Source organism: Enterococcus silesiacus (genome assembly GCF_001886225.1).
Classification (GTDB): Bacteria; Bacillota; Bacilli; order Lactobacillales; family Enterococcaceae; genus Enterococcus_L; species Enterococcus_L silesiacus.
Genome location: NZ_JXLC01000002.1, coordinates 1 through 57,671, shown reverse-complemented (window position 1 = coordinate 57,671; position 57,671 = coordinate 1). Strand labels below are relative to the sequence as shown.

Below are 57,671 nucleotides of genomic sequence, written 5' to 3'. Positions count from 1 at the left end.
TAAATCACGTAATTGTTGTTGTAATTGTTCTGTTTTTGAGACAACTTCTTTCAATCGAGGGGATTTAACAATTCCTGCAATTGTTTTTAATTGTTTTTCTTCTTCATTCATTAACTCATACGCTTCTTTACTCGTTACAGCTTCGATTCGGCGTACGCCTGCCCCGATCCCTGATTCAGAAACGATTTTAAAAATACCGATATCCTCTGTATTTGTTACATGGGTTCCACCACAAAGTTCGATAGAATAACCACCGATATTGACAACTCGGACTTCTTTTCCATATTTTTCGCCAAATAAAGCCATAGCGCCCATATTTTTTGCTGTATCAATATCTGTCTCGACTGTTTCAACTGGAATAGCTTCCCAGATTTTTTCATTGACGATTGCTTCCATTTGAACTAATTCTTCTGGTGTGACTTGACCAAAGTGAGTAAAGTCGAAACGTAAGTGTCCTGGAGCAACTAATGAACCTGCTTGATTGGCGTGATCACCTAAAATATCTTTCAACGCACGGTGTAGTAAATGCGTCGCTGTATGATTTTTCAAGATACGATTACGCATTTTTTCATCGACCTGTAATTCATATATTGCCCCTTCAACTAATTTCCCTGTCACTTGAACCGTGTGTAAAAATTGGCCGTTTGGTGCTTTTAAGACGTTTTCTACGTGGGCTACGATCGTACCTTTTTCATCTTTGATCGTCCCATGATCGGCAACTTGTCCACCCATTTCTGCATAGAAAGGTGTTTCAGCAAAAATCAATTGTGCTGTCCCTTCTGACAGTTTGCTAAGGATTTCTTCATCTTTTAAAATGATCAAAAGCTTGCTTGTCGCTTCTAGGTTACTATAGCCGACAAAGGTACTTTCAACTTTAATATCCGTCAAAACAGCAGATTGAACACCCATTGACGTGGCTTTACTTCGAGCTGAACGAGCACGTTCTCTTTGGGCTTCCATTTCTTTTTCAAAGCCAGCATGATCAACTTTCAAGCCAGAATCTTCTGCGACTTCTTCTGTTAATTCAACTGGGAAACCATACGTATCATATAATTTGAAGATCTCTTTCCCATTCAAGGTCGCTTCGTTTGCCGCTTTCACTTTTGTGATCAATTCATTTAAAATATCTAGACCTTCATTGATCGTTTCATGGAAACGTTCTTCTTCCGTACGGACTACTTTTTCGATAAATTCTTTTTGTTGTAGGACTTCTGGATAATAGCTAACCATCACGTCTCCAACTACTGGAACTAGTTTGTATAAGAAAGCTTCGTTGATGCCTAGTTTTTTCCCATGCATAACCGCACGACGTAATAAACGACGCAACACGTAACCGCGGCCTTCATTTGAAGGTAACGCACCGTCACCGATTGCAAATGACAATGCACGGATATGATCTGCAATGACTTTAAATGAAATATCTGTTTGCGGTGATTGACCATAGGTGACTTGTCCACTTAATTTTTCTACAGCATGAATGATCGGCATAAATAAATCTGTTTCAAAGTTCGTCGGTGCATTTTGAACGATGGAAACCATACGTTCTAAGCCCATGCCCGTATCAATATTTTTATGTGGTAATGGCTCATACGTATCATCCGCTTGGTGGTTAAACTCAGAGAATACTAAGTTCCAAATCTCTAAATAACGTTCATTTTCGCCACCAGGATAATTTTCTGGATCATCTTCGGCTACATCGTTAAATGACTCACCGCGATCATAGAAAATTTCAGAATCCGGACCACAAGGACCTGCACCAATATCCCAGAAATTATCTTCGATATCGATGATATGATCCATTGATAAACCAACTTCTTCATGCCAAATACGTTTTGCTTCTGTATCTTTTGGATAAACTGTTACATATAATTTTTCAGGATCAAAGGCCATCCATTCAGGAGACGTTAAAAATTCCCACGCCCAGTGGATCGCTTCATTTTTAAAATAATCACCAATTGAAAAGTTTCCTAACATTTCAAACATAGTATGGTGACGCGCTGTTTTCCCAACATTTTCGATATCATTGGTACGAATCGATTTTTGCGCATTTGTGATTCTTGGATTTTCTGGAACGACTGAGCCATCAAAATATTTCTTCAATGTCGCAACACCTGAGTTGATCCATAATAAGGTTGGATCATTGACTGGTACTAAAGAAGCACTTGGCTCCACAGAGTGCCCTTTTGATTTGAAAAAGTCTAAATACATTTGACGAACTTGACTACTTGATAATTGTTTCATTGTTCGATTCCTACTTTCTAAAATAAGTGATGGGTATTTTATAAAACAAAAAGTTATTCTAATTCAAACTGTTCTAAAATTTGATTAGCCGCTTGTTGGGCTGTCAGTTTTGTAACATCTAGTCGATAATAATATTTTTCATCAATTTCACCTGGAAACGAGTTCAATCGATGCTGTTCATTAGCTAATAAAAGTTCTTTTTCCGAATGAGCGACATTCTGCTTTGACGCTTTTTTACTCAAACGATATTCTGTTTTGTTTCTGTACACTCGTTCTTCTAGTTCAGCTTCTAGTTCGATAAAATAAATGTCGATTCCTTTATCAGCAAAAATTGCCTTATATTGATTAAATTCTTCAATGTCCTCTTTTAAATCAAACCCCAAAACAAAAGTAAAGACTAAACCATTCCCAATTGACTCTTTTGCAATTTTACTAAAGATCGCTTCACGAAATTCTCTTGAAAGACTGAAAGTCGCAGGAGTCCAGCCAAATAACGGTTGAAGTAACTCCAAAGTCATATGATTATGAAGTAATGGAAGCTTTAATTTATCTGCAATAATTTCTCCAATAGTCATTTTTCCAACAGCCTGAGGACCAAAAATGAAAAATACTTTCAACGAACTACTCCTTTCTCTAGCTAATGATTTCATCCTTCTCGTTTTATACTGTTCTGCCAAACTAGTATAAAACGCGCAAAAACATCATTGCAGTCAAGGACGAATGCTCGCGGTACCACCTTGATTGCAATGATGTTTATCATTACCTCTTAATCTCCATAACGCAGAGTCTCGTTGGTATTTCTACCAAATTTTATGTAAAGGGAGCAATTACATTTCCGTGCTATTCTTCTTTCAGCGATGAAGAACTTTCTGTAAACACTAGAGAATGAATCATATCCTTTAGTTTCCCTACAAATTATAAGGAAACATTGAAAAAAAGTCAATGTTTTCTGTTTAATTTTCAATTAGAATCGCTTTTCGATACAAATAGTCGGTTGGACCTAATTTTTGTTCAGGTAAAATAACATGATTGGAACGAAAATAAGTCGACAACGGCAGCATCTCTTCAATCAAGCTACTTTGATTCGCTCCTTTTTGAGTCAACTTTATAGAGGTCGGATCAGATGTCAATTCATAACGATCTTTTTGTGTATCAATCACTAAGCCAAACATATTCGCTCCGTCCATTTTACTTTTGATATGGCGACCAGATTCATTTTCCTGAATGAGTAGTTCATTGCCCCAGCGAAATAACCGTCTCGTTCCTGCACCTACAGCAAATTCCCATTGGTCTTCGGATAATAAACTAAAACCCTCTCGCTTAAGCGATAATTTTAGTTCATCATGAGTACAATCTGAATGGCTATAAACAAAATAATAATCAGACTCAGGTAAAAACTCTAAATAAAATTTGCCTTTCTCCAAAAGTGTTTTTGGAAACGACCAACTAAGACTTTCAGCAGCTGATAACCGTGGAAATAATTTTTCACAAATCTGCTTTTCATGGGGAAAAAATTGCTCGATTTCTCCTTCAAAAGTTCCTGTGACTGTATCAAAGATTCCTAAAAATTCTGTTCCAGCTGGTAAAGCATATTTTTGAACAAACATTGCAGGAATTTCAACTTTTCTTAACTCTGTCGTATGCTCATTTATGTACTCTGAAATGCCTTCTAAAGAAGTCAAATCATGGCTTGCTTCTTCTTCATTCCACTCGGAGACAGAATCAATTGCTTCATTCGTCAACGTGGTTTTAAATGTATTCTTTGCTAAATGCTCTGCATCAAATCCCAACAGTTCATGAGCTCTTAAGCCTTCTGCACCTAAATCCCAGCCAAGGATTGCTTCGTTATTACCTGGAATAAAAACAAATAATTCACCGTCTAATTCCAATTCAAAGGTGCGGCATTTAATCCCATACAGTTCAAAATTCACTAATTCAATTGTATTAACTTCTATTGTTGGCGGAACAAAATACATCAATAGTTGCTGTAAAAGTACTTCTTTTTCAGCATCTTTTAAGTTCTTCCAATTTGCCCACTCAATTTGTTCAAATAGGTCCAAGTTAAACCCTCCTCGTATTTTAAAAGCAGAGCTAGCAGGTGTTGCTAGATGACATCAAAACTATCTGTTATGATTAAGTATACCATTGAATGAATCTTTCACTAAGAAAATTATCTGGAGGACTTATATGCACACTCACTTTGGCTGCGAACGCTGGCATCAAGCGGCAGCATTTGCGTTACGTTATGATGTTTTTGTTTTAGAACAAGGCATTTCATTACAAGATGAATTTGATGAATTAGATACACCAGAGCGAAATTATTTTGTTGTTTATGACCAATCACTAGCTGTTGCAACGATTCGTTATCAAGCGAAAGATAATCAAACGATTCAACCAGATCGTTTTTGTGTTCGAAAAGACTTTCGTGACCAAGGAATCGGGAAAAAACTTCTTTCACTATTAGAAGAAAAAGCACTAAACGCTGGTTATTCCTTTAGTGTTCTGTCAGCAGAAAAAATCGCTTCAGAGTTTTATGCTTCATTAAATTACACAATCAACTCAAAAGAATATTTTGAGGATGGAATTCTTTGTGTGGAAATGATAAAAAATTTAAAAGAGTCCTTGAGATAACGCTCGGACTCCTTTAAATAAAGTTTATTCGTTAGATTTTTAATACAATGTAGCTTTTTCCTTACCAAAAAGAATACTCGCTTGTTCTGGAATAAGCTTCCCAGTATTCTCATCACGTCCTTGAAGCAAATAATTTGGATTTGTACTTTCCTTATCTGTGGCTTTTTTGTATAGTTCGCCTATATCTCCTGATTTATTTCGATTAAAGATCAGCCCTAACTCCATATCATCAAAATCTGTCAACATTGCCACATCTCCTGCACTATCCCCTGCAACTAAAATTGGTCCATTATTGTTATGCTTTTCAGCAATATATTTTTTGATTGTTTTTGTTTTGCCGTCGCCTTGAGTTTGATTATAAGCCGTATCAAATTTAGTTTGAATAACATCCTTCTCTTTTACCAGTCTCATAGCGTAGATGTGATCTGTTGGCACTTCATAACCATACTTTTCTTCGGTAGCAAAAGGAATAATGACATCAATGTACGAAGCGGAACAGACATAGACCTCGATCCCATTTTCCATTAAGATTTTGTATAAATTTTGCATTTCAGGAATTGTTCGAATGCCTCTTTGCACGTTGACTTCAACTTGCCCTGCTTCGCTCTTTAATGATTCTGGACTTTTTAGAGTAACCATTTCTATGGGTAAATTAAGTGAATAGTCAATTGCTTCACGAGTCAACTCTTGTACTTCATCTGCCGTCATACCAGTGAATAGATAAGTCACCCATGGATAACTAATATCTGAACTAAACGTATCCCCTATTGCATCATACAAATATCGGATTTTCGTTGAAAAATCTTTATATTCTTCTGTGTCCTTTATCTCAGCAAGTTTTTTCTGTCCATTCATTCCATCGTATGATTGATCTATTATTTTGTAGTCATTGACAATATCACTTGTAACTTTGTCAATGTTCACAGCATTTCCATCTGAATTGTTCCATTCATCCTTGAAATTATCTTTTGGAATGTTCATCTTTAATGCTTTTTCTAATTCTTCTGGAGTCATTTTAAATTGTAGATTCTCAATTTGATACATAAAAGTTGCTTCACCTATGTCATTAAAAATCGTTGTATTATCCCAATCAAAAACAGCATACGGCTTATTCTTTACATCGTAACCTTTACTGTTGACTCCATTTTCTTTGATTAAGTTATTTATTGCTTGATAATTTTTATCAAACCAACTGTTTGTTTCTAAAACGGAATGATCTGTTTCTTTGTTTGACGACACTTTAGTGACAGAGTTGTCGGATTCCTTTGTTGCTTCTTTTGAATTTGTACTACATGCTGATAATGAGCCAAGCATTATTGTTGTAACGATAAAAAAGATTGTTTTTTTCAAAATAAATTTCCTCCCATTTACAATTAATGTTCAAAAATTCACCGTTGAATAATACTGAGCTTCATTGATCAGTTTAATAGATATCTATTAAACCAGTATAATGTATCCGCTTTATTTTTTCAATAGCTAAAAATAACAATACGCTAGGAGTTATTTATCAAACAATTTAGACTAAGTGTTTTTTTATGATATAGAAAAAAACGATAATTTTACACCAATATATTATTGATATAAAACCATCGCTTGACAGTCGATTCTTGTCTATCCAGTCTAAAAATCCTTACGATTATTTATAGCTATTTTTTTTAGATTTTTTAGCTGTCCGAGTTTGTTGACGGCGTTCAACTTTACGTTTTTGCTTATTGCTAGCTGAAATTGCCCATTCAATTTTCTTTTTATAACCTGGTTTGATTTTTTTCTTTTTCTTTTTCACCAAACCAATCAACGTCGGATCTTCCAATGCATCTTTTGACTTCTCACGTTTTGTTCGGCGGTTACGATCATACGTATCGATCATTTCACCATTTTTGATTTCCTTAGGATGAAACTTAATTCCTAATTGTTCCACTTCAGAAATCGCTTCTTCATCTGCAGGCGAATAAAGTGTAATCGCAGTTCCGTCCAAGCCATTTCTTCCAGTTCTACCAACACGATGGATAAAAAAGTCTAAATCACTTGGGACTTCCGCATTAATCACATGAGAAACCCCTTCAATATCGATTCCTCGTGCAGCTAAATCAGTTGCCACCACATATTGAAATTCAAGATCTTGCACTTGTCTCATTACACGTTTGCGTTCTCTCGGAGAAATATCGCCATGGATTTTCGCCACTTTCAAACCTTGATCTTTTAAGTACTCGGTAATTTCATCTACCCGTTGTTTTGTATTAGCAAATACAATGACTAGGTACGGATGACCTATCGTCAATAGTTGGTAAATTAGACGATTTTTATCTTTTCCTTTTGTTGAAATCAACCAATTATCAATGGTTTCAGAGATAATATTTTTAGGTTTGATGTGTTCAATGATCGGATTTTCCATATATTTTTTTAGGAACGGTTTTAATTTTTCCGGTATTGTTGCTGAAAAAACTAACATTTGTAATTTATCTGGCAAGCGTCCAGCAATTTGATCGACTTCTTCTAAAAAGCCCATATCTAACGTCATATCTGCTTCATCCACGACAAAAGCAAAAGCTGTATGTGCTTTTAATGCTTGCTCGTTCATCAAATCTAAAATCCGACCTGGTGTTCCGATAACCACATGAGGTTGCTGATGTTTTAATTTAGCAATTTGACGTTGCTTGTCCGTTCCACCGACAAAATTCGTCACACGCATTTCTGGCTGACTGAATTTTGCGATTTGAAGCGCTTCTTGATAAATTTGATTTGCTAGTTCACGACTCGGTGCCGTGATCAGAATCTGTACTTCATCCAATTGAGGATTTACTTTATTCATCAATGGTAATAAAAATGTATGGGTCTTGCCACTTCCGGTTTGGGATTGACCGATGACACTTTTGCCTTTTTTAATCACAGGGATCAATTTTTCTTGTACTTCTGTTGGTTGTTCAAACCCTTTATCTGTCAGTGCTTCCATGATAAAATCGTTGAACTGAAATTGTTTAAATGAACTCATTTACCTCACCTCTTTCAAACTTGTTGTGTAAGTCCTCATGCATTATACCACAAAAACCACAAATCCTTATTGATTTTCTGCATTTTTCTTCTCTTTTATCGTACTGATCGTGTAGGTGTGACTCGCTTTTTCATAAAACAGCCGCCGTTTTTTTCTGACCAATACATACAAAACATTAATGAAAAACAGGAGTAACAAAAATGAACAAAATAGAAACAACATCAGACTCACGAGTTGTAACATCCGATTATTTGAGTTCAATAAATCGGCGGAACTTGTCATGTAAGAACTGATCAAACCATAAACAAAATACAAATAGCCATATCGGATAAATAACGCTCTAAAACGAATTTTTTGATGCCCTTCTTCCACAACTTGAATCCGCACGACTTGCTTGCCGATCGTTTCTCCATTCGTAAGTTTGGGTAGCAACATAAACACTATGAATACCATAACGAAAAACCAGACTTGACTTTCTAATGCAGGATAACCAGCAAACCATTGCTTATACTCTGGAATAAAATCCAGAAGAAATATCACAATTGTTTGAACGATTGAAATCACAAACCAATCAATCAAAAAAGCCACAAAGCGCCTGAATAAGCTAACTGACTGTCCTTTTTCATAAGCTTCTTCATCCAATTCATCTCTAGTTGGAAATAAAAAGGTCAACATTGGTGTAATCGTATAACCAACAATTCCACCAAACGTATTATTGATCAAATCATTTACATCTGCTAAACGATACGGTCTAGGGTAAATAAAATACAACCCACTCAACTGTGTTAATTCAAAAAACAAGGACAAAAGAAAACTGGCAAGTACCACTTTTTTTAATGAAAATTTGTAATAATAACGTAAATACACTCCAAATGGCACGAGCAACAAGACATTGAATACAGGCTCTAACACGACGCCTTGTTTTAAAGCTGGAATAAACGTACTTGGATCATGAATATTCAATACTGTATCCTGTAAAAATCTACTGACAAAATAAAAAGGCCGCAATTCCAAATACTGACTAGTATATTGTGCCACTTCAGCTCGAGGCGGCAAAGGTAAAATAATTAAAAAATATGCGCATAATAAATAGAAAACAAATGAATAAAGTATCAGTGCTCTTCTGAATAAAAATGTTCCATATTTCCGGTATTCACGAATAACAAGCACAAATGAAATTGCAAATGCTAAAAAGGGAAAAACAATTATCGCAGTTTTGATTGGTTCGGCATATGCTGACATCTAGAAATCACTCCTTCTTCTTTAGTTTAGTAGAAAATAAACACTTTGTCATTTCTAACAACTATAGCTTTAACAAAAAATATATTTTGCAAATTGGAAAAATTGCAGTATGATTGAGTTACAGAGCAATAATCAATCGTACTTCTAACTAATTATGTTATTCAATTTTTACATACGGAGGCTTTTCTATGTTAAATCCATACTTTGCTTTTGGCGTTCCTATCTTTCTACTTTTTTTATATGTTGTATTTGCTATTATTAGGAAAAAAAGCAAACTGCATTATATTGGATTCGTTCTTTTGCTGATTGCAACCTTTATGATGGCGTTTAGTTTTCAGGTGTTGCAAGGTTTGTGGACTTTGGAAGATAGCCATTCTACTGAGCAACTAACTAATTTGAACTATTCTCCAAATTTATTGTGGCTACCGCTTATTTTAGGTGGTGTTTTAGCTATCATTAATCTTTGGCGGGGTGTGAAGCGAGTACGATCATTTCGGGATGGTTCCAACTAGACAGATATTCTTTGACATATAATCTTGTTATAATAAATGATATCAATAACTGAACGGAGTGAAATCATGGATATCTGGGAAACCTTATTTGAAAAAGCAAAAAAAGAATATCATCCCACAGAAGTTACACCTTTTATTTATGCACATCATGTTGTTTGTGCATTAGAAAGTGAAACTGGTGAAATTTATACTGGCTTTTGCATTGAAAGCTGTTGTGGCGTTATGGATCTATGTGCTGAACGCACTGCAGCCTTAAATATGTATATGAATAGCGGTCAAACAGTTATAAAGCGCATCATAACCTTTCGTAGTGAAGCGCCTGAAGGACTGGGTGGAATGCCTTGCGGTGGTTGCAGGGAACTATTACTGCAGTTTTCTCCTAAAAATAAAGATACGGAAATTATGGTTGATTATCAGACACGAGAAACGATTACACTTGATGAGTTAGTTCCAAATTGGTGGGGTTGGACGAGGTATGAAAATCAGTAGTTTCTAGTGCAGTGAAATTGCTTAAAGATAAAAATAACCGTCAGTTTTAGCTAGGCAAGGGTTATTCTTAATAAAATAATCTAGTCTAGTTACCGTCTTGAATGTCTCTGTAAAAGAGGATATGTTAGCTCGTATCCTCTTTTACAGATTCACTTTAGCCTTAAACGAAATGAGAAGGTACATAAAGTAACTTTGCTTGATTAAAAGTTACTAACATTCAAAATCACCGCTACATAAAATGAAGGACGGGAAAATCTCCTTGAAGACTCTCCCATCTTTCAAATATTAGCTTTTAGATTATTTCATTTGCTGGTAAAAAGCTAACTCTAGCTGTCTAATTTCTTCTTTTCCATTTACAGCATACTTAGCCATACCATACTCCCCAATTTTTGATCCTAATGAAGACTTGAATATCGATGTTAGGATCGGCATTGGTAAATAATAAAACTTCAATCTGCTTGGTACTATAGCAATTTTATTTTTTTGAATCAGCCGCATCATTTTTCTTGTTTCTAAGACTAATTTTTGTAATGATTCTTTCGAATTTGCCAATGCATAATTATCTCCATTAAAATTATTGATTGCATTGGAAATACCTACAATGACTGCAATATGCGTCTTTTGCCAAGCATCCATGTCCTTTGTTATGACTGGGGCGAATCCAGCTCGTTTAAAGAGTCTAATCAATGCTTTTAATCTTTTACTATTAGTAGAACCGTTTAATTCTGCAAAGGTTGTTGACTGAAATAGTCGTTGGACGCCCGAGCTCACAAAATACCTGACTTTGTCCTGGGTCAATTCCCCTGCCAGAGCTGGAAAACCTAACATGACTCGCTCAGAGCCGACGATTTTAGCCCACTTATCATAACCATCGGGCGTATTTACTGCAAATACAATAGTTGTTGAGTTATTCTTCTTCAAGCTAGGTAAAATTGAATCCACTTGCTGATATTTAGCACAAACAATAATATAGTCATACTGATCTTCTGATTCTAGCACATCAATTATTTTGACTCGGTAAATATTTTTTTCATAAGTCAAAATATTTTCAAGTTGCAAGCCGTTTTCACTTAATTGTTTGTAACGTTCATTTCTTGCCAACAAGGTTACATTCGTTCCTGCTTCAAACAATTTTCCCGCAATTATAGACCCCACTGCACCTGCTCCATAAATCAATATTCTCATTCCAAGTCTTTTCCATTCTCTTTCAAGAATGAATATAACAGCTCGTTAGATGAGCTTTGAAGTTGCTTTTCTACTTTTTGTTGACTCGCAGCAGTAAGTGCAGCAGTACAGTCTGTAGCAATAACACAGTTAAAGCCTTGAATTTGGAGCTCGATCATTGTCTCTTTAACACAATTTTCCGTGGTAAAGCCACATAGGACAACATTTTTTATTTTATTTTCTTTTAGTAACTGTACAAGATTACTATCTACACAGCAATCGTATCCGCTCCTACCAGTCGCTACAATGTCACCTTCAGCATATATTCCATCCGTAAATTCAGCTTTCCACGTCCCTTTCGCTAACTGTCTAAACAATCTAGCTGGAAAAGGTGTTTTTGGGTATCGATACTTATCTGTTTTATCGATAATTAGTGGTGCATGAATAATTACATTTTGATTCTCCCTTGCAACAGCAAGTAATTCCTTAGTATGTATCAACACGTTTTTTCGATGGTACTCTCTTTTAATTAACTGATGGAATACTCCTTTATCTGTCCAATTCTTTTGAAACTCAGTTAGTAAAATCGCTGTTTTAGCCATTGTCTAAAAACCTCCTAATTTAATTGCCACTAATGTGCCATTTAGACTATAATATGACTTATTGATAATCAATACAATACTATCCACCCAAGTGCTACAACCAAGTACTAATTGTGACAGTTTAAATAGAAAGTAGGAAATTCTCTATGAAAAAAAACAGAAAACAAGTGCAGGAATCAAAACAATGGATTGTAGATTCTCTATTAGCATTGATGGCAGAACAAAATATTCAGACTATTACCGTCCAGCAAATCGCTGAAAAATCTGATCTACATCGTCGGACCTTTTATCGTCACTTCACGTCTAAAGAAGATGTGTTGGATTATAAAATTCAACAAATGATGGATAATTACATTCCTTTAATATTGACTACTCCCGATTTAACTGAATCAAAAATTGTCCAATTACATTTTAATTTTTTAGAGGAGCATATTGATTTTCTGAAAATACTTAAAAGAAATAATTTATTTAGTTATCTATTAGAAAAATACAACTACTATGCGCCCATTCTTTACGATCGATTGAGCATTCAAACGACTAATCCCGTTGAGCTTACTTTTGTCTCGGCTTTTAAAGCTGGAGGTTTCTGGAATGTCGTTTCTCACTGGATAGATCAAGAAAATCGATTAAAACCAGAAGAAATTGCCAAACTAATGGAGAAGTTTTTTTCGGATAATAATTAAATAGTGTAAAGAAACTGCGTTTATCTTGTCTGTAACACCAATATTCGACTATTTTTGCATTAAAAAGCAATATAAAAAGTATCTAAGAGATAGCTATTGACGCTTTCTCTTAGATACTTTTATTTTCATCATCATTAGAATTGAGCCAACTAAATCAAGGGCTCTTTAATTCTTCTTCACAAACTCAGATTTCAACTTCATCGGGCCAAAGCCTTCAACTTTACAATCGATATTATGACCATCTGCTGCATCAAGTACTAAACGAATCCCTTTAACCTTCGTTCCTTGTTTGATCGCACCACTTGCCCCTTTGACTTTTAAATCTTTGATCACTGTCACATTATCACCATCAGCTAACACATTACCATTTGAATCTTTGATCACAGCCGCTGTATCTTCAGCCGCATCGGTTACTGACCATTCATGTCCGCATTCTGGACAAATCATCATGCCGCGATCCTCGTAAGTGTATGTTGAGCCACATTCAGGGCAACTTGGTAAATTTTCCATTTAGCTTAAACTCTCCTTCATCGTATCGTTCTCTTTTAAAGTGTTATCACTTCATTTTAGCGCACTTCTAAACGAAAGAAAAGAATTATTATATTTACAAATAGTAAAATAAAATAGCTTTATTTACTTTCTTTACCTTTTTCTACATAAGAAAGATCATTTACGCTATCGATCGTATATTTACCATCTTTATATGTCACTTTTGAGACACTGGCATTTTTTAAGCCACCATCTGGTAAGTCTGCGTTTGCATCTAATTCACCTAATAACGTAATAATGCTCATGCCATGAGAAACGACTAAGACATTATTGGCGCCTTCTTTTTCAGCATCTTTGACAATATCATCCAAACCGGATGTTAAACGAGCAACAATAGTTTTGCTGTCTTCTGCTGGCCAGTTCACGCCTTCTTCAACATTTTTCTTATCTAAGTCAGATAATACGTCAGCGAATTCGATGATTCCTTTATAGAAGCCGACTTCTTTCATCCATTCGTTGTACTCTTCATATGTTTTACCTTGTTCTTTGGCAACAGCTGTCAGCATTTCTTCATTCATTAAGCCTTCGTACGTACCAAAGTTGTATTCTCTTAAACGTTTATCTTTCGTCATTTCTTTTGTTAGCTTTTCTTGACCGTTATTTTTCAAGACTAATTCAGCCGTCTCAATTGCCCGTCCACTGTCACTCGTCACAACCTTGTCAAATTTAACCTCAGATAGACCTTTACCTAATTGTTCTGCTACTTCAACCCCAGCTGGTGTTAATGGGGCATCGATCCAACCTTGGGAACGGTCCACTGTATTCAACATTGTTTTACCATGACGGGCAAGGTAAACCACTACTTCTGAACTCTCTTTTTCTTTCGCATCAGCCTTTTTTTCTTCTTCGGCGGTTCCATTGCTACACCCAACTAAAACCATTGACAATAACGCCATACCAACAACCATCTTTTTCAATTTCATACCATTTTTCCTCCATACTATTCCTTATTTTTAGTTAAACAGTCTCTTGATATTTTTGCTTTAAAAAAAAGAAAAAAACCTAACTACACCAAATAAAGTTATTTGGCACAATCAGGTTTAGCTTGTCTTAAACAATCACTATCCGCTATTTAACTAAGTTTAGTATAACGGATGTCACGATAAATGTAAATGCTTTCAGTTGTTATTTTTTATATTCTTTACACAGCTGCTGAAGCTCACTATAAATATCATCGATTTCATCTTGGCTTTTAGCATTAGCACCACTGGCTAGTGGGTGACCGCCTCCGTGATGTTTTTTAGCTAGCTCATTGATCACAGGTCCTTTTGAACGTAAACGTACTCGATAATAGCCTTCTGGTTGCTCTACGAATATGCCCCATGCTAAAACTTCATCGATCACACCTGGTAATGGCACGATCGCAGCAGTCTCTGAATCAACGATTCCATAATCATTAAGTAAAGATTGAGGCAGTATCACGAAAGCTGCTCCATACTCATCTACGTTAATATTTTGATACACATAGCCAGCTAATTTAGCGACACTCATCGGAATTTGTTCTAATTCACGATTTAATGCTGCTGCGTTAAAATCATAGGTCATTAACTCAGCTGCTACCTCTAACGTGTGCGGTGTAGTTGCAGGATACAAAAATCGACCAGTATCACCAATGATTCCTGCATATAACAACCGAGCAGCATTATTATTCATAGTCAGCTCCTCTTGATTAAGATGATGAAAGTCTGCAATAATCTCACTACAGCTGCTTGCCTTGGGATTGACCCAGACTAAATCACCATAAGGGTCATCGTTTGGATGATGATCGATTTTGATCAATTCTGCGCCTAAATTATAACGATCATCACTGATTCTTGGAGAATTAGCTGTGTCAGTGACAATCACTAAAGCATTTTGATACATCTCATCAGAGACTTCATCCATTTCAGCCAAAAACTCCAAGCCCTCAACAGGACCACCTACCTGATAAATATTTTTATCTGGAAAACTCATCCTCAAAATTTCTGCTAATCCTGCTTGTGAACCAATCGCATCTGGATCAGGTCTTTGATGACGATGAATGATAATCGTTTGATATGCTTTGATTTTTGTTAAAATATCTTTTACAACATCCATATTCTATATCCTCCTAAGTACGCTCCATCACTTGACAAACAACAATTGCTTTAGCAACAAGGGCGTTCTCCAAATAAACTTCAATATCCAGTTTTGCTGAACGGCGTCCGATTTCTAAAACTCTTGGACGAATATTCAACTCGCTTTCCAACTGAATCAAACGTAGATAATGCAAACTCATCTGCTCGATCAGAACATTTCTTCTTTGATTCGTAATCATTGTCCGCTGTGTTACATTGGCAATTATTTCACTTAATACACCAAAGGAAATCGTTCCGACACTGTTGACCATTTGAGGTGTTACTGAAAATTTAAATTGAGGTTCGCTCGCTTTATTACTTTCTTCGATCGGCATTACCTCACCGGAAATTTGATCAGAAATCGTATCAGCAATTTGCGGTTGTCGTTGAACCAACTGCATCGCCTTCATCACATCTTGCCTGGAAACAAAGCCAACTAAAGATAAATCATCCTCGACAACTGGCATTACTTCCAATCCGTCCCAAATCATTTGATGACTGACACTGGCAACACTCATCATTTTTTTCACAACGATTGGATCTTTGGTCATGACTTTATCCATTGTTAAGGTCTCTGTTTTTCCTAAAACATCTTTAGCCGTGACGATCCCGACTAAACGCAAGCTTTTATTCACTACTGGGAAACGTGAATGATGCGTCTTTTCCGAAAGTTTTTGGTACTCAGCAATCGTATTCGTCGAAAATAGGTAATTTGTTTTTTCTAGCGTTGTATAGATATCGCTGACTAGCATAATATCTTTTTTGATCAGCTGATCACTCAACGCCCGATTGATCATGGTAGCTACGGTAAACGTATCATAAGTTGTTCTTAGCACTGGCATCTCTAATTCATCAGCTAATTCAGCAATTTCAACTTCCGTATCAAAACCTCCGGTAATCAAAACAGCAGCACCATTTTCTAGTGCTAATTTCTGAACACCTTGACGATTTCCGACGATCATCAAGGAACCTGGTGTAATATATCGTGTCATCGCTTTTTCTGTCATTGCGCCGATCACAAATTTATTTAACACCTTATCCAGCCCAGCAGAACCACCCAAAACATCTCCTTCGATGATTCGAACGACTTCACCAAATGTTAATTTTTCAATATGTTTTTTTAATTTTCGTTCAATCCGGATCGTGCCCACACGCTGAATTGTTGAAACCAAACCGATATTTTCAGCATCCTTGATTGCTCGATAGGCAGTTCCTTCACTGACCCCAAGATTTTTTGCGATGCTTCGAACTGAAATGCGGTCGCCAATCGGTAACCCTTCAATGTATTTTAATATTTGATCATGTTTCGTAGCCATAATATCCTCCTCATAAAAAGCAGTCCAAACCATTAATTAGTTAAGCATCAGAAAATCGACAATGAGACTTGCTTTGTATCATACGTCGTTTATTCAGATATTTTCCGAGAGTCTTCGTTTGTCTAGCTAGATTAAAAATCTATGTTCTTGAGCATTCATACAGTTGTTCGACGACCATCATGATTGTAACGATCAAGATTTTATTTTTCCTGGGTAATCAACCTGTTTTACAACTCTTTAAATCATTACTGAGACAGATGGCACTTTCTCACCATTTGACTTCACTTAAAAAGTATAACAAAAAATGACACATTTTAGTACAGTTATTCTCTTCCTATTGTAACAGAAGAAAAAAATAAAACGAACCACATAGCCCTATATTTTACAATAAACTGATTAGCTCCTTGCTTTCTCCCGAGACTTTGATGAATAGAATCATTTTCATGATTTTTTCACTGACATTTTTTTCAAAAAAGGAGTATGATAATAGCGGATCATTTATACTTTTTGAGGAGATGGATAAATGGAAACAATCAATAGTTTTCAAGAAAATGCAAAAGTACAAAAAAATCGCTGGTGGATTTTGGTTTCGGTCGCGATGTTTACGTTTATGTCTACATTAGATGCCAGTATCGTCAATATAGCTTTACCAACCATTTCAAAAGATATGAATGTACCGATGAATCAATCAGAATGGATCGTTTCGATTTATTTGATGATCGTCTGTGCTTGTTTATTACTGTTTGGAAAAATTGGGGATAGTTTTGGTAAGATTAAAGTCTATCGAATCGGCACCGTGATCTTTACGGTCGGTTCGCTGTTATGTGGCTTCAATCAATCGCTGACCTTTCTTTTGTTCGCACGAATCGTTCAAGGAATTGGCTCAAGTATGACGATGGCCGCAAATTCTGGGATCATTACAGAAGTCTTTCCATTTAAAGAACGCGGCCGCGCATTAGGTTCGATCGGCGCTTTCGTTTCGCTGGGTTCAATTGCAGGGCCTGGAATCGGCGGGTTGATTCTTTCTCAGTTTTCATGGTCTTATATTTTCTGGATCAATGTTCCAGTTGGGATCATCACAATTTTGATTGGCGAAAAATTTTTACCAAAAGATATTACTAAAAGCGGAAAAAAAGTTGATATGCTTGGATTTAGTTTGTTCGCTGTATTTATTATGACGTTCTTTGGTGGGATCTTTATTGGTCAAGAAATCGGTTTTAATGCTGCTTTATCATTAGTATTATTCGTCTTTGCATTACTTTCATTTATCATTTTTATTAGAGTAGAAAAACGTGTCAGTCAACCATTGATCACTTTTTCTATTTTTAAAAATAAAGTTTTTACGATGAGCTTGATTACAGCTGTCTTGATTTTTTCATCTAACTTCTTTGTCAATGTTGTGATTCCGTTTTATTTACAAAATGCACGCGGGTTGCCTGCAAGTAAGGCTGGATTGTTAATGATGGTCTTTCCTTTATTGATGGTAGTAGGCTCTCCTATCAGTGGATTTTTAACAGATAAAATTGGGACAAAGCTTTTAACTTTTTCTGGTTTGGTTTTATTATCGATCACGTCTTTGATGTATATGTTTTTAAATCAAGGCACGCCGCTTTGGTATTATATTTTAGCGACAGGCATTATGGGCTTAGGCAATGCACTTTTCCAATCGCCCAATAATACGACTGTTATGAGTAGTGTTTCAAAAGAGGATTTAGGCGTTGCCGGAAGCATGAACTCGTTTGCCCGCAATTTAGGGATGGTTTTAGGAATTGCCTTAGCTACAACGATTTTGTATAACGCAATGAGTGCCGTTTATGGTCAACGTGTGACGACGTTTATCAGTGAACGCCCTGATATCTTTATTTTTGGGATGAGAATCACTTTCTTAGGTTCCTTTATTTTATGTTTGACGGCTTTGGGGCTGACTTTCTTTCGGTCATTAAAAGCTAGCAAAAAATAGACACGTAAAAAAATGAAACTGCGGCAGGAAAGTCTGCACTCAGTTTCATTTTTTTACTTAATTAGGCAATGACCGTTAGTCATCTTCTTTTTCATTTTTGATATTCTTGATAAAATTTTCGAATAGTTCAGTTCCAATCCCCATTTTTTTATAGTTTTCAAAGATTGATTTTAACTCCATTAAAAGATACCCCACGTATAATACATAAATCAAGCCCACTCCTGTTCCGCCTGGGATCAATGGCGCCAAAGGAATAAAGAACATCAACAGTACCATACTTGCCACTTTTCGTAAAATCCCATTAATGCCTACTTTACTTAAAAAGTTAATTTTGGGATTGATTTTTGCTGCCAAACTGCCGCTTAAAAAATCAATCATCATAGCAATACAAATCAAGGCTAAAACGTAAATTGCTTTGTGATCTGCATCCACTAAAAAACGATCTAAATACTCAAACATTTTCATAATTACCACCTTTTTCCATTATTTAGTCAAACTTATTATTGCTTTGCTAATCTGCTAGTTTAAACTAACTGCTTTATGCGTTTATTTTCGTGAGCACTTTTTAACTAGCGACATAATTAAATTTTAACTTATTTATTTTGGACCAAACTGCCTTTTCTCTCCCATAAAAATGTCACTTTTCTATCAATAGCGCCCCACTTTCATAAGACTCAGCAAATCGAATCAAGGCTTTATCTAATTCACGATAAAACTTACTTTCACTCATATGATGTTTCATATAAATTGCGATATTTGTTGTAAAATTACGGTCCATGTATTTATCATATAACAGTTGTCTGTCATAGGTATCCAGTTGATTCAAAGCCTCTGTTATCTTTTCTAATTCAACTTCTGCAAGATGTCTTCGGTCCACTGTTTCTTCAGTTTTATGCGAGAATTTGTCTTCCGTATTATCCATTTCAAATGTATACGCGGTCGTTACTTTTGGCGCATGCTTCTCACCTGCAATTCTCACTAATGTGCGATAGGCCGTCAGTAAATCATGAACCTTTTTTTTCGTTTTCTTTCGATCGATTTCGGGAAATAATAGCATATTTTATCCTCTCCTTTGTTTATCTTCTTATTTAGTGAATTAGCTAAGATATGATTAAACCATTGACTAATAATAGCTTTTACGCTATTATATAAGCATAGTTAAATAAGCGCTATTCTACTTTTGGCAGTTTTCTAGTTTAGAATAAAACTGCCAGATTAGCTTTTGACTAACTATTCACTGATAAATTAGCTTATAAGAACATTTTAATAGCTTAAAAGCTAATTGTCAACTAAAAATAGCTTAAAAGCTAATATTTTTTTCATATATGCTTATGAAAGGTTGAAAAACATGAGTTTAACTTACAGAATCAAAGAACTTGCTGACAAGAAAAAAGTGACATTTGCCGAAATTGAGCGAAATACCGGGATTTCTAATGGACAAATTAGACGGTGGGATACTTCTTCTCCGAAAATAGAAAATATTCAAAAAGTAGCTGACTATTTCGAGGTTTCTACTGACTACTTACTTGGAAGATCAGAAATACCTGGTATTTCTGCAACAACTCAAGAAGAAAATCTTTCCTCTCAGATTATGTTTCGAATGAATACTGATGGATTGTCTAAAAATGAAGTGGATGAATTGAAAGATGAAGTAGATCGCTTTCTTCGTTTTAGAAAATCTGAAATCGAACGTGAACGAGAATTAAAACAAGACGACAAGGCGTGATTATTGGATGACAGAGCAAATTGATGAATATCTTAGTTTTTCAGATAAAATAAACGATTATATCTCGGCATTGATGGTCGCAAATAATATCGGTTATGAAAATTATGACTGTTCCTATCTTTGGGATTTCGTAAAATCTAAGGGCGTTTCAATGCGCAGTTTTCCATTTGATGGCGTCGCTAGAGATCGTATTTCCGGTATGATCGTTCAAGACTCTTTAGAGACCACGATTGGCTATAATCAAAATATGAGTGAAAAAAGAAAGAATTTTACGATCAGCCATGAAATCACACACTATTTGTTCCATATGACTGAACATGATACGGTTTTTACTGATACAGATCGTAGCCTCCAGTATTCTTATAACGAAGTGCTGCATGAATTTCAGGCTAACATTGGGGCGTCTGCGATTCTTGTACCTGACGTTGTATTCTTCCGCTTTTTAAAGGAAGGCTGGAATTTGTCCCAGCTGTCGAATCATTTTGGCATATCAGAAAGTGCCCTTTATGTTCGTTTAATTCATACAATGCAGGCTAATTTTGGTGTTTCTTACATCGCTGCTAAAACAAATGCGGATGCTATTCGATATAAATTTAGCGGTAAAGGACAACATGCAGCGATTGAATTGGGGACGAATTTGGAAGCACGGTTGTTTCGGACGAATCGATTTATTGAGGCGTTGTGATACAAAAAACGAACCAATGAGAGTGACACTAAAAATCAGTTATTCTGATTCTAGTGTCACTCTCATTTTGTATAAACAAAAAACCACCACGACCGTCGTCTGTGGTGGAAATGAAGGTTGTTATTTACTCTTGGTAGGAGTAAGTATGAAAAACCAATTCGGGATAATTGGCATGAAGACATGTTAACACCCTCACTTAAAATAAAAATGAACGACTATTTTGTATTCCATAAAAAAACTATGAGGAATTACTCATAGAATGTTTTTTTACGTTTTTCTTTTATTTATATTCTTCCAAATCATATTAGTTCCAACATTTTTATGCCTGTGCTACACTTTTATTAGTACCAATGAACTGTTACTGATATATTATTTAGCTTTACAAATCAATCCTTAGAAAACTAGATACACTGTCAATGAAACAACGAACGTTTTACTGTCAATCACTAATATTCTACAGGATTAACCGATTTGTTCCGCTTTTAAATTAGGAGGAATGTATTATGTTAGATCAAGAAAAAGACAATTTATCTGTTCTATTCTCTGACGAAGTTCAAGGTCCCTTTGTAACATTTATTCTAAATACTCATGTCGCTCATCAAGATGTCGAAAAGGATTCATTGGCTTTAAAAAATTTTGCTAAGGCTGCGAAAATCCGCTTTGAGAAAAAATATACTGATTCATCTTGGACATCTTTTCAAGACAAAATCGATGCTTTGCTTGCTGATGCTTCATTTTGGCGTAATGCTACAAAAAGTGTATCGATCATTATTAGTGAGAAAGACATTTTTATTCATCGATTAAATGTACCTGTTGACAATCAATATTACGTTGACGATCGACCTTATCTCCTAGGTATCATCAAAAACAATCAATTTAATTATCGTTATTATTTAATGACTTTAAATCGTGACTCTATGCAGCTTTACTTGGTTGAAAATAATCAAGTAAAAAAAGTCGATTTACCTAGCGATGCACCAACTGACCTTGTCGGCGCTTTAGGTGACGAGCTTACTGGTGGCAGTATGAACTACTCAATTCAGGGCGGGACAGGTTACAATGGTTCTTCAAAAGAAGGCGTTGCTTATCATGGTGTTAATACAAAGGATGAAGAAGTAAAAATCGACTGGACTAACTACTATCAAGCGATTGATAATTACTTAAAAGACGCATTTACAAACGCTGATAACTTACCTATTCGCTTATATGCTTTACCAGAAAATCAAACATTATTTAAAAAAATCGCAAAAAATCCTTATCTCGTAACGGATGCTTCGGTGGCACTTTCTCCAGCACAAGTTTCTTTCCAAGAGATTGAAAAAGGCGCACGTAAAATCAATGAAGAATTAGAAGCCATTGAAACTGCAACTTACAATTCGTTGTTAGACAAAAAATTCGTCGACCAGCTTGTTGATATCGTACCAGCATCTGATGAAGGAAAAGTCTCTCATTTCTTCATTTCTACTGCTAATTTTGTTAATGAAACAACAGACATGTCGACAGAAGAATTTGACCGTCGAAAAGTTTTGAACAAAGTCACAGACAATGTGCTTAGAACAGGCGGAAAAGTTTTTGTTTTAGACCAAAAAGCTTCTCCTGATGAAAAAACCATAGTAGCTGTCCTACGCTACTAAAACGTTCAGGCATACAATGGACAAGAGCCACTCAACAAATACGTTGAGTGGCTCTTTAATTAAGTGGATTAAATATTTTTTAGCTATAAAACCATGTAAAAACTATCTATTAGTAAGGATAACCTTATTCTCATCTAAACAATCTGAACCCTTCCTACTTTCAAATCTATGCAGCTCCAAGGCTGCGCCTTCGGAATAGATTTCTACGATATAACTCTATCATTACTTTCATATTTAACGCTCAATACTCCTATACTATAACAGAAATAAATTTATTTTGACAATTAATCCTCATTTCTTAACAAATTTTTATTTTTAAGAGAGATATTACTGGTCAAGTGGTGTAAAATATGCTATATTAAGAGTGTAGTTTTTGTTCGGTAATATATGTGTAGCTGTTTCAAATAAACATCTTCCACATTTTCACCTTTCAAGTAATTGCAAAATATGTGTATATCACAAGGAGGATTTTTATTATGGAAACAGGTACAGTAAAATGGTTTAACTCAGACAAAGGTTTTGGATTTATCACTGCAGAAAACGGTAACGATGTATTCGTACATTTCTCAGCTATCCAAGGCGACGGATTCAAAACTTTAGAAGAAGGTCAAGCAGTGACTTTCGACGTTGAAGAAGGCCAACGTGGTCCTCAAGCTACTAACGTTAACAAAGCATAATCAACTTAACTTTAGTAATTTCAAAACCTGACGATTAATCGTCAGGTTTTTTTGTTATAAAAAAAGTGGCTGAGACATAATTCTACGAGTCACATCCTAGCTGTATGGAATTCGGATAAACGGCGGGAGCAGAAGCAACTCTAAGAAATAAGAGTTAAATACTCCTGCACCATCCTCTTTTTAATTATTTTCAATAAGTCGGACTAACTCTTCTCCAAAACCTGAACAACTTAATAAAGTTGCCTCCATTTGGTCTGCAAAATCTTTCGTTACAGTTTTATTGACTAAAGCTTCTTCAATACTCTTCGTGATCAACTGACTCACCTCAGCCCAGCCCAAATAATCAAACATTAGTACACCGGAAAGCAATAATGATGATGGATTCAGCTGATTTAAGCCGGCAAATTCAGGTGCCGTTCCGTGGGTTGCCTCAAAAATTCCATGTCCTGTTTCTAAGTTTAAATTTGCACCTGGCGCAATCCCGATCCCACCAACCTGAGCTGCTAATGCATCTGAAATATAGTCTCCATTTAAATTCAACGTTGCAATCACATCATAATGTTCAGGGTGCAGTAAAATCTCTTGTAAAAAAATATCGGCAATCCGGTCTTTGATAATCAATTTCCCAGCCGCTTCAGCTTCAGCTAAATGTTGATCAGCAGATGCCTTGCCAGCTTTATCTTTGATGTCTAAGTAAGTTTGCCAAGTGAACACTTTATCGCCAAACTCATTTGTAGCCAACGCATAGCCCCAGTTTTTAAAACCGCCTTCTGTAAATTTCATAATATTTCCTTTGTGGACTAGCGTGACTGATTTTCGTTTATTTTTCAATGCATGTTCAATCGCTCCTCGAACTAAACGCTCAGTTCCTTCTTTAGAAACGGGCTTGATCCCAATTGCCGATGATTCTGGAAAGCGAATCTTGTTGACACCAAACTCTGTTTTTAAATAGGTGATCAGCTTTTCGGCTTCTACGCTTTGCGCTGGAAACTCGATCCCCGCATAGATATCTTCTGTATTTTCTCTAAAAATCATCATATCTGTCTTTTCCGGATGCTTTAACGGTGATGGAACACCTTCAAAATAACGGACTGGTCGATAGCAAATATATAAATCTAATTCTTGCCGCAATGCCACATTCAATGAACGAAATCCTCCACCAATCGGAGTCGTTAATGGACCTTTGATTGCTACAAGATGGGTTTTGATCGTTTCTAATGTTTCATCTGGTAACCAACTTTTGGTTTCATTAAACGCTTTCTCTCCTGCCAAAACTTCTTGCCAGATTACTTCCCGTTTTCCTTTATAAGCTTTGTTTATAGCCATATCAAAGACATTTTTAGCTGCCCGCCAAATTTCTGGTCCGATTCCGTCACCTTCAATAAATGGGATGATTGGACGATCAGGAACAACTAATTTGCCATTTTCCAACACAATTTTCTCCCCATGTTTCATGCTTCCATGCCTCCCGAATGTAATGTAGTATTCAAGTCACTATATTTTAGCTGTTTAGGACCAATATAATGTGAGCGCGGTCGAATTAAGCAGTCTTCTTTTTTCTGTTCATCAATATGACCTAACCAGCCAGCAACTCGACTCATAGCAAAAATCAATGTAAACAAGTCACTATCAATATCCAGACAATGGTAAACTGTTGCAGAATAAAAATCGACATTTGGGATCAAGCCTTTAGTCTCTTTTAAATAGCGCTCTACTTGGCAAGATAAAAAATACCACTGTTCTTTTTGTGTGATCCCCGTTAGCTCTTTTGCCAATTTTTTCAAATGCTTTTTTCTTGGGTCTTCAGTTTTATATACACGATGACCAAAGCCCATGACTTTTTCTTTGCGATCTAATTTTTGATTTAGATAGTCTGCTACATTTAGATTTTCAGAATCAATTTCTTTTAACATATCAAATACTTTTTCGTTGGCGCCACCATGAAGAGGTCCTTTTAAAGAACCAATTGCAGCTGTAATACATGAATAAACGTCTGACAAGGTTGAAGCACAGACTCGAGCCGTAAAAGTACTGGCATTTAAATCATGATCTGCATGTAAAACTAACGCTTGATTCATGGCCGCTATTTGTACTTGATCTGCTTCAACTCCAGTCAACATATAAAGAAAATTAGCCGCCATTGACAAGTCACTTCGCGGAGGAATTGGATCCAGTCCCTTTCTTAAACGCGCATACGCTGCAATGATCGTCGGCATTTTTGCTTGTAAAGAAATGCTTTGCTGATAGGCTGAAATCTCATCTGTTGCTTCAGCATTTGGATCAAACACGCCTAATAATGAAATCGTTGACCGTAACACACTCATCGGGTGAAGGTTCTGGCGAGTTTGTATCTTTAAACACGTAATGATGGTATCAGATATTGGCATTTGTATAGATAATTCTTGCTTAAATTTTATCAACTCTTGTTTTGTCGGTATTTTTAAATACCATAATAGATAAATCACTTCTTCAAATTGAACATTCTCAGCAACTAAATCATCAATATTAAAACCTGCAAAAAGCAGTTGATTTTCTACAATCGAACTGATTCTAGTTTCAGATACGACTACACCTTCTAAACCTTTGTGAATCTCCATCCAATTCCTCCTTAATCTAAAAGCGGAATGGGCTCGTTCAGTCTCGACTGAAAAATAGGAAATTACGACTGAGGTGCTTTTTATCTCATTCATAATTTATCTTTTTTCCGAGAGACTAGCCCATGTAGCTAGATANAAAAGCGGAATGGGCTCGTTCAGTCTCGACTGAAAAATAGGAAATTACGACTGAGGTGCTTTTTATCTCATTCATAATTTATCTTTTTTCCGAGAGACTAGCCCATGTAGCTAGATAACAGTAAAAGCGAAGCGGGCTCGTTTAGCTTCGACTGAAAAATAGGAAAAACTAACTGAGGCACTTTTTGCCTTATTTAGTTTTTATCTTTTTTCCGAGAGACTAGCCCGCGTAGCTAGATAACAGTAAAAACGAAGCAGGCTCATTTAACTCCGACTGGAAAATAGGAAAAACTAACTGAGGCGCTTTTTGCCTTATTTAGTTTTTATCTTTTTTCCGAGAGACTAGCCCGTGCAGCTAGATTACAGTAAAAGCGAAGCGGGCTCGTTTAGCTTCGACTGGAAAATAGGAAAAACTAACTGAGGCGCTTTTTGCCTTATTTAGTTTTTATCTTTTTTCCGAGAGACTAGCCCGTGCAGCTAGATTACAGTAAAAGCGAAGCGGGCTCGTTTAGCTTCGACTGGAAAATAGGAAAAACTAACTGAGGCGCTTTTTGCCTTATTTAGTTTTTATCTTTTTTCCGAGAGACTAGCCCGTGCAGCTAGATTACAGTAAAAGCGAAGCGGGCTCGTTTAGCTTCGACTGGAAAATAGGAAAAACTAACTGAGGCGCTTTTTGCCTTATTTAGTTTTTATCTTTTTTCCGAGAGACTAGCCCGTGCAGCTAGATTACAGTAAAAGCGAAGCGGGCTCGTTTAGCTTCGACTGAAAAATAGGAAAAACTAACTGAGGCGCTTTTTGCCTTATTTAGTTTTTATCTTTTTTCCGAGAAGCTAGCCCGCGTAGCTAGATAACATTAAAAGCGAAGCAGGCTCATTTAACTCCGACTGGAAAATAGGAAAAATCGATTGTGGTGCTTTTTATCACAAACTATTTTTATCTTTTTCCCAAGGAGTTAGCCCGCGTAGCTAGATAACATACGGTAACAACGTTCCGCTACACTTTGCACCAATCAATATCAACTCATGACTTTGTTGTATTTCTTGGCATGCTTCAAAGCAAGAAGCGAAGCAGGCTCATATAGTTAGAGTGAAGTAAGATAACAACCTTCATGTCGTTATATCTCATTTTTTCTTAGCCTAAACTAACGTTGAAGTTTCTTACGAATCACCATTGGTAAGATTCCACCATGCTGATAATAGGTAATGTCAACAGCCGAATCAAAACGAAGGATTGTTTCAAACTGAATAATTTCTCCATTCGCTTTTGTTGCTGTAACAGCCACCGTATCCAAAATACCTTTTGTTTCATCGATTGCAATATCAAATAACTCAGTGCCAGTTAGTCCTAAACTGTCTGCATCTTCACCTGATTTGAATTGTAAGGGTAAGACACCCATCATCACTAAATTAGAACGGTGGATCCGTTCATAACTTTTAGCAATCACAGCCTCGACCCCTAAAAGTTGAACACCTTTAGCTGCCCAGTCTCGGGATGATCCCATTCCATAATCATCCCCTGCTAAAATCACTAGCTTTGTGTTTTGCTTTTGATAATTCATCGCTGCATCATAGATAGCCATCTTTTCTTGTGTTGGTATAAAAATAGTATACCCACCTTCTACATCGGGCACTAACTGGTTGCGAATCCGAATATTGGCTAGCGTTCCTCGCATCATCACTTCATGATGACCACGTCTGGCACCATATGAGTTAAATTCACGAACTGGAACGCCTCGTTCTACCAAATATTGACCTGCTGGGCTATTTTTTTGGATGCTCCCAGCAGGAGAAATGTGATCGGTTGTCACTGAATCGCCAAATTTGGCTAGTACAGCTAGTTGTTTTAAAGGTTTTCTCGGTTTTCTTTCTTTGGTCATCCCTGAAAAATAAGGTGGATTAGCAATGTAAGTAGATGCTTCTTCCCAACCATACAAAGGCTCTGCATCAGTTTCAATGCTATTCCATTCTTCATTGTCGCTAAAGACTCTTGCATATTCTTGTTTATACAGTTCAGGTGTCACACATTCATCGATCAACGCTTGAATTTCATCACGAGTTGGCCATAAATCATTGAAGTAAACTGGAATACCATTTTCACCAAACCCAATTGGTTCATGTAATACATCAATATCTACGGTTCCAGCTAATGCATATAAAACAACGAGTGGCGGTGAAGCTAAATAATTGGCTTTAACTAAAGGATGGATACGCCCCTCAAAGTTACGGTTTCCGCTTAAAACACCTGCAGTTAAGAGATCATTTTCTTTGATAGCTGCTTCGACTTCTGGTTTTAGTGCACCTGAATTACCAATGCACGTTGTACAGCCATAGCCAACTAAATGAAAGCCTAATTGTTCTAAATAAGGTAGCAATCCAGCCTTTTCTAAATAGGCTGTTACAACCTTTGAACCTGGTGCTAAAGAGGTTTTTACATAATTTGGTACGTTTAACCCAAGCTGAGCGGCCTTTTTGGCAACTAACCCTGCACTTAACATAACAAATGGATTCGAGGTATTCGTGCACGAGGTGATCGCTGCAATTGCGACTGCCCCTGGCTTTAATTCATGACGAACGCCCTCTAAATCTAAAGCAACACGTTGATTCTGCTGTTTCTCAGACAATCCATATCCTTGTAAGCCTTCTGGTGCATTCATTACTTGCTCAAAGGCTCTTTTCATTTCTGATAAAGGAACAAGATCCTGTGGTCTTTTTGGTCCTGCCAGATTTGCCTCGATCAAACTTAAATCGATTTCGATAACTTTGGTATAATTCGGCTCTAAATCATTTAAAGGATTGTAAAATAATTGATTTTCTTTTAAATAGCGTTCTGTAATCTCTACCGCTTCTTCTTCCCTTCCTGTTAGTCGCAAATAACGAATTGTCTCATCATCTACAGGGAAGAAGCCGCAAGTTGCGCCATATTCAGGTGCCATATTGGCGACCGTTGCTCGATCAGCCAAACTCAAACTGGCTAAACCTGCACCAAAAAATTCTACAAATTTCCCGACAACTTTTTGTTTTCTTAATACTTGTGTGACTTTTAAAGCTAAATCTGTTGCCGTTGCACCTTGGGATAATTCATTGATAAAACGGACACCGACAACTTCTGGAATTGGAAAATATGATGGTTCGCCAAGCATACTCGCCTCGGCTTCAATTCCGCCAACGCCCCAACCTAAAACGCCTAATCCATTGACCATTGTCGTATGAGAATCGGTTCCAACTAATGTATCAGGATAGAGCAAGATTGTACCATCCTCTAGTTTTTTTTGTGTCACAACAGAAGCTAGATATTCAATATTGACTTGATGAACAATCCCTGTTGCAGGTGGGACAACACGATAATTATCAAAGACTTTTTGAGCCCAACTTAAAAAACGATAACGCTCTTGATTGCGTTGAAACTCCATTTTCATATTTAACTGCAGCGCTTGTTTGACTCCAGCTACATCTACTTGAACGGAATGGTCAACAACTAAATCAACAGGAACTTCGGGATTGATTGTCCTAGGATCTCCACCAAAATCAGCAATCGTTTTTCGTAACGACGCCAAATCAACAACGGCTGGAACACCTGTAAAATCTTGCAGGATCACTCGAGCAGGCTTAAAAGGCACCTCCCCTTGATTCTCATGATCTGAAGACCATTGAGCTAAATTTTCAATATGTTCTTGCGTGATCCCGACACCATTTTCCTGCCGCAATAACGATTCCAGCAGTACACGAATACTAAATGGTAACGTTGAAACGAACTGATGTTGTTCTGTTTCTAATGAAGCTAGTGAATAATACTGATACTTCTGATCCTTGATTTCAAAAACTTTTTCTGAAGATTGCTTACTCATAATCAAAAACATCCCTCCTAATTTAAAAGCGGAACAAATCGGTTAATCCTGTCGAAAATTAGGAAATTGGCTTTGAAACGTTCTTTGTTTCACTGACAATTTATCTATTTTCCTAAGGATTGATTTGTGCAGCTAGATAGCATTAAAAGCGTAGCAGGCTCGTTCAGCTCTGACAGAAAAATAGGAAAATAGGAGGGTGGCGCTCTTTGCCACAATCATATTTTATCTTTTTTCCGAAGAGCTAGCCTGCGTAGCTAGATAAGATATCGGTAACAACGTTCCGCTTTGCTTCACCTTGTACTTTTCAACATCAGTTCATTTCTTTCACTGTGTTTCAAAGCAAAAGTGGAACAAATCGGTTAATCCTGTAGAAAATTAGGAAATTGGCTCTGAAACGTTCTTTGTTTCACTGACAATTTATCTATTTTCCTAAGGATTGATTTGTGCAGCTAGATAACATTAAAAGCGGAACAGGCTCGTTCAACCTTGACAGGAAAATAGGAAAAATCGACTGAGACGCTTTTTGTCTCATTCTATTTTTATCTTTTTCCCGAAAGGTTAGCCTGTGCAGCCGGATAACATATGGTAACAACGTTCCGCTTTGCTTCACCTTGTACTTTTCAACATCAGTTCATTTCTTTCGCTGTGTTTCAAAGCAAAAGCGGAACAAATCGGTTAATCCTGTCGAAAATTAGGAAATTGACTTTGAAACGTTCTTTGTTTCACTGACAATTTATCTATTTTCCTAAGGATTGATTTGTGCAGCTAGATAACAGCAAAAGCGTAGCAGGCTCGTACAGCTCTGACAGGAAAATAGAAAAATATGTTTGTGACACTTTTTGCCACAATCGTATTTTATCTTTTTTCCGAAAAACTAGCTCACAGATTTATATATGTACAAGGTCAAATAATCAGCAAGGCTTCCTTTTACTATAGACCTGATTCTAGCCATTATAACGGCATTATATGTAAATGTAAACCTTCAAAAAAATGAGAAAAGTCATATTAACTAACACATTAATGTCAGATGTTTGTCACATTATAAAATCGCCAATATAATGGTTTATATGTGGTTATAAGCACTTAAAACCCACTGGAAATTAGCGTTTTTGCATAGAAATCACATTTTTTTCTAATTTATACCCCATCTAAAAAAAGAAGTATTTCGTTCTATCCTAAATGACATTTGTTGAGTTATTTTCTGGTAATTTAATATCATTTTTACCGCTTTCATGTAAGACAATTTTTTTTATTTTTGTTAAGAAATTCTTTAGAATAAAAAAGCACTTGTTGAACGGACCTGTCTTCAAATTTTATTGCAATCAACTATCTAATACAGCATTGCTTCTTGCTGAGGCAATAAAGCCTACATCTTTAACGCTTCTCATTTATCAGTCCATGGTCATCTTTATTTTTTTCCAAAATCACACATCATATTTAAGATGAGCATCAGCGTTTCACCTTTTTTAGATAAACGATATTTTAGCTTTGGTGATATCTATGGAGGTTTTTATATGAAACGTTGAATGTTATTCACCTCCAACCATAGAAAAATTGATGTTTAAAAAGTGCAACAGTTGATAGAAGCCTATGACCAAATCATCTTGCAATTCCCTATTTATTGGTTTAATTGCCCACCTCTTATGAAAAGAAAACAAGTCATCATTTTTTATTCAACCAGAGTGAGGCAGACATTTTTTAGCAGAGGACGGCTTCAGATTATTTCCACTTGTCTATCATTTATTGCATGATTTGATGCAAGCTTAGCCTAACTCACTATTCGCTTCCTCTATACTATTCTTGTCTTTGAAAAAAGGTTAACCAGCGAACACATCATATATACACCCATTTTTCTTTCAAAAAAGGAAATAGCAAAGTATTTACTTCCTACTATTGAAAGCGCTTGTTTCATATGATATACTTTACCCAATAAAATAGAACATGGATTGTAACTCTTTTTGGAGGCATTACCATAAGAATGAGGTGATTATTCTTTGGTTTAGTATGCCCAAATAGAGTTTTTTTGTTTAGAAAAAAAGGAAGGAGGATTATGATTACACGTTAATCAAGATGTTTATTATGAAAATAATCAAAAAAATAAACAATAATGTTGCTGTTTGTCTAGACGCAAATGGACATGAATTGGTTGCATTTGGAAACGGCATTGGTTTTCCCAAAATGCCTTATGAGTTGGCATTGGTTTTCCCAAAATGCCTTATGAGTTAACAGATTTAAGCAAGATTTCGATGACCTTTTACCAATTAAATGCACATTATCATCAGTTACTCATGGAAATTCCACAAGATATTTTAGAAATTAGTGCTGAAATTGTTAAAACGGCTCAGTTTGAGCTTCATAAAACATTAAACCCGAATATGGTATTTAGTTTAGCCGATCATTTACATTTTGCGATTACTAGGATGAAAAATTTCAAAGATTTAAAATTAATTTTTTCCTATGATATTCAGCAACTCTATCCTCGCGAAACTCAATTGGGCAGATATACTGTGCAGCTGGTTCAAAAACGTTTGTTGATTACTTTACCTGAATCTGAAATTACAACAATCGCCATGCACTTTGTCAATGCACAGGAAGAAATAGCAATAGATGAGGATGAGCCGAATGTGGAAGAACTCATTGGATTAAGCTCTGAAATAATTGAAAATCAGTTTCAACTCACATTGAATAGAGAAGAATTCCATTACAATCGATTTGTAATGCACTTACGTTATTACATCAAAAGAATTCAAAAGGAAGAGCAGTTTGTAGATAGCAATGATACCCTATTTCGCACCATGAAAGACACACTTCCTAGCATTTATGCTTGCGCGACTTCAATCGCCACCCTCATTTATCAAGCTTTAGGAATAGAGAGCACAGAAGATGAGCTACTCTATCTCATGATTCATATCAATCGTATCGTAAAAAATACACAATGAGGAGAATAATGATGGAAAAAGAAAAACAATTTAATGAATTAGCAAAACAAATTTTAGCAGGTGTTGGGGGCAAGGACAACGTTTCATATGTCACCCACTGCATGACAAGATTGCGTTTTAATATAAAAGACAGCAGCTTACCAAAAGATGAGGAGCTAAAAACGATTCCAGGCGTATTAGGTGTCGCCCATTCTGGTGGACAATTACAAATTATCATTGGGCAAACTGTAGACCAAGTTTATGCTAGTATCTGTACACTTGGCGGCTTTAGTAATAGTAGTCCAATTCAGGAAAATCTTGATAAACCAAAAGAAAAGCTGACCTTTAAACGTTTAGGAAACAATATTCTTGATGCTTTAGCAGGCTGTTTAACCCCTTTAATCCCGCTTTTAGTTGCCGCTTCTATGTTCAAAATGGTGGTTGCCATATTTGGACCGGGCATGTTAAATATCTTAACCGAAAAATCAGATTTATATACTTTACTGACTTTTGTGGGTGATGCTGGTTTTTATTTCTTCCCTATTTTTATCGCCTATACTGCATCTGTCAAATTTAAAACGACAACCGTTGTTGCAATGCTTTTAGGAGGGATTATGATTCACCCGACTCTTGTGCAAATTGCAACAGATGGACTCCCTTTCACAGTCTATGGTATTCCAGCACAAGCACAGGTCTATTCAAGTACAGTCATCCCTATTATCTTAGCTGTGTGGGTAATGTCTTATGTTGAGAAATTCTTTAAAACTTATTTACCTAACTCATTAAAAACTATTTTTGCACCTACCTTTACGATTGCCATTATGATTCCATTAACACTAGTCGTTCTTGGACCTGCAGGAAACTTTATTGGTCAATATATTTCTGAAGGGATTCTAGCATTTGGAAACTTAGGTGGAATTGCCCATTTAATTGCCATTGGTTTAATAGGCGCTTTATGGCAGTTTTTAGTCATGACTGGGATGCATTTATTAATGATTACAACCATGTTCATGCTATTTGCCTCAAATGGGTCTGATAATTTTGTCACATTAGGTGCTGTAGCAGCTAGTATGGCAGTAACTGGTATGTGTATTGGAGCAGCCTTACGAATTAAGAATAAAGAGGAAAAGAATTTAGCTTGGAGCTATGTGATTGCGGGAATTATTGGCGGAGTTACTGAACCAGGTGTCTACGGAGTAGCAGTAAAATACAAACGTCCATTTTTAGGACTAATGGCAGGTGGCTTTGCTGGGGCAGTTTACGCTTCTCTAACTGGGGTGACAGCTTATGCATTGGTGCCCGTTGCAAACTTTTTAGCACTAAGCAGTTATGCAGGGGGCTCTACAACAAACTTAATCAACGGCATCATTAGTGGTATTATTGCAATTGTAGTTGCAGCGGCTATCACTTACTTTGTAGGTGTTGAAACGAAAGGACAGGTGGAATAAATGAGTATTTTAATACGAGCAGATGATTTAGGCTATTCCGAAGCAGTCAATTATGGGATTGCGAAATCAGTGATTGATGGTGTCGTCAACAATGTAGGAGTGATGGTAAATATGCCTGCCAGCGAGCATGGACTGGCTTTATTAAAAAATGAAACCGTTTGTTACGGATGTCATACCAATATTTGTGTAGGAAAGCCACTGACAGACCCCAAATTAATTCCTAGCATTACAACAGCAGATGGGTATTTTAAACCTTCAAAAGAATACCGTCAAGCGAAAGAAGACTTTGTTGTTTTAGAGGAAGTCTTACTTGAAATTGAAGCCCAGTATCACAAATTTGTGGAATTAACTGGACAGCAGCCACAATATTTTGAAGGCCATGCAGTTGAAAGTCCTAACGTCGTTAAAGGCCTCCAAATGATTGCTGAAAAATACCAGCTGAAGTTTTCAGGATTTTCCTTTGAGGGTGGCTCTATGCAGGTTAATCAAACAAAAGTCTACGTCTCAATGGATAGCATGCTTCCGTCATATAACCCTTTTGAGAGCTTGAAAAAAATAGTGAGTCATCCTCATGAAGATGGTGTGGATATGCTGATTCTACATCCTGGATACCTAGATGATTTCATTTTGAAAACATCTAGTTTGACCATTCCCAGAACAAAAGAAGTGGCGATGGCGATTAGCTCTGAAGCGAAGGAGTTATTGCTTCAAAGTCATACGAAGCAGTTGACTTATGCTGATTTATAATTTTTATTTTAGGTGATATCCAGAAAAAAGTTGATAGTCCACTAGCAGAAAAGACTACTTAAAAGACCTTCATACTCTAACAAATCGAACGCTCTAGTCACTCATCAATTCTGAAATTCTATCTAGTATTTCTCGTTCATCTTTTGGTGTTCGCACCTTGTTTATAGATGGCTGAATCGTTTCAATCAAGAGAATATTCTTTTGTAAACTAATAAACTGTGCCTTCAAATCAATTAATTTTAATTGAAGCTGCCTCTGGATTGCCATCGTTGAATCCTCGTAGTCATCTCTATATAACGCTTTGACGATGATCGCAATTTCTTTTAAGGTAAATTTACTCTTTTTCATAAAAGCAATATAGTGAAGCACGACCAGGTCATCTTCTGAAAACTCGCGATATCCTTTATCACTTCTTTTTATCGTGATAATATTGTGTGTATCATAATAGCGAATGGAACTTTTTGTCAACTTTGTTAAACGTGAAACTTCGTCTAAAGAATAGGACATTTTTTTCTCCTTTTTAATCTCAATTTTAGCTTGACCCTCAACCAAGGTTTAATGCTAGTTTTATGATAGCACAACCAAAGGGGATGAATCTATGGAAATTATTACAATCGACCAACTAGATAAAAAACAAGAAAAAGAGGTTATCGCACTCATTAGTGATAGCTGGAATCTATCTCAGCGCATGCCAATTCAGGCGGATCATGATAAAACACTCAAGTTATTTATTACTTTTTTGAACATGACAAACGATTTTGCCTTTTATGCTATTTCGGATCATAAAATTGTCGGATTGATTATCGGCAAGACAAAGACTCAGTTTAACTTGTTAAATTTCCTTTACTACAGTATGAAATTAATTCGACAGGCTTTTGTCCTTCCTTTCTTAGGTAAAGAAGCACGACAATATTTTAAAGATTATTTTAATTTGACAAAGGCCTATCCTATTTTAACAAAAAATACTGGAAAACTGACGAACGAAGTTAGCCTCTTTGCAGTATCATCTGCTCATCAAGGGCAGGGCATCGGTAAAAAATTAATGAAAAAAACAATCGAGCACTACCAAAGTTCAGGAGTTAAACAGTTTGAATTATTTACGGATACAACATGTTCCTATCAGTTTTATGACAAAAATGCGTTTCATTTGCTAGGTACTCAAAAAGTAGCTTTGAGGCCTAACCACGAAGAAACAGTCATGCTTTATCAAAAATCAATTTATATAAACTAAATAAAAATCGAGAGTCCGGAACAAAACTAAATATCAGTTTTGTTCCGGACTCTCGATCAGAATAAAGGGTGAGCTGTATAAAAAGCGGATCGTTTGTCTATTACGACATTACTCTCTAAACGACTTCTTTTCAAAAGCTCACTTTGAAAGTAAACTATTTTCTATTCATCAAATATCTAAGGTAACGCTCACCTCTTGTATTGGGACATCATAAAAGCGATCTTCTCTTCTTCCTAAGAAATCTTTTCCTTGTTGCGGGAATAACGCATACATCAATACATCTTCAGTTGATTTTGCATACGCTTCAATTTCTTTTTTGTATATAGGCAGCTCTGGTGTTAATAGATCTGCTGGTCTAATGGTAATTACTTCTTCTTCGCCAATAATCAATTTCGTCATTTCTTCGGAAATAGCAACGGGTGGTTTGCCATATAATCCTTTAACATAATCCTTGATTTCTTTTGGAACCATTTTGTATCGTTCACCGCTGATCACGTTCATTACTGCTTGAGTTCCTACCATCTGGGATAATGGTGTTACAAGTGGAGGATAACCAAGATCCGCACGAACTTTTGGTACTTCTCTTAGAACCTCTTCGTATTTATCTGCTAGTCCTTGTTCGGTCAATTGACTTAATAAATTGGATAACATTCCGCCAGGCACTTTATAAATCAACGTTTTTGGTTCTGTATCTTTTACTTTAGGATTCAATAAGCCTTCTTCTCTAAATTTATCGCGAATCGGGTTAAAATAGTCAGCCGCTTCTGCTACTTTTTTCATATCTAAATGAGTGTTATAGCCTAAATTTTCTAAAGCAAGTGCCATTGATTCAGTAGCTGGTTGACTAGTTCCTCCGGAAAATGATGAAATAGCTGTATCAATAATATCTGCACCAGCTTCGACAGCTTTCAAATAAGTCATCTCAGAAATACCGCTAGTCGCGTGTGTATGAACTTCTAAAGGCACTTGGATTTTACACTTGATTTCGGTAACTAAACGATAGGCATCGTCAGGTGTCAGAATCCCTGCCATATCTTTGATGCAGATGGAATCTGCCCCCATTTTTTCAAGTTCTGTCGTTAATCCGACAAAATAATCGATCGTGTGAAAATCACTGGTCGTATATGAAATGGCTGGTTGGCAGTGTCCACCAAATTTTTTCGTTGCTTCAATTGACGTTTGTAAATTCCTTGTATCATTTAACGCATCAAAAACACGAATAATATCAATACCATTTTCGATTGATTTTTGGACAAACGCTTCTACAACATCATCCGCATAATTTTTATAACCAAGTAAATTTTGTCCGCGTAACAGCATTTGTAGCTTTGTATTTTTAACCGCTTTTCGAATTGCTCTTAGTCGTTCCCAAGGATCTTCATTCAAGAAACGAATACAAGCATCAAACGTAGCCCCGCCCCACATTTCTAAAGCATGATAGCCTGCTTCATCCAAAGTTTGAATAATCGGCAGCATATCACTTGTCGGCATACGTGTAGCAATTTGGCTTTGTTGCCCGTCACGCAGTACAGTTTCAGTAAAAAGGATTTCTTTTGTCATTTCATCCTTCCTTTCTCAATAAGTTGGCTATTGTTTCTTGCATTTCTTCTACGCTGTGGCGTCTTTGTCTACCGCACACTTTTGCTTCTTCTTCACAAATAAAACAAGTTCTAGGTTTGTGATTTAGTTCGGTACGACTGACAGAACATAAGAGTTGATCTTTTAGATAAACGACATCTAAATCCATCAAACGACCGTAGAGATGCGTTTCTTCAATTTCAATTAGTTTTTTCTTCAGCTCTTTTGGTGTTTCATTAAGGACTAGATAGTATTCCGAACCTGTTTTCAACTCTCGGTGTTTGCGAGCAACTATTTTTTCAGGAGGAAAAAGAGGAGTGATCTCTTTAATGACAGTTAAAAAAGCATGTCTTAGCCGCTCGTTCGTCTTTACAGGTCCTGGAATATTCATCGTAGCGCTTAATAAAGTGCACGTAGGATGCTTTCGTAAAAGTTCTCGCTGAATCGTTGCCCGTTTTTCTCGAGCGTTCAGCATGTCTATCAGTGTAATTGTTTCTCCCTTTAAATGGGTTTTAGACATTTTTGACCACATCGATAATTGAACCATCACGATATTCGATCAATGCAACGACTTTATCACCATATTGGATGGCATCTGGCCGATCTACGATGCTATAGGCTTTTTCTTGCAGTTCTTTCATTGTTAATTGCGGAACATCTAACGCTTTAAAATGTTCTACTAGGTCTTGACGTTCTGGATTAATCGCAATCCCCACTTCTGTCACAACAACATCAATGCTGCTACCAGGAGTTACCACTGTATTAACTTCTTCAACGATTGTTGGAATTCTTCCTCTAATCAATGGTGCAATCACCAAACTCATTTTACAAGCCGCACTTGTATCTGAATGTCCGCCAGACGCGCCGCGAATCACGCCATCTGATCCTGTAATAACGTTCACATTAAAATTTGTATCAATTTCTAACGCAGAAAGAATCGCTGTATCTAACTGATTGATGACAGAACCTTTGCTTAAAGGTGAAGCATACATATTTGCATCAATTTCGTAGTGGTTCTCATTCTTGCCTAAAGAAACCGCAGAGGGATGATCAAAATCTTGAACATCGATGATTTTTTTAACGAGTCCTTCTTCTAATAATTCAACCATTGCATTTGTAATACCACCTAAAGCAAAACTAGCGGTAATGCCATCTTTAATCATGGCTTCCTTCAAAAATCTCGAAACAGCTAAGGCTGCTCCACCAGTTCCTGTTTGGAAAGAAAAACCATTTTTATAATACGGCGAATGTGTGATTACTTTAGCGGCGTATTCTGCAATCAATAGTTCTTTCGGATTTTTGGTAAATCGAGTCGCCCCTTTAGCTATCCCATCAGGATCACCGATCGCTTCAACTTCTACGACAAAATCCACATCGGTTTGTGGGATACTGATTGGTGTGTTTGGATAAGGCATCAAACTATCTGTGATGATCACGACTTGATCTGCATATTTGGCATCAATCATGGCATACCCTAAAGAACCACATGTTGCCTTGCCTTTAGTCCCATTTACATTGCCATAAGCGTCTGAACTTGGTGCGCCAAGAAAAGCCACATCAATATGGATATCGCCTGCAGCAATCGCTCTGGCACGACCACCATGCGAACGGATGACAACAGGATTTTCCATGATTCCTTCAGAAATCGCAGCGCCAACTTTATCACGTAACCCACTAGAAGTAATATTTGTGACCACACCATTTTTGATATGATTGATCAATGGTTCATGAACATTGGCGATCGAGCTAGGTGCGATCGATAGATTTTTGATCCCTAAAGCTGCAATCTCATCTAACACCATGTTCATCACAAAATCGCCTTCTCTAAAATGATGATGGAAAGAAATTGTCATGCCATCTTTTAATCCTGTTTTTTCAATTGCTTCTCTTAAGCTACCTAATAGCTTTGTATCTCTTGGTCTGACTGGATTGATTGTACGGCTGGCCTCTTTGTATTCATGAATGTTCGTTAGCTCACCTTTAAATAAACCATATTGTTCAGCATAATTATCTGGAATTTCTTTGCCTACGTTATTTTTCATTTTAGACTTCCTCCTCAGAAATTAATTTTGCTGCAATGGCTAAAGCAATCACTCGCTCTGCTCGTTCAACGATTGGTTTATCGACCATTTTTCCATTTACTGAAATTACGCCTGAACCTTTAGCTTCTGCTTCACGAATTCCCCAGATAACCTCTTTCGCATTTTGAATTTCTTTTTCAGTTGGTTCATAGACACTGTTTACTAATGGTATTTGACGTGGATTAATGACAGATTTACCATCAAAACCTAATTGCTTGATCAGCTCAACTTCCGCTAAGAAGCCATCTGTATTATCAACATTTGAATAGACTGTATCGATTGCTGCAATTCCAGCGGCTCTAGCTGAGTGTAAAATGAAACTGCGAGCAAAAAATAATTCTTGTCCATCTGGATAGCGGTGTGTTTTCATATTTGTTACATAATCTTCTGCACCAAGCGCAATACCGATCAAACGATCACTTGCACGCGCGATTTCTCGAGCATTTAAAACCCCTTCAGCTGATTCGATCGCTGCAATCATTTTTGTTGCGCCAACGTTGATCCCATATTTTATTTCCATTTCAGTGATAACCGCTGCCACGTCTACAATATCTTGAGCCGTTTCAGTTTTTGGTAAACGAATCACATCAACGCCTGCCAAAACCATTGCTTCCACATCTTGACGACCCACTGTATCTAAGCCATTGATTCGAACGACCGTTTCCACACTCGAATAATCAAAGGTCCGCAAAGCATGATAAACAAGTAAACGTGCACTATCTTTTTCCTTTAAAGACACAGCATCCTCTAAGTCAAACATCAACGAATCAGCACCATATAACGTTGCATCTCTTAGCATTGAAGCATTGGCTCCAGGCACAAACATCATTGTTCTTCTTAAACGTTCCATGTATTTAACACCTGCCAGTCTACATTTTCTTCGCCAGCAGCGCGATAAACAGCCGCCACCGTTCGAGCTTGAATGGTACAATCCAATGCACCCTTATCAATTGCCTGAACCTTCGCATCAGTAACAGACAACTTATTTAAAGTCTCTTGGATTTTTTCACGAATTTGACGTCCAAATTGTTTTTCAACACTACTGTCCAGCTCAATCAGAATTCCTTGTCCGCTGTTTGTTCCAATTGTAATCATAATATCGCTTGATTCAGTTGTACCAGCAGATGCGTTTTGTTTGATTTCCAAAATATACACCTCGTTACTTATTTTTTTGTTTCATTATTTCTTCAAACGTTTTTGGCGGAACAAGCGGCTTAATCGCTGTGTAATTTCCCTGTTCCATCAAAGCGCGAACTTTGGTAGCGCTGATCGCTTCTTCATCTATTTTTTTTCTTGGTAAAATAACTAGTTTCAGCTCTGAACCAAAGGTCTTTTTCATCGCTTGATTGTAAATCTCCGTTACTTCTGAAAATGGCTCTTCTCCAACAAATCTAGCTGAAATTGACAAAGTAGAGGCAATTTTTTCTTTGAATAAAGTGGCATCCAGCACAGCCTGAACTTGAGCAATACTAGCTTTTGCCTGATCCTTCAAAAAGTATGATGGAAAAGTTGCACTGGATACCATATATTCTCTTGTTGGTAAAACAACAACATTTGATAAGTGACTAACGCCTTCTTTTACCAGTTCAAAACGTGTCTTTGCATCAAATAATGAGCGCTCCTCAGACAAAACAAAGAGATAAACTGTTTCCGCCCATTTAGCTGCTTCTGTCACTAAATATAAATGACCATTCGTAAATGGATTGGCATTCATTACAATGGCTGCATTGTTTTGTGTCATACGTTGTTGCTTTTTAAGTTCTGTTAAATAGTCTGCAAAATCAGGAAAGCCTTGTTCCATAAAAACCAGTTCGGTCGTTGCCGCAATTTCAGTAAAACCTAAAGAGTGAAACAACTTGCTGTTTTTTGGTTTTGTATATAAAAAATAATGCTGATAACCGATTTCCTCAAGTCGTTCTCGTAAGGCTTGAACAATTTTGGAAAGCAGATTTTCATTTTGATAAGAGGTATCAATTGCAAGACATTTTAAAATATTTCTAAAAATTGATCCGGTTCCAATCAGCTTCTCCTGATCGTAGATGCCGATGGTATAGTCTAGCTGATCATCAGGTATTAGATCAGCCTTAATCAGAAAATCTGACCACTGTTGTTTTCCTACCTGATCTCGATCAAGCCAAATTCTTCTGATATTCATTCCTTATCACTTCCTATTTTTTAGGTGGAAATAATTTACTTAACATAACAGACGCAAAGTAAATCACAAAAATGACAACAAACACGCCACCCCATCCAAAAACCAAAAGCTCCAATGATTTTAGTAAATCAGCTGACATAAGCCAAGCTCCTTTCCTTTTCTTCTATCAAACTCTACGCAAGCAGTGCCAATAATAAGCCGCCTGCAATAACAGACGCGATCTGTCCAGATACATTCGCACCTGCTGCATGCATTAAAATAAAGTTCTGCGGATCTTCATCCGTTGCCATTTTTTGAATCACTCGACTGGACATTGGAAATGCTGAAATTCCTGCCGCACCAATCATTGGATTGATTTTTTCTTTTCTAAATAGATTTAATAACTTGGCAAATAAGACACCACCCACTGAATCCATAATAAAGGCAACTAATCCAAGACCAATGACCATTAAGGTATCAATTTGTAAAAATTCTTCGTACTGCATTTTCACTGAAATCGCCAAGCCAAGTACGATACTAATCAGGTTTACCAACTCATTTTGCGCTGTCACAGATAAACGATCCAAGACTCCACACTCACGTAGTAAGTTCCCAAACATTAAGAACCCAACTAGTGGAAGTGAGACTGGTGCTACCAATCCAGCGACAATCGTAATCACGATAGGAAATAAAATCTTCGCTGTTTGTGATACTTCGCCAGCACGGTAAGTCATGCGAATTTGACGTTCCTTTTTCGTTGTAACAGCTTTAATCGCCACTGGCTGAATAATAGGAACCAAGGCCATGTAAGAATAAGCCGCTACCATGATTGCACCCATATATTTCGAATTCAACGTGTTCGCAACGAAGATGGACGTTGGACCATCTGCTGCTCCGATAATTCCGATAGAAGCCGCATCATTTAAATCAAAGCCTAATAAAACGGCCGCAATAATCGTAAAGAAAATCCCAAATTGAGCCGCTGCACCGAACAACAATAAAAATGGATTTTGCAATAATGGCCCGAAATCGATCATAGCGCCAATACCGATAAATAGTAACAATGGAAATAACTCCGTTGAAATTCCTATATCAAACAACACTTGAAACGGGCCAGCTTCTCCGCCCGCACTTAGGACACCTGAATGAGGGAAATTGACTAAAATTGTTCCTAATCCCATCGGAACGAGTAAAGTAGGTTCATACTCTTTTTTGATTCCCAAATACATCAGGATGCCTCCGATCACCATCATTACAATGCGACCAGGCTCCTGTCCCATTCCTACTACGCCTTCAATTAATGTCTCCACAAACGTCACTTCCTCTTTTAAAATTAAACTACTTTTTTTCTATTTAACCGATTGTAATTAATGGTTCTCCCGGATTGACCATATCGCCTTGTTTAACATGAATTCCTGTGACCATGCCAGCTTTACCTGCTACGATTTCATTTTCCATTTTCATAGCTTCAAGAATCATTAACGGTTGATTTTCTTGTACAGTATCGCCAACATTTACCAAAATTTTCAAGATTGTTCCAGGCATCGGTGATAACATCGCATCGTTTCCAGCTGGCGCACTTGCTATCGGCGCTACTTGCTCAACTGGTGCAGGTGTTGGTGCCGCTTCTACTACAGGTGCTGCTGGTGTTGAAACTGGCGCTTGCGGTACTCCACCAATCTCTTCCATTTCTACTAAATACTCTTTTCCATCAATTGCAATTTTGAACTTACGTAACATTTTTTCTCCTCCTAAAATTAAAAGTGTAGCAGGCTCATCCAGCCTTGACAGAAAAATAGGAAAATATAACTGAGGTGCTTTTTGCCTCATTTATATTTTATCTTTTTTCCGAAAGGCTAGCCTGCGAAGCTAGATAATGATTAAACGCACAATGGGCTCGTCCGGCCTCGACTGAAAAATAGAAATTATAACTGAGGTGCTTTTTGCCTCATTCATAAATATATCTTTCCCTAAAGAACTAACCGACCCATCAAGTAATCCAAAAACTAATTCGTTCTTTTCTCCTTTATTGACTGAATAACAAACTGGCTCTCTACGTGATCAGCCGATGCAATACTGGTAGCGATCACAGAAACCAATTGTGCTTCTGGATTTCTTTTTGAAATGCGTTTAATAACAAACTCACTTTCTGGTTGATCACCGGCAGCGATTGCTGTTGCAATTAACGAAACAAATTGATATTCTGTGCTTTCTACTGGGATATATCCAGCAATTTCTTGCCACTCAACTTTTTCCTCTACAGTAGAAGAAAGTAGTTGCTGATCCGTTTTCATTTTTGTTTTTTCTTTATTAAACAGCCGTTCAAATAGACCCATGAACTCACATCCTTTCTGTTTATGAATTCATTATAGGTAAAAACGATTACAATAAAATGAAATCATCCACCTTAAATTGTTCTTTCGCTGTTCCTCTTTGTCCAAAAACTTTTAAAGCTCATCAAAACCTTGTTATATCAACGTTTCAAAGCATTTAAGGTTTTATTAACATCTTATTAACATCTCTTTAAGAAACCGCTCTCATTTGTGTTTTTTTGGTGTTCTTTTTCCGCTTTCCGTCTATTTATCTAAACTTTCTTAGCTTAAACTAAGCATGTTAAACGAAACAAGAAAGGGCTTTCTAAATCTACCTTACTGTTATTTTTCTATAGACCCAACACCACAAAGAGACGCCCGATTGTTTCGGAAAACGAATTTAGTGTTGAAGGAGAGAAAAAAATGTTATTAACTGTTTTGTCTTATGTGATGATCATCGTCTTCATGTTTGTCATCATGAAAAAGAAAATGTCACCGTTTACAGCTCTAGTTTTGATTCCACTGATTTTTGCTTTGATTGCAATGTTTGCGGGTGTTTCTAAAGAAGGCTCCATTGGAGACTTCGTTATGGAAGGAATCAAAACAACATCCACCACTGGTATCATGTTATTGTTTGCCATTCTTTATTTTTCAATTATGCTGGATGCTGGGTTATTTGACCCAATCACGAAAAAAATGATCCACATTGCAAAAGGCGATCCGATGAAAGTATTGATCGCTACAGCTGTTGTTGCGGCTGCTGTTTCTCTTAATGGAGATGGCACGACGACGACATTAATCTGTTGTTCAGCTTTTATTCCTATCTATAAGAAACTGGATATGAAATTGATGAACTTAGCCGTCATTGTTATTTTGCAAAATACGATCATGAACTTACTCCCTTGGGGTGGACCAACCGCACGTGCAATGAGTGTGTTGAATGTTGGCGCTGAAATTTTGGCTTATCTAATTCCTGGTATGATCCTTGCCTTACTTTATGTGATTTTCATCGTTGCGCCTTCTATGGGTAGAAAAGAACGTGCTCGCCTGGGCATCAAACAGCTGACAGATGAAGAAATCGACGCAATGACAACTGTTACAGACGAAGAAACATTGGCGATCCGTCGACCTAAAATTTGGTTATTCAATGCGATTTTAACCATTTCCTTGATTGCATTGTTAGTGACAGACTCATTTGTTGGTCTTGGTTTACCACCGTTGTTCTTATTCTTAACTGGTACTGTAATTGCTTTAATGGTTAATTATCCTGTCTTAAAAGACCAATCAAAACGGATTGGAGCAAATGGCGGCGATGCGGTTCAAGTTGTTATTCTAGTTTTTGCAGCGGGTGTCTTCATGGGTCTTTTCCAAGGGACTGGTATGGCAGATGCATTAGCTCAAAGTTTCACAAAAATCATTCCAAATCAATTAGCCGGTTTTTGGGGCTTAGTGATTGCCTTGATTTCAGCTCCTGGTACTTTCTTTATTTCAAATGATGGGTTCTACTTCGGTGTGTTACCTGTTTTAGCAGAAGCTGGACGTGCTTACGGATTTACAGATATGCAAATGGCGTTGGCTTCATTAATGGGACAAGCTTTCCACTTATTAAGTCCATTAGTTGCTTTCATCTATCTATTACTTCGTTTAACAGGTTTAGATATGGGGCAATGGCAAAAAGAATCAGCTAAATGGGCGTTGGGCATTTTCGTTATCTTTGTTGTAACGATCATCTTGACTGGTCATATGCCGCTGTATATTCCACAATAACCATTTTTGTTCTTTGAAAATCGTACATTTCATAAAAAGATTTGTGCGATTTTCTTATCTTTTTTTAAGCAATATAGAATAAAAATATTCATTTATTTTTCCTACTATTAATCAGAAGAGGAGTAATCAGATGAGTACAATATCAGAAGCAGTTGGAAAAAATTTAGATTTAAGCGCTAATGAGCCATTGAAAGAACTTGTTTATAAAGCTTTCCGAAAAACAATTATTCTAGGTGAAATCCCTGCTGGCCAACGAATCAACGAAAAAGAGTTTTCCGAAGTGATGAATATCAGCCGTACACCGATCCGCTATGCCTTACAAAAGCTTGTTGAAGAAGGTCTTGTTGACCATGTTCGTGGTGTGGGGATCATCGTTCGAGGAATCTCACTCAATGATGCCAATGAGATTTATGCTATCAGAAAGTCTTTGGATGTTTTAGCTACGATCACAGCGATGAAAGAAATGAATTCTGAAGATTTTGATGAGTTAAAAGCGCTGTTAGAAGAAACGGAACGTTTAAATGAAGCTAATGAAATCGATCAGGTTTTACAAAAATTCTCTGATTTCAATGAATTGATTTACGAAAAAAGCAAGATGTTACGCTTAAAGTCGATCGTCATGAAACTACGTGAATATCTTGTCTACTTTCGTGATATTTCGATTCGTTCTAAAGATCGCCGAGATAAAGCATTAAATGAGCATTGGTTGATTTATAAATGCATGCTAAATCAAGAAGAAGAACAATTAAAACTACTTATCACAGAACATTTGGATTATTCTCAAACCTTTATTCTTAAAGAAATGGAAAAACATTTAAATGAAACAGCGAAATGAACAGGACGCGCCTAAACTAGTCAGTGAATTTGCTTTAGAAGCGCTATTATACGAAGCTAGCCTTTATCCTAAACCAGGTCTGGTCGACCCTAAAAGCTGCGGTGCCCATGCAGACATGAATTATTCTACTTTTATTGATAGTAGCACCGCACTTGCTCCATTTCTTTCAGAATATGTTGAACTAGGGTTTGATCATGACGCTTCCCCTTCTATTTTGTTTGAAAAGGTTCGTGCACTTGGGCAACAGGCTGAAGCTGCAATGCTAAGAAAAACCCATGGCGTCAATACCCATAAAGGCGCAAACTTCTCTTTTGCCTTACTTTTAAGTGCAACAGGAAAAATAATCAATGATAAACAATTGCAGATTCCCTTTACAAAACAAGACACAGCAGACGTTTTTAACTATGTAAAACAAATGACAAAAGGGTTACTTTCAAAAGATTTTTCTGGTTTGGCCCATAAAAAGCACTTAAGTTACGGAGAAAAGCTTTATTTAGAACATGGTATCGTTGGCATTCGCGGCGAAGCAGAATTAGGCTATCCTTCCCTTAATGATAGTGCACTACCGTTTTTAAGAGAGCACTATAAAAGAGATCAACGCATGTTGTTTTTAATTTTGTTGTTGCACTTAATGGCAATGGTCGAAGATTCCAATTTAATCAATCGGGGCGGTATCGCTGCTTGGCAAACCGTTCAAAAACAAGCAGCTGAGCTTTTACAAACACTTTCTGTCAATAGCTCAGAAAAAGAACTAGAACAGGCTTTAATTCTTTTTGATCAACAATTGATTGAAGAAAATCTTAGCCCTGGTGGATCAGCTGATTTAATTGCTTTAAGCTTCTTTTTTTGTCGCTTGGAAGGCTTATTTTGAGTTTTACATAATAAAAAAATACAAAAAAGGTGATGACGACCGATCACCACCTTTTTTATAAAAATATTCGCTAACTATTAGTTCATGCCTCTTTGCCTTCTGGATTAAATAGATACCCAATTCCCCAAACTGTCTGTAAATATTTTGGCTTTTTAGGGTCATCTTCAATCTTATTTCTCAAATAGTTAATGTACACCGTGATCAGATTCTTATCCATGTCTCCATCACTCCAGACGCTGGCGTAGATCTGTTCCTTACTAAATACTTGATAGGGATTTTCCATAAAAAATAAAATCATCATAATTTCTTTAGACGTCATGCTCACGATTTCACCATTCTTAGTAAATTGGTACTGGTTTTTATCAAATGAAAAAATCCCATCTTTCAATAGTGTTTCTTCTCGATGCTGGCTTAATGTCAACAACTGCTCTGTTCGATTTAACGTACTGATGACTTGCGCTCGTAAAACATCTGGTGCAAAAGGTTTAGAAAGATACACATCCCCACCAGATTCTAGACCACTGATGATATCTTGCTCGCTTTTTTTCCCACTAACAAAGATAATTGGTGTCAAGGGCTGGCGTTCTCGAATCAATTGAGCCAAATGATAGCCGTCATTTTCATGTTCTAAACTGACATCTAAAAGAAATAATTGAAACTCTACTCGGTTCATGATATCTACTGTTTTTTCGATCGTATCACTCTGATAAACCAATAATCCCGTTGACTGAAGCGACTTCCAAATCAATCGGCGAATTGCAGGATCGTCATCTACCACTAAAATTTTTTCATTTCGCAACGTGTACACCTCATTATTTTTTTCCATTATCTATACAATAGCGGAATTATCTTTAAATTTCAACATGAACTTGTTATGATATGAACAGACTTTTAAAAGGAGCTAGACCAATGAAACGAACAAATAGAATTGTAAACATCATGATCGCAGCGATGACCATCTTTATTGTTGTATCCGTTTTCTTTGCAATTCGGGGATTTTCCATTATTCGCAAAACAACAACGGCTAGTGGACAAGACTTTTTGCTACAATCGACAGAATATGTTGGTAAAGTGATCCAGCTTTCTATGAAAAATCGCCATCAAGCGCTTAATTATCTAGCAATCGACGGGAATTTAAAAAATAGCGATGATCCGGAGACTTACCTAAAAAACAGTGCTTCATCACTCAATACCTTTTTTGATTCTTTAAATAATGAAGCTAATGCGCTCTTTTATATTGAACCTGGCGGCACACCTCTATATGCCTTTCATTGGGACTCTGAAAAAAAACAGGTCTTGATTGCAGATACTGAAACGATTCGTCCCTTTATCAGTCATGATTTATCCTTAAAACAACTATTGGATAAACCAACTGCTCAAAATGGTGATTCGTACTTTATCGATAAAAAAGCGTATGTTAATTTTTATCAAGAAATTAGAACTTCAACTGGTTCCATTGATGGTTATTTGATTTTACCACTGAATCTAGAAGCCTTTTACAAAAATTTTCTACAGGATTTTGAATTGGGCTATAAGGGCTACCCAATGATCAAGGATCGTTCGATGACGGTGGTTATGCATCCTGTCGCACAACAAGTTGGCTTAGATATTATCAACGGGCGGGAAAAACTGTACCCCGACTTTGACTATTCTGATTTAAAACGCCTGGAAAACTATCAACTAAACCATGATTCAGGAAAATTGACTTATAAATCTTATTGGTGGGATGAAGATACTCCAACAGAAGTTTTAAAAATAAGTGCCTTTGAATGGATTGATGTCGGTCTTGCTCATTGGGTTGTTGCGATCAATGCAGATTATAACGAACGAAATGATGATATCATCAACTTCGTCATCGTTTTGTCTTTCCTTTTAGTTTTATTATTACTTTTAATCATTATTTGCTCTTTATTTATTCATAATTTCAGAAAAAAAGAAACAATCGAAGCAGAAAACCGCCAATTGATCGAAAAACAAAAGCAGCAAAAAATGCAGCATCAATTAGAATTAGAACTCTATCAGCGAAACAAAATGGAAACTGTCGGTCTACTCACGACTTCGATCGTCCATGATATGAACAATTTTTTAACACCAATTATCGGCAATACCCAGCTATTATTGGAAGAACATAGAGAGGATCCTGTACTAGAAGCAGATTTGGAAGAAATCCTTCATTCTGCCCAAAAAGGAAAACAGCTGTCGTCAAATGTCCTACGCTTTTCTAAACCTCAAAAAAGTGTTCAGGAATGGATCGATATTTCTGCTGCCATCGGTGTTGCTACTCACTTAATTGGAGAAATTATTCCTAAAAAAGTGCAACTTTCTTTAACCATTCAGGAAAATCTTGGAACCACTAAATTAGAAGAAACTGATTTACAAAATTTGATCTACAACTTGATCACGAATGCCTACCAAGCCACAAAAGAAAATTCAAATAAGCAGCAGCAGATTCAGATCACAGTTTCACCTACTTCAAAAGAATTGACTGCACTGCTGAAGAAAAATAGTCATCAGACGAATCTAATTGACGACTTTGTTACATTGGAAATTTCTGATAATGGTCCAGGCATCCCAGAAGAATTACAAGAGAAAATATTTGAACCCTTCTTTACAACGAAATCCGCTGATGAAGGTACTGGATTAGGTCTTTTCGCAGTGACTTCAATCGTTGCCAAATACGAATGGCATCTTTCATTAGTTTCCGAAGAAGGAAATGGAACTAGCTTTTTTATCACATTTCCAGTTCGTTCTTCTAAATAGGTTTATTTTAGAGTGTAGTTGGGAGTCCCAAGTGCACTCTAATTTTTTTCTCTATGCTGTGCTGATTTACTTAAACCATAGGCTATTTACATTTTCTTAAGGTTTGTAGTTCTTTTTTCTCTTATTTTTCGTTATACTAAATATGAAATCATTTATTGAAGGAGTTCTATTATGGGGAATTATTTTAGCATTATCATCGGGATTATTTATCTTATTGGTGTATTTATCATCCCAAAATGGCGGAAAAAAAAGCTCAATCAAAATTGGAAATTTTTTGAGTTACTTTGGTTTTCACTTTGTTTTATTATTTATGTCATTTTTTTAGAAGTACAACTTCATACGTATTATTTTTTGATTCCATCAAGCTTTCTGTTATTTTTTCTTTTTTGTTATTTTAAAGAAAAACGTAGGTTAGTCAACGGATTGGTTTTTAATTTATTTTTAGTGGTCGGGATGACTTATTTGGGCTCTTTGCTTTTTAGAACATCCGACCCATTACTATTTATTTTAGCGATGACAACAGTCTTTTTCTTATTACTGTTGTTATTGATCGGACTCTATGCTTTACTTGCTTTCTTGTATTGGAATGCAATCGTTGTTTTGCGTAAAGAAGGGCATTCTTTCGCAAATTTATTAACTTTACTTTTAGCCATCGGCTTGACAGCTTTTCTGATTTTTAATTATTATTCAGCCCGAATCTTGCCACAGTGGGCTTCTCTATTATTTGGAATTTTACCATTTATCATGTTTTATTTTTCTATCGTGTTCTATAATTTTTTAACGATCTCGATTATTTACCAATTTAATCAGCCTAAATATACTCAAGATTACATCATTGTCTTAGGTTCAGGTTTAATCGACGGGAAAACAGTTCCACCACTTTTAGGTAAACGGATCGAAAAAGCAATCCAATTTTATAAAGCTCAGTCCGATGCCACTTTAAGCCCACCTAAAATCCTGATGTCTGGTGGTAAAGGTGACGATGAACATATCGCTGAAAGTATTGCAATGAAACAGTACGCCCTTGAAAAAGGGATTCCAGAAGATGCTATTTTAGTTGAAACTAATTCTAAAAATACTTTAGAGAACATGCGCTTTTCAAAAGAAATTATGGAACAAGATTTTGGAGGAACTGATTTCCGAGCAATTTTTACGACTAATAATTTTCATCTATTCCGTGCTGGTCTTTTTGCCAAAATGGCTAATCTAAAAGCGGACGGTATCGGTGCTCGAACAGCCTTCTACTTTTTGCCGAATGCCTTTTTAAGAGAATTTATTGCGATCGTGATGATGCATAAACGTCGTCATTTGATCATGTGTGGTCTAATTGCGGTAATGATGATTTTATTCTCATTAGCTGAATTCTTTCTCGTTACTCACCGTTAAAACTGAAAAACCCTCTAACTTTAGCCTTGTCTATAAAGTTAGAGGGTTTTCTTTAGTATAACTGGACATGGCGAATTTCATCGTACCCAATCTTATGACCCCCTACATAAATTCCCAACTCATCATGTCCTTGAATCATGCCAATAATATCTGCTCCATAATTTCCTTCACAATCCAGTTCTTCTTTTTGAATCCTCACTTCAACTTGATTTTGAAAAGCCTGAGCTAATACCTCATCGATTTCTGACCAGCTCATTTGGATTTTCTTTTCAGCTGGTCGTATTTTTTTCTCTTGTTCAATTATTGCGGTATGTTCAGATAAATAAAACCCTGCCCACTTTTTCATTTTTCGATCTTGATACTGTTCAAAATAATAATCTCGCTCTTTACTCATTGCAAGCCCTCCATTCCCCCTGCATGTCCTCCAACTAATGATGCTCTTGAAATTGCTGTACCGCCAGATGAAACAGAACTTGCGTGCACCAACGAAACATAGCCAAAGCGCTGCCGAATTTCGTCGATTAGCTGATCTAGTTTTAGTTCCTTCATTTGCTCATCTGGTTCATGAAATAAATCCAATTGTACATAAGTATTGTAATTCAGTTTGGAATACGTAATTCCAATATGTCGTACTTCTTCTCCGTGCCAATGCTGCCTAAAGATCGTCAAACAGTATTCGATCAATAATTTGCTGCTGTTTGTTAAAGGGACCTTCATTTGTCTTGAAAAACCAAAACCGCCTGACGAACCCGCTTTAGAAAAGCCCACAGATAAATGAACACATTCCGTCTGACAATGGGCTTTTCTAAGACGCGCTGCCACTTGTTCCGCCATTTCTCTGATCACAACTTCTATCTCATCTTGCCTCAGATAATCCCGCATCAAAATCTGAGAATTGTTATAGGAACGTTCTTCTGGTATGTATTTTTCAGATAAACGACTGCGGTCGATGCCATGTGCATGGGCATATAACTGTTCACCAATGATCCCTAAATTTCTTTTGAGACTGTTTATATCTGCATGAGCTAAATCATACACGGATCGAATGGCTAAATTGTTTAAACGTTTGGCTAAACGGTGACCGATCCCCCACATATCCGTCATTGATTCAATACGCCAAACTTTTTCAGGAACATCTTCATAATGCCACTCAGCTAACCGCTCTTCATTGTGTTTCGCTTCGATATCCATCGCTAATTTAGCTAATAAAGGATTATCACCAATTCCAACTGTGATCGCTAAGCCTGTCTCTTTTTTAATTCTTTGTTGGATGATTTTAGCCACGGCTCTTGGTGTTTGACCAAACAATTTCCAACTGGCACTTACATCTAAAAAAGATTCATCGATCGAATAAATATGTAAATCTTCCTCTGCAACATATTCTTTGTAGAGCTCATTGATTTTCATGTTTTCTTTGATATATTCATTCATCCGCGGCGGTACGATCATTAAATCTGGATGATTGGGCACATCGTATTTGCGTGTCACATTGGTGATTCCCAGCACTTCTTTTGCTTTTGGAGAAGAGGCCAGAACAAGACCGCCAGTATTTTCAGCGTGACTCATCACAACCAGCATTTTTTCAAGTGGATCATAACCTCTAGCCACACATTCGACCGAAGCATAAAAAGATTTTACATCAATACAAAAAAGCACTCTTCTAGGTTCTTTTTTATAATCAAAAATCATAGCTATCCTCTCCTTATTCTATTCCATAACCAATTATACGAACGTACGTTCCTTTTGTAAAGGGGAACAACTTTTTAAGTTTTAAAAATAGATAAATAAAAAAGAGTACATGCAATTATCAGTTTTTTTCTGATAGTTGCATGTGCTCTCTTAGTATTCAATACAGCTTCAACATAAAGTCTTCATTACTGCAGCTTCTGATAGTTGTCCTATAAATAGTTCTTTTGAAGAAAAAGTATACATCTTATTGAAGTCCATTTCTTCACAAATAAAATAGCACCCTTTCTCCTTTGATTTCAATAATCTTAACGATTTTCTTTGTATACTTATAGTCTTCTCTTTTTTTCCAACTACAAGTTTATTATATAAGTAGTTATCATCTGAATACCAATCCAACTCAGAAACCATAATTAGTTTAAGTTTTGTCGTTGCCCAAGTATGATAGTTATTTGTTATCAACGATTTAACTTGTAGTAACTTGATCAAAAAGACTAATGAAAGAACGATTAGAGTTCCAGTAAAGATATTTGATATTATACTTTTCCATCCAAATACAAAATAATATAGATTGAATAATAATATTGATAACAGTAAGCAACTAGTGAATTTCCAAATCAATTTATTAATAAACAATAATAATTTTCTTTTTATGATCGGTTCATATAGTAGCATATCGTCTATTAGAAATTTTCTATGTGATTCAAAATCCATATACAACAACCCCTTTTATTTTAAACTTATACAGTCAATATTTCGAACAAGTAACTTCCAACACTAAGTTTAAATATAATTTTTATCTCTTTCGTCTTTGTTTCATACGCTTGTAAATTCATTTAGACTACAAAAAGAACAACCCACTCTCATTTGCAATTTTTTCGTACCTTTTTTTATCTTCTTCATTCTGAAAAACTAACGGTAAACTGATGTCATAATTTGTTTTTATAATTAAAGGAACAGTATTAAAATATAAACTGCTCCACAAACATTCTCTTAAAAAACCTTTAAAAAACATAGTTAATAGATTAAGATCATCTATTAAATAAATAGTATTTTTACTAGTCTTTAGAATCTCAATTTGATTTAACAAGATATATTTATCTATTTGATCTAAGTGTTTCTCTTGGTTTATCAGAAACTCCATTAAGGTTTGATTATTTTCAAAAGTTCCAAGATCGATGTAGCACTTTTCTTTATTTAATTCAAAAACTTTTTTTATAAAACAAAGAAATTTAGTTTCTTGATTTAGTTTGAAGTAGTCATTTGAAAGTAAATTTAACCGCGGATCTTCATTGGTCATCGGCTTATTAAAAATATCTAGTGCAACTTTTATATACATTTTTTTAGCTGTGCTAAACAGCTCATTGTAATCTTCAGATTGAGTATATAGATTCCATAACTTGCTATCAATACTCACAGTATCACTATTGATTGGTTGAATCATTGGAATAGTACCATCTTCAAGTCTAATCTCTAAATTTGTTTCCTTTTTCATCATAAGTGCCTTCTCCCTTTCCTTTTTTCAAAACCTTTGTTGTTTTTAGGATTTTCTCAGGAACTTCCACCATGATTTGTTCCATTATTCTGGATTTTCAAACTCTATTTTTCAATTAAAAATCAGCTAGATTTACTCAAGATTTTTTCTTATTTCGGCAATGGTCATTTTGTGTATTATATTCTCTGTAGTATCATTTTTTTGTTTAAAATAAAATTGATAGAGTCTTTATCTATATTTAAACTTATTACTAATCTAATGTTGGATCAGCAGCAAACCAAGTAAAAATAGATTCCTCTTCTGTATTTCCCATGTTGAGCCAAGCTACATAAAATATTATTTCCTTAATATTAGTCTCTTTATTGAGGGTTAAGTCCATTCCATTATCCAAATAGAAATAATCAACACCAATAATATCCCCTACCGTTCCTATACTCAATTTTAAATTACCTTTAAAAAAACTTATTAATGATAAATTTTCTCCGGATTCAATTTCACTTTTTATCACTTCATTTTCATCAATATCTACGATGAACTTTACATTTTCAAGATTTTGAGTAAGTTTCAATGTAATACTGATTCGTTTATCAACTGAATAATTTTTACTATTAACTTTTAGTGCTTTATAGCTATATTTCTTTTCTATATTATTTTCAAATAATCGAATATTTCCTAATGGGGTTTTCAACATAAAAACTATCCTCCTACTATTTTAGCGGCATATATGTCTCAGTATTTTTATAGGAAAAGTAGAATAAAGAAATATCTTTGACTCTCTAATCTACTCATAACTATTCCTTTCAACATTGCATTCTTTAATAATTGAAATTAGTCTTCACTATTATACTTTTCTAAATCACAAGCGAATGGATAATATTTTTTTAAACTGTCAATTATTTTATCATTCTTACTTATTACAATCAGTGTATTTCCATCCCATTCTACTATCTCAAACTCTGCCAGAGGATTTTGCAAAGTCAACGGTACTTCCCAAAATCCTTTATATCCATTTGCAAATGGTAATGGATAAGTTAGCACTTCTTCCTTTTTAATATTTTTTTCAAAAGCAGAAAATACTCCCCAAATCCAATAACCATCATCCTTACTTATTAATTCAGAAAGTTTTTCTCCCTTTATCCATGTATATGATTCATTGAAAAAAGGTGTATCATTTTGTGATACAAACTCGCTATTTGTAATTAACCAGTTATATTCATTTTCTATATTTCCTATTGCTTTGAAAACATCAGATAATCGAGAAAAATTTTCTTTGTGTTTAAAAACAACTATTCCTTTCATCATTTATCAATATACTCTTTCAGACTTTCTGTGTGAAGAAATTTTTGTTGAATATCTGTAATGATTTTTTTATTTTTGCTTATGGCTAAAAATAAACTACTATCCCAAGAAACTAATTCAACTTCTGCTAACGGATGTTGGATATTTGTCTCATGTGACCAAAAACCGATATATCCATTTGCATAGGGTAAGTTATTTTCAAGAATTTTTTTCTTTGAAATATTTTTTGGAAACCCAGAAAATACTCCCCAAATAAACTGAATATCATTATTTTCTACTATTCTCATCAAGTTTTCGTTGTCTAACCAAATATAATCTTCATTTGGTTTGATCAAATCGTCCGGATAATAGTTACATTCATAATCAGTAATAAGCCAATTATACTGATTATCTTTTTTAATCGCTTCAAATATATATTTCATATTTGTAAAATAACCGCAAGGAAATTTTTTTACTACAATTGCTTCTATCATTTTCTCACACCATCTCTCCAAGTATGTTCATGAGGTACTTCTGGATGTCTTGTTGGATTTCCATGGTCATCATAATCGATATCTTGTCGTAATTGCCTTGTAGGAAATTTCTTTTTATGAGATTTCCACTCAACCCTACAAGTTTATGCCTTTATTTAAATTACAATTTTTTATGTATACAGTCAGAGTAAACTATACTTGCTATAGTTTACTCTGACTTTTATAATCTCTTTATTACAAACTAGAAATCAAATTTATTTACGTATATTCAATAAACTCATCAATTTCCTTTTTCCGTTTAAAAAATACTTCTATCGCCTCCTCTGTTCGTTCAATTAAATCATCATAATGATTATCTGTCATTACCATTTCTTTATACCCCCATAATCCACTAACAACTGAATTTATCTCATAATTATAGTACCACTCTAAATAGACTTGATGATCTACTACTTCAAATAATTCTGCTGGATACCATGATGGTAAATCTTCATGCGTTCCTATAATTAAATAATGTAATACATTTTTAAAAAGAACTTGAGCATAAATAGTATACATTCCATCTTTCTCTAATGGATACTCTGTTTTTGTAAGATCTCCTATATTTGATAATGTAAACGTATTAATACCTCTTCCCGTGGTCGCTAGACATCTTACTTTCATAAACTTCACTTCTTCCTTTCTTTAATCTTTACATCATCAACCTGTCCAGTTTTAGGATTATATTCATAATGAATTTCTTTTCCGTTAACATTCTTAGCTCTTTTTTCCCAGCCATCTGCTGCAGGCCATCTTGGGTCTGTATTCTTACCTATTAGTATCGTTCCAGCTCCTGGATTACTCAATACTTCTTCCATTGCCAATTCTTCATCCAAATC

56 protein-coding genes and 2 pseudogenes (1 of these 58 running past the window's edge) are annotated in these 57,671 nt (G+C 36.0%); 19 read left to right on the top strand and 39 right to left on the bottom strand.

The window, feature by feature from the left end; genetic code table 11:
- The 3 genes from alaS to RV15_RS01440 form a co-directional block, all read right to left on the bottom strand.
- Positions 1-2,241: the 5' portion of an alanine--tRNA ligase gene (gene alaS / locus RV15_RS01450; protein ID WP_071876287.1), read on the bottom strand. Its footprint begins 399 nt before the window's first position; only the first 2,241 of its 2,640 coding nucleotides appear in the window; its start codon is at positions 2,239-2,241; its stop codon lies off the left edge, out of view.
- A 53-nt stretch (positions 2,242-2,294) separates the two neighbouring features.
- Positions 2,295-2,858 carry a hypothetical protein gene (locus tag RV15_RS01445; protein ID WP_071876286.1) on the bottom strand — a complete coding sequence of 188 codons (564 nt, stop codon included), beginning with the start codon at positions 2,856-2,858 and terminating at the stop codon, positions 2,295-2,297.
- A 336-nt stretch (positions 2,859-3,194) separates the two neighbouring features.
- Positions 3,195-4,301 (bottom strand): DUF7278 family profilin-like fold-containing protein, encoded by a 1,107-nt coding sequence (locus RV15_RS01440; protein ID WP_071876285.1) that lies wholly within the window; start codon positions 4,299-4,301, stop codon positions 3,195-3,197.
- Between the two features lie 127 nt (positions 4,302-4,428).
- On the opposite strand from RV15_RS01440, the gene RV15_RS01435 reads away from it, so the two are divergent.
- Entirely contained in the window at positions 4,429-4,872 is a 444-nt protein-coding gene (locus tag RV15_RS01435) for a GNAT family N-acetyltransferase (protein ID WP_071876284.1), read from the top strand.
- A gap of 39 nt (positions 4,873-4,911) precedes the next feature.
- Here the strand turns inward: RV15_RS01435 and RV15_RS01430 are convergent, their stop codons facing one another.
- The 3 genes from RV15_RS01430 to RV15_RS01420 all read right to left on the bottom strand — a co-directional run bounded on the left by RV15_RS01430 (position 4,912) and on the right by RV15_RS01420 (position 9,103).
- A complete protein-coding gene (locus RV15_RS01430; RefSeq protein WP_071876457.1) occupies positions 4,912-6,186 on the bottom strand; it encodes an HAD family hydrolase in 1,275 nt (424 codons plus the stop codon).
- Between the two features lie 322 nt (positions 6,187-6,508).
- On the bottom strand, positions 6,509-7,861 hold the full coding sequence (locus RV15_RS01425) for a DEAD/DEAH box helicase (protein ID WP_071876283.1): 1,353 nt from the start codon (positions 7,859-7,861) through the stop codon (positions 6,509-6,511).
- Positions 7,862-7,927: 66 nt separating this feature from the next.
- Entirely contained in the window at positions 7,928-9,103 is a 1,176-nt protein-coding gene (locus RV15_RS01420; protein ID WP_071876282.1) for a VanZ family protein, read from the bottom strand.
- Positions 9,104-9,291: 188 nt separating this feature from the next.
- Between RV15_RS01420 and RV15_RS01415 the strand changes: the two genes are divergently transcribed.
- Together RV15_RS01415 and RV15_RS01410 are read left to right on the top strand one after the other, a co-directional pair.
- Positions 9,292-9,615, top strand: a complete 324-nt coding sequence (locus tag RV15_RS01415) for a hypothetical protein (protein WP_071876281.1) — start codon at positions 9,292-9,294, stop codon at positions 9,613-9,615.
- Between the two features lie 66 nt (positions 9,616-9,681).
- Positions 9,682-10,104, top strand: a complete 423-nt coding sequence (locus RV15_RS01410) for a cytidine deaminase family protein (RefSeq protein WP_071876280.1) — start codon at positions 9,682-9,684, stop codon at positions 10,102-10,104.
- 297 nt (positions 10,105-10,401) lie between these two features.
- Here RV15_RS01410 and RV15_RS01405 read toward each other — a convergent pair whose 3' ends face one another.
- Positions 10,402-11,289, bottom strand: coding sequence for a ketopantoate reductase family protein (locus tag RV15_RS01405; RefSeq protein ID WP_071876279.1), 888 nt, complete (start codon positions 11,287-11,289; stop codon positions 10,402-10,404).
- Entirely contained in the window at positions 11,286-11,870 is a 585-nt protein-coding gene (locus tag RV15_RS01400; protein WP_071876278.1) for a cysteine hydrolase family protein, read from the bottom strand. Before RV15_RS01400 ends, RV15_RS01405 begins: the two co-directional genes overlap by 4 nt.
- Positions 11,871-12,016: 146 nt before the next feature.
- Here RV15_RS01400 and RV15_RS01395 point away from each other — a divergent pair, with 146 nt between their 5' ends.
- Positions 12,017-12,553: a TetR/AcrR family transcriptional regulator gene (locus RV15_RS01395; protein ID WP_071876277.1), complete on the top strand. Its 537-nt coding sequence runs from the start codon at positions 12,017-12,019 to the stop codon at positions 12,551-12,553.
- Between the two features lie 165 nt (positions 12,554-12,718).
- Here the strand turns inward: RV15_RS01395 and RV15_RS01390 are convergent, their stop codons facing one another.
- The 4 genes from RV15_RS01390 to RV15_RS01375 all read right to left on the bottom strand — a co-directional run bounded on the left by RV15_RS01390 (position 12,719) and on the right by RV15_RS01375 (position 16,514).
- Complete coding sequence (locus RV15_RS01390) at positions 12,719-13,063, bottom strand: zinc ribbon domain-containing protein YjdM (RefSeq protein WP_071876276.1); 345 nt, start codon at positions 13,061-13,063, stop codon at positions 12,719-12,721.
- A 119-nt stretch (positions 13,064-13,182) separates the two neighbouring features.
- Entirely contained in the window at positions 13,183-14,025 is an 843-nt protein-coding gene (locus RV15_RS01385; protein WP_071876275.1) for a histidine phosphatase family protein, read from the bottom strand.
- Positions 14,026-14,227: 202 nt separating this feature from the next.
- Positions 14,228-15,178, bottom strand: a complete 951-nt coding sequence (locus tag RV15_RS01380; RefSeq protein WP_071876274.1) for a DHH family phosphoesterase — start codon at positions 15,176-15,178, stop codon at positions 14,228-14,230.
- Positions 15,179-15,191: 13 nt separating this feature from the next.
- Complete coding sequence (locus RV15_RS01375) at positions 15,192-16,514, bottom strand: DRTGG domain-containing protein (protein ID WP_071876273.1); 1,323 nt, start codon at positions 16,512-16,514, stop codon at positions 15,192-15,194.
- Between the two features lie 523 nt (positions 16,515-17,037).
- On the opposite strand from RV15_RS01375, the gene RV15_RS01370 reads away from it, so the two are divergent.
- Positions 17,038-18,474 carry an MFS transporter gene (locus tag RV15_RS01370; RefSeq protein ID WP_139242954.1) on the top strand — a complete coding sequence of 479 codons (1,437 nt, stop codon included), beginning with the start codon at positions 17,038-17,040 and terminating at the stop codon, positions 18,472-18,474.
- A gap of 75 nt (positions 18,475-18,549) precedes the next feature.
- On the opposite strand, the gene RV15_RS01365 is transcribed toward RV15_RS01370, so the two are convergent.
- Complete coding sequence (locus tag RV15_RS01365) at positions 18,550-18,933, bottom strand: phage holin family protein (protein ID WP_071876455.1); 384 nt, start codon at positions 18,931-18,933, stop codon at positions 18,550-18,552.
- A 178-nt stretch (positions 18,934-19,111) separates the two neighbouring features.
- Positions 19,112-19,531 carry an ArpU family phage packaging/lysis transcriptional regulator gene (locus RV15_RS01360; RefSeq protein ID WP_071876272.1) on the bottom strand — a complete coding sequence of 140 codons (420 nt, stop codon included), beginning with the start codon at positions 19,529-19,531 and terminating at the stop codon, positions 19,112-19,114.
- A 291-nt stretch (positions 19,532-19,822) separates the two neighbouring features.
- Between RV15_RS01360 and RV15_RS01355 the strand changes: the two genes are divergently transcribed.
- From RV15_RS01355 to RV15_RS01340, 4 genes are all read left to right on the top strand, one after another.
- A complete protein-coding gene (locus RV15_RS01355) occupies positions 19,823-20,200 on the top strand; it encodes a helix-turn-helix domain-containing protein (RefSeq protein WP_071876271.1) in 378 nt (125 codons plus the stop codon).
- A 7-nt stretch (positions 20,201-20,207) separates the two neighbouring features.
- Entirely contained in the window at positions 20,208-20,885 is a 678-nt protein-coding gene (locus RV15_RS01350) for an ImmA/IrrE family metallo-endopeptidase (RefSeq protein WP_071876270.1), read from the top strand.
- A 503-nt stretch (positions 20,886-21,388) separates the two neighbouring features.
- Complete coding sequence (locus tag RV15_RS01345) at positions 21,389-22,519, top strand: baeRF6 domain-containing protein (RefSeq protein WP_071876269.1); 1,131 nt, start codon at positions 21,389-21,391, stop codon at positions 22,517-22,519.
- Between the two features lie 476 nt (positions 22,520-22,995).
- The gene (locus tag RV15_RS01340) at positions 22,996-23,196 is read left to right on the top strand and encodes a cold-shock protein (protein ID WP_010760878.1); all 201 of its coding nucleotides are present in this window, start codon (positions 22,996-22,998) and stop codon (positions 23,194-23,196) included.
- 180 nt (positions 23,197-23,376) lie between these two features.
- On the opposite strand, the gene icd is transcribed toward RV15_RS01340, so the two are convergent.
- From icd to RV15_RS19145, 4 genes are all read right to left on the bottom strand, one after another.
- On the bottom strand, positions 23,377-24,651 hold the full coding sequence (icd, locus tag RV15_RS01335; RefSeq protein WP_071876268.1) for an NADP-dependent isocitrate dehydrogenase: 1,275 nt from the start codon (positions 24,649-24,651) through the stop codon (positions 23,377-23,379).
- Positions 24,648-25,793 (bottom strand): citrate synthase, encoded by a 1,146-nt coding sequence (locus tag RV15_RS01330; RefSeq protein ID WP_071876267.1) that lies wholly within the window; start codon positions 25,791-25,793, stop codon positions 24,648-24,650. Before RV15_RS01330 ends, icd begins: the two co-directional genes overlap by 4 nt.
- A 1,276-nt stretch (positions 25,794-27,069) precedes the next feature.
- Complete coding sequence (gene acnA / locus RV15_RS01325) at positions 27,070-29,772, bottom strand: aconitate hydratase AcnA (RefSeq protein WP_071876266.1); 2,703 nt, start codon at positions 29,770-29,772, stop codon at positions 27,070-27,072.
- 1,408 nt (positions 29,773-31,180) lie between these two features.
- The gene (locus RV15_RS19145; RefSeq protein ID WP_217265793.1) at positions 31,181-31,270 is read right to left on the bottom strand and encodes a winged helix-turn-helix transcriptional regulator; all 90 of its coding nucleotides are present in this window, start codon (positions 31,268-31,270) and stop codon (positions 31,181-31,183) included.
- Between the two features lie 70 nt (positions 31,271-31,340).
- Between RV15_RS19145 and RV15_RS19140 the strand changes: the two genes are divergently transcribed.
- The 4 genes and pseudogenes from RV15_RS19140 (at position 31,341) to RV15_RS01305 (ending at position 34,885) form a co-directional block, all read left to right on the top strand.
- Positions 31,341-31,523, top strand: a complete 183-nt coding sequence (locus RV15_RS19140) for an NAD(P)H-dependent oxidoreductase (protein WP_071876265.1) — start codon at positions 31,341-31,343, stop codon at positions 31,521-31,523.
- Between the two features lie 328 nt (positions 31,524-31,851).
- A pseudogene (locus tag RV15_RS01315) lies at positions 31,852-32,711 on the top strand (PRD domain-containing protein).
- An 8-nt stretch (positions 32,712-32,719) separates the two neighbouring features.
- Entirely contained in the window at positions 32,720-34,138 is a 1,419-nt protein-coding gene (locus RV15_RS01310) for a PTS transporter subunit EIIC (protein WP_071876264.1), read from the top strand.
- Complete coding sequence (locus RV15_RS01305; RefSeq protein WP_071876263.1) at positions 34,139-34,885, top strand: ChbG/HpnK family deacetylase; 747 nt, start codon at positions 34,139-34,141, stop codon at positions 34,883-34,885.
- A gap of 93 nt (positions 34,886-34,978) precedes the next feature.
- On the opposite strand, the gene RV15_RS01300 is transcribed toward RV15_RS01305, so the two are convergent.
- Positions 34,979-35,392 (bottom strand): MerR family transcriptional regulator, encoded by a 414-nt coding sequence (locus RV15_RS01300; protein WP_071876262.1) that lies wholly within the window; start codon positions 35,390-35,392, stop codon positions 34,979-34,981.
- Positions 35,393-35,483: 91 nt separating this feature from the next.
- Between RV15_RS01300 and RV15_RS01295 the strand changes: the two genes are divergently transcribed.
- On the top strand, positions 35,484-36,116 hold the full coding sequence (locus RV15_RS01295) for a GNAT family N-acetyltransferase (protein ID WP_071876261.1): 633 nt from the start codon (positions 35,484-35,486) through the stop codon (positions 36,114-36,116).
- A gap of 168 nt (positions 36,117-36,284) precedes the next feature.
- Here the strand turns inward: RV15_RS01295 and RV15_RS01290 are convergent, their stop codons facing one another.
- The 10 genes from RV15_RS01290 to RV15_RS01250 all read right to left on the bottom strand — a co-directional run bounded on the left by RV15_RS01290 (position 36,285) and on the right by RV15_RS01250 (position 44,245).
- The gene (locus RV15_RS01290; RefSeq protein ID WP_071876260.1) at positions 36,285-37,676 is read right to left on the bottom strand and encodes an oxaloacetate decarboxylase subunit alpha; all 1,392 of its coding nucleotides are present in this window, start codon (positions 37,674-37,676) and stop codon (positions 36,285-36,287) included.
- A 1-nt stretch (position 37,677) separates the two neighbouring features.
- Positions 37,678-38,241 (bottom strand): citrate lyase holo-[acyl-carrier protein] synthase, encoded by a 564-nt coding sequence (gene citX, locus RV15_RS01285; protein WP_083429060.1) that lies wholly within the window; start codon positions 38,239-38,241, stop codon positions 37,678-37,680.
- Positions 38,207-39,736: a citrate lyase subunit alpha gene (citF, locus tag RV15_RS01280; protein WP_071876258.1), complete on the bottom strand. Its 1,530-nt coding sequence runs from the start codon at positions 39,734-39,736 to the stop codon at positions 38,207-38,209. The genes citX and citF overlap by 35 nt, the downstream gene beginning before the upstream one ends.
- A gap of 1 nt (position 39,737) precedes the next feature.
- On the bottom strand, positions 39,738-40,625 hold the full coding sequence (citE, locus tag RV15_RS01275; protein ID WP_071876257.1) for a citrate (pro-3S)-lyase subunit beta: 888 nt from the start codon (positions 40,623-40,625) through the stop codon (positions 39,738-39,740).
- Positions 40,613-40,921, bottom strand: a complete 309-nt coding sequence (gene citD, locus RV15_RS01270; RefSeq protein WP_071876256.1) for a citrate lyase acyl carrier protein — start codon at positions 40,919-40,921, stop codon at positions 40,613-40,615. Before citD ends, citE begins: the two co-directional genes overlap by 13 nt.
- 13 nt (positions 40,922-40,934) lie before the next feature.
- Positions 40,935-41,930 (bottom strand): [citrate (pro-3S)-lyase] ligase, encoded by a 996-nt coding sequence (gene citC, locus RV15_RS01265; RefSeq protein WP_071876255.1) that lies wholly within the window; start codon positions 41,928-41,930, stop codon positions 40,935-40,937.
- Between the two features lie 13 nt (positions 41,931-41,943).
- Entirely contained in the window at positions 41,944-42,069 is a 126-nt protein-coding gene (locus RV15_RS19035; RefSeq protein WP_281246817.1) for an OadG-related small transporter subunit, read from the bottom strand.
- Positions 42,070-42,103: 34 nt separating this feature from the next.
- Positions 42,104-43,219, bottom strand: coding sequence for a sodium ion-translocating decarboxylase subunit beta (locus RV15_RS01260; RefSeq protein ID WP_071876254.1), 1,116 nt, complete (start codon positions 43,217-43,219; stop codon positions 42,104-42,106).
- Positions 43,220-43,262: 43 nt separating this feature from the next.
- A complete protein-coding gene (locus RV15_RS01255) occupies positions 43,263-43,649 on the bottom strand; it encodes an acetyl-CoA carboxylase biotin carboxyl carrier protein subunit (RefSeq protein ID WP_071876253.1) in 387 nt (128 codons plus the stop codon).
- Positions 43,650-43,915: 266 nt separating this feature from the next.
- A complete protein-coding gene (locus RV15_RS01250; RefSeq protein ID WP_071876252.1) occupies positions 43,916-44,245 on the bottom strand; it encodes a hypothetical protein in 330 nt (109 codons plus the stop codon).
- Between the two features lie 399 nt (positions 44,246-44,644).
- Here RV15_RS01250 and RV15_RS01245 point away from each other — a divergent pair, with 399 nt between their 5' ends.
- The 3 genes from RV15_RS01245 (at position 44,645) to citG (ending at position 47,694) form a co-directional block, all read left to right on the top strand.
- Complete coding sequence (locus tag RV15_RS01245; RefSeq protein WP_071876251.1) at positions 44,645-45,988, top strand: CitMHS family transporter; 1,344 nt, start codon at positions 44,645-44,647, stop codon at positions 45,986-45,988.
- Positions 45,989-46,118: 130 nt separating this feature from the next.
- Positions 46,119-46,823: a GntR family transcriptional regulator gene (locus RV15_RS01240; RefSeq protein ID WP_071876250.1), complete on the top strand. Its 705-nt coding sequence runs from the start codon at positions 46,119-46,121 to the stop codon at positions 46,821-46,823.
- Positions 46,807-47,694, top strand: coding sequence for a triphosphoribosyl-dephospho-CoA synthase CitG (gene citG / locus RV15_RS01235; protein ID WP_071876249.1), 888 nt, complete (start codon positions 46,807-46,809; stop codon positions 47,692-47,694). Before RV15_RS01240 ends, citG begins: the two co-directional genes overlap by 17 nt.
- Here the strand turns inward: citG and RV15_RS19135 are convergent.
- Both RV15_RS19135 and RV15_RS01230 read right to left on the bottom strand, forming a co-directional pair.
- A pseudogene (locus RV15_RS19135) lies at positions 47,678-47,728 on the bottom strand (hypothetical protein); the annotation flags it as partial. The gene citG and the pseudogene RV15_RS19135 sit on opposite strands and share 17 nt — an antisense overlap.
- A 48-nt stretch (positions 47,729-47,776) precedes the next feature.
- Positions 47,777-48,493 carry a response regulator transcription factor gene (locus RV15_RS01230; RefSeq protein ID WP_071876248.1) on the bottom strand — a complete coding sequence of 239 codons (717 nt, stop codon included), beginning with the start codon at positions 48,491-48,493 and terminating at the stop codon, positions 47,777-47,779.
- A gap of 110 nt (positions 48,494-48,603) precedes the next feature.
- Here RV15_RS01230 and RV15_RS01225 point away from each other — a divergent pair, with 110 nt between their 5' ends.
- A complete protein-coding gene (locus RV15_RS01225) occupies positions 48,604-50,454 on the top strand; it encodes a sensor histidine kinase (protein ID WP_071876247.1) in 1,851 nt (616 codons plus the stop codon).
- A 171-nt stretch (positions 50,455-50,625) separates the two neighbouring features.
- Positions 50,626-51,840, top strand: coding sequence for a YdcF family protein (locus tag RV15_RS01220; protein WP_071876246.1), 1,215 nt, complete (start codon positions 50,626-50,628; stop codon positions 51,838-51,840).
- Positions 51,841-51,892: 52 nt separating this feature from the next.
- On the opposite strand, the gene RV15_RS01215 is transcribed toward RV15_RS01220, so the two are convergent.
- From RV15_RS01215 to RV15_RS01175, 8 genes are all read right to left on the bottom strand, one after another.
- Positions 51,893-52,234, bottom strand: a complete 342-nt coding sequence (locus tag RV15_RS01215) for a hypothetical protein (protein ID WP_071876245.1) — start codon at positions 52,232-52,234, stop codon at positions 51,893-51,895.
- The gene (locus RV15_RS01210; protein WP_071876244.1) at positions 52,231-53,529 is read right to left on the bottom strand and encodes a Y-family DNA polymerase; all 1,299 of its coding nucleotides are present in this window, start codon (positions 53,527-53,529) and stop codon (positions 52,231-52,233) included. Before RV15_RS01210 ends, RV15_RS01215 begins: the two co-directional genes overlap by 4 nt.
- 838 nt (positions 53,530-54,367) lie before the next feature.
- Entirely contained in the window at positions 54,368-55,024 is a 657-nt protein-coding gene (locus tag RV15_RS01200) for a hypothetical protein (protein WP_071876242.1), read from the bottom strand.
- 247 nt (positions 55,025-55,271) lie between these two features.
- Entirely contained in the window at positions 55,272-55,712 is a 441-nt protein-coding gene (locus RV15_RS01195; RefSeq protein ID WP_071876241.1) for a hypothetical protein, read from the bottom strand.
- Between the two features lie 137 nt (positions 55,713-55,849).
- Complete coding sequence (locus tag RV15_RS01190; protein ID WP_083429059.1) at positions 55,850-56,323, bottom strand: DUF2691 family protein; 474 nt, start codon at positions 56,321-56,323, stop codon at positions 55,850-55,852.
- Positions 56,320-56,793, bottom strand: coding sequence for a hypothetical protein (locus RV15_RS01185; RefSeq protein WP_071876240.1), 474 nt, complete (start codon positions 56,791-56,793; stop codon positions 56,320-56,322). Before RV15_RS01185 ends, RV15_RS01190 begins: the two co-directional genes overlap by 4 nt.
- Positions 56,794-57,051: 258 nt before the next feature.
- Positions 57,052-57,456 (bottom strand): phosphoribosylaminoimidazole synthetase, encoded by a 405-nt coding sequence (locus RV15_RS01180; protein WP_071876239.1) that lies wholly within the window; start codon positions 57,454-57,456, stop codon positions 57,052-57,054.
- Positions 57,457-57,461: 5 nt separating this feature from the next.
- On the bottom strand, positions 57,462-57,671 hold a 210-nt coding region (locus RV15_RS01175; protein ID WP_071876238.1), incomplete at its 5' end, for a hypothetical protein.

Bases quoted from the DNA above. Each gene is read 5' to 3' on its own strand.
- RV15_RS01435 (WP_071876284.1), top strand. From the start codon at position 4,429: ATGCACACTCACTTTGGCTGCGAACGCTGGCATCAAGCGGCAGCATTT.
- RV15_RS01430 (WP_071876457.1), bottom strand. From the start codon at position 6,186: ATGCTTGGCTCATTATCAGCATGTAGTACAAATTCAAAAGAAGCAACA.
- RV15_RS01425 (WP_071876283.1), bottom strand. From the start codon at position 7,861: ATGAGTTCATTTAAACAATTTCAGTTCAACGATTTTATCATGGAAGCA.
- RV15_RS01420 (WP_071876282.1), bottom strand. From the start codon at position 9,103: ATGTCAGCATATGCCGAACCAATCAAAACTGCGATAATTGTTTTTCCC.
- RV15_RS01415 (WP_071876281.1), top strand. From the start codon at position 9,292: ATGTTAAATCCATACTTTGCTTTTGGCGTTCCTATCTTTCTACTTTTT.
- RV15_RS01410 (WP_071876280.1), top strand. From the start codon at position 9,682: ATGGATATCTGGGAAACCTTATTTGAAAAAGCAAAAAAAGAATATCAT.
- RV15_RS01405 (WP_071876279.1), bottom strand. From the start codon at position 11,289: ATGAGAATATTGATTTATGGAGCAGGTGCAGTGGGGTCTATAATTGCG.
- RV15_RS01400 (WP_071876278.1), bottom strand. From the start codon at position 11,870: ATGGCTAAAACAGCGATTTTACTAACTGAGTTTCAAAAGAATTGGACA.
- RV15_RS01395 (WP_071876277.1), top strand. From the start codon at position 12,017: ATGAAAAAAAACAGAAAACAAGTGCAGGAATCAAAACAATGGATTGTA.
- RV15_RS01390 (WP_071876276.1), bottom strand. From the start codon at position 13,063: ATGGAAAATTTACCAAGTTGCCCTGAATGTGGCTCAACATACACTTAC.
- RV15_RS01385 (WP_071876275.1), bottom strand. From the start codon at position 14,025: ATGAAATTGAAAAAGATGGTTGTTGGTATGGCGTTATTGTCAATGGTT.
- RV15_RS01380 (WP_071876274.1), bottom strand. From the start codon at position 15,178: ATGGATGTTGTAAAAGATATTTTAACAAAAATCAAAGCATATCAAACG.
- RV15_RS01375 (WP_071876273.1), bottom strand. From the start codon at position 16,514: ATGGCTACGAAACATGATCAAATATTAAAATACATTGAAGGGTTACCG.
- RV15_RS01370 (WP_139242954.1), top strand. From the start codon at position 17,038: ATGGAAACAATCAATAGTTTTCAAGAAAATGCAAAAGTACAAAAAAAT.
- RV15_RS01365 (WP_071876455.1), bottom strand. From the start codon at position 18,933: ATGTTTGAGTATTTAGATCGTTTTTTAGTGGATGCAGATCACAAAGCA.
- RV15_RS01360 (WP_071876272.1), bottom strand. From the start codon at position 19,531: ATGCTATTATTTCCCGAAATCGATCGAAAGAAAACGAAAAAAAAGGTT.
- RV15_RS01355 (WP_071876271.1), top strand. From the start codon at position 19,823: ATGAGTTTAACTTACAGAATCAAAGAACTTGCTGACAAGAAAAAAGTG.
- RV15_RS01350 (WP_071876270.1), top strand. From the start codon at position 20,208: ATGACAGAGCAAATTGATGAATATCTTAGTTTTTCAGATAAAATAAAC.
- RV15_RS01345 (WP_071876269.1), top strand. From the start codon at position 21,389: ATGTTAGATCAAGAAAAAGACAATTTATCTGTTCTATTCTCTGACGAA.
- RV15_RS01340 (WP_010760878.1), top strand. From the start codon at position 22,996: ATGGAAACAGGTACAGTAAAATGGTTTAACTCAGACAAAGGTTTTGGA.
- icd (WP_071876268.1), bottom strand. From the start codon at position 24,651: ATGAAACATGGGGAGAAAATTGTGTTGGAAAATGGCAAATTAGTTGTT.
- RV15_RS01330 (WP_071876267.1), bottom strand. From the start codon at position 25,793: ATGGAGATTCACAAAGGTTTAGAAGGTGTAGTCGTATCTGAAACTAGA.
- acnA (WP_071876266.1), bottom strand. From the start codon at position 29,772: ATGAGTAAGCAATCTTCAGAAAAAGTTTTTGAAATCAAGGATCAGAAG.
- RV15_RS01310 (WP_071876264.1), top strand. From the start codon at position 32,720: ATGATGGAAAAAGAAAAACAATTTAATGAATTAGCAAAACAAATTTTA.
- RV15_RS01305 (WP_071876263.1), top strand. From the start codon at position 34,139: ATGAGTATTTTAATACGAGCAGATGATTTAGGCTATTCCGAAGCAGTC.
- RV15_RS01300 (WP_071876262.1), bottom strand. From the start codon at position 35,392: ATGTCCTATTCTTTAGACGAAGTTTCACGTTTAACAAAGTTGACAAAA.
- RV15_RS01295 (WP_071876261.1), top strand. From the start codon at position 35,484: ATGGAAATTATTACAATCGACCAACTAGATAAAAAACAAGAAAAAGAG.
- RV15_RS01290 (WP_071876260.1), bottom strand. From the start codon at position 37,676: ATGACAAAAGAAATCCTTTTTACTGAAACTGTACTGCGTGACGGGCAA.
- citX (WP_083429060.1), bottom strand. From the start codon at position 38,241: ATGGTTCAATTATCGATGTGGTCAAAAATGTCTAAAACCCATTTAAAG.
- citF (WP_071876258.1), bottom strand. From the start codon at position 39,736: ATGAAAAATAACGTAGGCAAAGAAATTCCAGATAATTATGCTGAACAA.
- citE (WP_071876257.1), bottom strand. From the start codon at position 40,625: ATGGAACGTTTAAGAAGAACAATGATGTTTGTGCCTGGAGCCAATGCT.
- citC (WP_071876255.1), bottom strand. From the start codon at position 41,930: ATGAATATCAGAAGAATTTGGCTTGATCGAGATCAGGTAGGAAAACAA.
- RV15_RS19035 (WP_281246817.1), bottom strand. From the start codon at position 42,069: ATGTCAGCTGATTTACTAAAATCATTGGAGCTTTTGGTTTTTGGATGG.
- RV15_RS01255 (WP_071876253.1), bottom strand. From the start codon at position 43,649: ATGTTACGTAAGTTCAAAATTGCAATTGATGGAAAAGAGTATTTAGTA.
- RV15_RS01250 (WP_071876252.1), bottom strand. From the start codon at position 44,245: ATGGGTCTATTTGAACGGCTGTTTAATAAAGAAAAAACAAAAATGAAA.
- RV15_RS01245 (WP_071876251.1), top strand. From the start codon at position 44,645: ATGTTATTAACTGTTTTGTCTTATGTGATGATCATCGTCTTCATGTTT.
- RV15_RS01240 (WP_071876250.1), top strand. From the start codon at position 46,119: ATGAGTACAATATCAGAAGCAGTTGGAAAAAATTTAGATTTAAGCGCT.
- citG (WP_071876249.1), top strand. From the start codon at position 46,807: ATGAAACAGCGAAATGAACAGGACGCGCCTAAACTAGTCAGTGAATTT.
- RV15_RS01225 (WP_071876247.1), top strand. From the start codon at position 48,604: ATGAAACGAACAAATAGAATTGTAAACATCATGATCGCAGCGATGACC.
- RV15_RS01220 (WP_071876246.1), top strand. From the start codon at position 50,626: ATGGGGAATTATTTTAGCATTATCATCGGGATTATTTATCTTATTGGT.
- RV15_RS01215 (WP_071876245.1), bottom strand. From the start codon at position 52,234: ATGAGTAAAGAGCGAGATTATTATTTTGAACAGTATCAAGATCGAAAA.
- RV15_RS01210 (WP_071876244.1), bottom strand. From the start codon at position 53,529: ATGATTTTTGATTATAAAAAAGAACCTAGAAGAGTGCTTTTTTGTATT.
- RV15_RS01200 (WP_071876242.1), bottom strand. From the start codon at position 55,024: ATGATGAAAAAGGAAACAAATTTAGAGATTAGACTTGAAGATGGTACT.
- RV15_RS01195 (WP_071876241.1), bottom strand. From the start codon at position 55,712: ATGTTGAAAACCCCATTAGGAAATATTCGATTATTTGAAAATAATATA.
- RV15_RS01190 (WP_083429059.1), bottom strand. From the start codon at position 56,323: ATGATGAAAGGAATAGTTGTTTTTAAACACAAAGAAAATTTTTCTCGA.
- RV15_RS01185 (WP_071876240.1), bottom strand. From the start codon at position 56,793: ATGATAGAAGCAATTGTAGTAAAAAAATTTCCTTGCGGTTATTTTACA.
- RV15_RS01180 (WP_071876239.1), bottom strand. From the start codon at position 57,456: ATGAAAGTAAGATGTCTAGCGACCACGGGAAGAGGTATTAATACGTTT.